At 49.3% G+C, this 57,671-nt stretch carries 51 protein-coding genes, 1 rRNA gene and 2 riboswitches (1 of these 54 running past the window's edge); of the genes, 46 read left to right on the top strand and 6 right to left on the bottom strand.

Annotated features, from left to right (window positions below; all coding sequences use genetic code 11):
* From rrf to ligA, 21 genes are all read left to right on the top strand, one after another.
* Positions 1 to 88 (top strand): 5S ribosomal RNA (gene rrf, locus KNQ12_RS15000); the annotation flags it as partial.
* Positions 89 to 187: 99 nt separating this feature from the next.
* Positions 188 to 385 carry an NETI motif-containing protein gene (locus tag KNQ12_RS15005; protein WP_023467064.1) on the top strand — a complete coding sequence of 66 codons (198 nt, stop codon included), beginning with the start codon at positions 188 to 190 and terminating at the stop codon, positions 383 to 385.
* A gap of 209 nt (positions 386 to 594) precedes the next feature.
* Positions 595 to 696: riboswitch (purine riboswitch) on the top strand.
* Positions 697 to 785: 89 nt separating this feature from the next.
* The gene (gene purE, locus KNQ12_RS15010; RefSeq protein WP_214749798.1) at positions 786 to 1,277 is read left to right on the top strand and encodes a 5-(carboxyamino)imidazole ribonucleotide mutase; all 492 of its coding nucleotides are present in this window, start codon (positions 786 to 788) and stop codon (positions 1,275 to 1,277) included.
* Positions 1,274 to 2,377, top strand: a complete 1,104-nt coding sequence (gene purK / locus KNQ12_RS15015; RefSeq protein ID WP_214749795.1) for a 5-(carboxyamino)imidazole ribonucleotide synthase — start codon at positions 1,274 to 1,276, stop codon at positions 2,375 to 2,377. The genes purE and purK overlap by 4 nt, the downstream gene beginning before the upstream one ends.
* Positions 2,374 to 3,669, top strand: coding sequence for an adenylosuccinate lyase (purB, locus tag KNQ12_RS15020; RefSeq protein WP_035398969.1), 1,296 nt, complete (start codon positions 2,374 to 2,376; stop codon positions 3,667 to 3,669). The genes purK and purB overlap by 4 nt, the downstream gene beginning before the upstream one ends.
* Positions 3,670 to 3,728: 59 nt before the next feature.
* Positions 3,729 to 4,436 carry a phosphoribosylaminoimidazolesuccinocarboxamide synthase gene (purC, locus tag KNQ12_RS15025; RefSeq protein WP_214749793.1) on the top strand — a complete coding sequence of 236 codons (708 nt, stop codon included), beginning with the start codon at positions 3,729 to 3,731 and terminating at the stop codon, positions 4,434 to 4,436.
* On the top strand, positions 4,433 to 4,681 hold the full coding sequence (gene purS / locus KNQ12_RS15030; RefSeq protein WP_023467069.1) for a phosphoribosylformylglycinamidine synthase subunit PurS: 249 nt from the start codon (positions 4,433 to 4,435) through the stop codon (positions 4,679 to 4,681). Before purC ends, purS begins: the two co-directional genes overlap by 4 nt.
* Positions 4,678 to 5,361, top strand: a complete 684-nt coding sequence (gene purQ, locus KNQ12_RS15035) for a phosphoribosylformylglycinamidine synthase subunit PurQ (protein WP_023467070.1) — start codon at positions 4,678 to 4,680, stop codon at positions 5,359 to 5,361. Before purS ends, purQ begins: the two co-directional genes overlap by 4 nt.
* Positions 5,342 to 7,561, top strand: a complete 2,220-nt coding sequence (gene purL / locus KNQ12_RS15040; RefSeq protein ID WP_214749790.1) for a phosphoribosylformylglycinamidine synthase subunit PurL — start codon at positions 5,342 to 5,344, stop codon at positions 7,559 to 7,561. The genes purQ and purL overlap by 20 nt, the downstream gene beginning before the upstream one ends.
* Entirely contained in the window at positions 7,537 to 8,946 is a 1,410-nt protein-coding gene (gene purF, locus KNQ12_RS15045; RefSeq protein WP_035398966.1) for an amidophosphoribosyltransferase, read from the top strand. The genes purL and purF overlap by 25 nt, the downstream gene beginning before the upstream one ends.
* A 16-nt stretch (positions 8,947 to 8,962) precedes the next feature.
* On the top strand, positions 8,963 to 9,997 hold the full coding sequence (gene purM / locus KNQ12_RS15050) for a phosphoribosylformylglycinamidine cyclo-ligase (RefSeq protein ID WP_174316005.1): 1,035 nt from the start codon (positions 8,963 to 8,965) through the stop codon (positions 9,995 to 9,997).
* Complete coding sequence (gene purN, locus KNQ12_RS15055) at positions 9,994 to 10,569, top strand: phosphoribosylglycinamide formyltransferase (protein WP_023467073.1); 576 nt, start codon at positions 9,994 to 9,996, stop codon at positions 10,567 to 10,569. Before purM ends, purN begins: the two co-directional genes overlap by 4 nt.
* Positions 10,566 to 12,086 (top strand): bifunctional phosphoribosylaminoimidazolecarboxamide formyltransferase/IMP cyclohydrolase, encoded by a 1,521-nt coding sequence (purH, locus tag KNQ12_RS15060; RefSeq protein ID WP_214749787.1) that lies wholly within the window; start codon positions 10,566 to 10,568, stop codon positions 12,084 to 12,086. The genes purN and purH overlap by 4 nt, the downstream gene beginning before the upstream one ends.
* Positions 12,087 to 12,101: 15 nt before the next feature.
* Positions 12,102 to 13,364 carry a phosphoribosylamine--glycine ligase gene (gene purD / locus KNQ12_RS15065; protein ID WP_214749784.1) on the top strand — a complete coding sequence of 421 codons (1,263 nt, stop codon included), beginning with the start codon at positions 12,102 to 12,104 and terminating at the stop codon, positions 13,362 to 13,364.
* Positions 13,365 to 13,574: 210 nt separating this feature from the next.
* Complete coding sequence (locus KNQ12_RS15070; RefSeq protein WP_214749781.1) at positions 13,575 to 15,314, top strand: adenine deaminase C-terminal domain-containing protein; 1,740 nt, start codon at positions 13,575 to 13,577, stop codon at positions 15,312 to 15,314.
* 68 nt (positions 15,315 to 15,382) lie between these two features.
* Positions 15,383 to 15,697, top strand: a complete 315-nt coding sequence (locus tag KNQ12_RS15075) for a YerC/YecD family TrpR-related protein (RefSeq protein ID WP_023467078.1) — start codon at positions 15,383 to 15,385, stop codon at positions 15,695 to 15,697.
* Positions 15,698 to 15,734: 37 nt separating this feature from the next.
* Positions 15,735 to 17,114, top strand: coding sequence for a TrkH family potassium uptake protein (locus KNQ12_RS15080; RefSeq protein WP_035398960.1), 1,380 nt, complete (start codon positions 15,735 to 15,737; stop codon positions 17,112 to 17,114).
* A 12-nt stretch (positions 17,115 to 17,126) separates the two neighbouring features.
* Entirely contained in the window at positions 17,127 to 17,351 is a 225-nt protein-coding gene (locus tag KNQ12_RS15085) for a hypothetical protein (RefSeq protein ID WP_035398958.1), read from the top strand.
* A gap of 62 nt (positions 17,352 to 17,413) precedes the next feature.
* Positions 17,414 to 18,109: a heptaprenylglyceryl phosphate synthase gene (gene pcrB / locus KNQ12_RS15090; protein WP_214749778.1), complete on the top strand. Its 696-nt coding sequence runs from the start codon at positions 17,414 to 17,416 to the stop codon at positions 18,107 to 18,109.
* Between the two features lie 45 nt (positions 18,110 to 18,154).
* On the top strand, positions 18,155 to 20,380 hold the full coding sequence (pcrA, locus tag KNQ12_RS15095) for a DNA helicase PcrA (RefSeq protein WP_035412308.1): 2,226 nt from the start codon (positions 18,155 to 18,157) through the stop codon (positions 20,378 to 20,380).
* Positions 20,381 to 20,394: 14 nt separating this feature from the next.
* Complete coding sequence (gene ligA / locus KNQ12_RS15100) at positions 20,395 to 22,389, top strand: NAD-dependent DNA ligase LigA (protein ID WP_047394971.1); 1,995 nt, start codon at positions 20,395 to 20,397, stop codon at positions 22,387 to 22,389.
* A 72-nt stretch (positions 22,390 to 22,461) separates the two neighbouring features.
* Here the strand turns inward: ligA and KNQ12_RS15105 are convergent, their stop codons facing one another.
* Positions 22,462 to 23,043: a class D sortase gene (locus KNQ12_RS15105; RefSeq protein WP_023467085.1), complete on the bottom strand. Its 582-nt coding sequence runs from the start codon at positions 23,041 to 23,043 to the stop codon at positions 22,462 to 22,464.
* A 134-nt stretch (positions 23,044 to 23,177) separates the two neighbouring features.
* Between KNQ12_RS15105 and KNQ12_RS15110 the strand changes: the two genes are divergently transcribed.
* The 3 genes from KNQ12_RS15110 to KNQ12_RS15120 all read left to right on the top strand — a co-directional run bounded on the left by KNQ12_RS15110 (position 23,178) and on the right by KNQ12_RS15120 (position 26,671).
* On the top strand, positions 23,178 to 24,356 hold the full coding sequence (locus tag KNQ12_RS15110) for a CamS family sex pheromone protein (protein ID WP_023467087.1): 1,179 nt from the start codon (positions 23,178 to 23,180) through the stop codon (positions 24,354 to 24,356).
* Between the two features lie 271 nt (positions 24,357 to 24,627).
* Positions 24,628 to 25,482 carry a MurR/RpiR family transcriptional regulator gene (locus KNQ12_RS15115; protein WP_050678993.1) on the top strand — a complete coding sequence of 285 codons (855 nt, stop codon included), beginning with the start codon at positions 24,628 to 24,630 and terminating at the stop codon, positions 25,480 to 25,482.
* Between the two features lie 13 nt (positions 25,483 to 25,495).
* Complete coding sequence (locus KNQ12_RS15120) at positions 25,496 to 26,671, top strand: M20 metallopeptidase family protein (protein ID WP_214749775.1); 1,176 nt, start codon at positions 25,496 to 25,498, stop codon at positions 26,669 to 26,671.
* 56 nt (positions 26,672 to 26,727) lie between these two features.
* Here KNQ12_RS15120 and KNQ12_RS15125 read toward each other — a convergent pair whose 3' ends face one another.
* Complete coding sequence (locus KNQ12_RS15125) at positions 26,728 to 26,922, bottom strand: YwbE family protein (RefSeq protein ID WP_023467094.1); 195 nt, start codon at positions 26,920 to 26,922, stop codon at positions 26,728 to 26,730.
* A 195-nt stretch (positions 26,923 to 27,117) separates the two neighbouring features.
* On the opposite strand from KNQ12_RS15125, the gene KNQ12_RS15130 reads away from it, so the two are divergent.
* The 3 genes from KNQ12_RS15130 (at position 27,118) to glsA (ending at position 31,618) form a co-directional block, all read left to right on the top strand.
* Entirely contained in the window at positions 27,118 to 27,975 is an 858-nt protein-coding gene (locus KNQ12_RS15130; RefSeq protein ID WP_214749772.1) for a DnaJ C-terminal domain-containing protein, read from the top strand.
* Between the two features lie 6 nt (positions 27,976 to 27,981).
* Positions 27,982 to 30,558, top strand: a complete 2,577-nt coding sequence (gene clpB / locus KNQ12_RS15135) for an ATP-dependent chaperone ClpB (protein WP_087682084.1) — start codon at positions 27,982 to 27,984, stop codon at positions 30,556 to 30,558.
* Positions 30,559 to 30,685: 127 nt separating this feature from the next.
* Positions 30,686 to 31,618 (top strand): glutaminase A, encoded by a 933-nt coding sequence (glsA, locus tag KNQ12_RS15140; protein WP_023467099.1) that lies wholly within the window; start codon positions 30,686 to 30,688, stop codon positions 31,616 to 31,618.
* On the opposite strand, the gene KNQ12_RS15145 is transcribed toward glsA, so the two are convergent.
* Entirely contained in the window at positions 31,609 to 32,397 is a 789-nt protein-coding gene (locus KNQ12_RS15145) for a CHAD domain-containing protein (RefSeq protein WP_214749769.1), read from the bottom strand. The genes glsA and KNQ12_RS15145 overlap by 10 nt on opposite strands.
* Before the next feature lie 92 nt (positions 32,398 to 32,489).
* Here KNQ12_RS15145 and KNQ12_RS15150 point away from each other — a divergent pair, with 92 nt between their 5' ends.
* From KNQ12_RS15150 to KNQ12_RS15170, 5 genes are all read left to right on the top strand, one after another.
* Positions 32,490 to 33,845, top strand: coding sequence for an MATE family efflux transporter (locus KNQ12_RS15150; RefSeq protein WP_023467101.1), 1,356 nt, complete (start codon positions 32,490 to 32,492; stop codon positions 33,843 to 33,845).
* On the top strand, positions 33,842 to 36,400 hold the full coding sequence (mprF, locus tag KNQ12_RS15155) for a bifunctional lysylphosphatidylglycerol flippase/synthetase MprF (RefSeq protein ID WP_058265718.1): 2,559 nt from the start codon (positions 33,842 to 33,844) through the stop codon (positions 36,398 to 36,400). The genes KNQ12_RS15150 and mprF overlap by 4 nt, the downstream gene beginning before the upstream one ends.
* A gap of 183 nt (positions 36,401 to 36,583) precedes the next feature.
* Positions 36,584 to 37,741 (top strand): N-acetylglucosamine-6-phosphate deacetylase, encoded by a 1,158-nt coding sequence (gene nagA, locus KNQ12_RS15160; RefSeq protein ID WP_214749766.1) that lies wholly within the window; start codon positions 36,584 to 36,586, stop codon positions 37,739 to 37,741.
* Complete coding sequence (gene nagB / locus KNQ12_RS15165) at positions 37,738 to 38,499, top strand: glucosamine-6-phosphate deaminase (protein ID WP_214749763.1); 762 nt, start codon at positions 37,738 to 37,740, stop codon at positions 38,497 to 38,499. Before nagA ends, nagB begins: the two co-directional genes overlap by 4 nt.
* Positions 38,500 to 38,798: 299 nt before the next feature.
* Positions 38,799 to 39,905, top strand: coding sequence for an LCP family protein (locus KNQ12_RS15170; protein ID WP_235147617.1), 1,107 nt, complete (start codon positions 38,799 to 38,801; stop codon positions 39,903 to 39,905).
* A 51-nt stretch (positions 39,906 to 39,956) separates the two neighbouring features.
* On the opposite strand, the gene phnF is transcribed toward KNQ12_RS15170, so the two are convergent.
* A complete protein-coding gene (gene phnF, locus KNQ12_RS15175) occupies positions 39,957 to 40,691 on the bottom strand; it encodes a phosphonate metabolism transcriptional regulator PhnF (RefSeq protein WP_023467107.1) in 735 nt (244 codons plus the stop codon).
* Between the two features lie 128 nt (positions 40,692 to 40,819).
* On the opposite strand from phnF, the gene KNQ12_RS15180 reads away from it, so the two are divergent.
* The 12 genes from KNQ12_RS15180 to lysA all read left to right on the top strand — a co-directional run bounded on the left by KNQ12_RS15180 (position 40,820) and on the right by lysA (position 53,329).
* Positions 40,820 to 41,968: an alanyl-tRNA editing protein gene (locus KNQ12_RS15180; RefSeq protein ID WP_214749760.1), complete on the top strand. Its 1,149-nt coding sequence runs from the start codon at positions 40,820 to 40,822 to the stop codon at positions 41,966 to 41,968.
* Entirely contained in the window at positions 41,965 to 42,393 is a 429-nt protein-coding gene (locus tag KNQ12_RS15185) for a GNAT family N-acetyltransferase (protein WP_023467111.1), read from the top strand. The genes KNQ12_RS15180 and KNQ12_RS15185 overlap by 4 nt, the downstream gene beginning before the upstream one ends.
* Positions 42,394 to 42,511: 118 nt before the next feature.
* The gene (locus tag KNQ12_RS15190; protein ID WP_214749758.1) at positions 42,512 to 43,717 is read left to right on the top strand and encodes an argininosuccinate synthase; all 1,206 of its coding nucleotides are present in this window, start codon (positions 42,512 to 42,514) and stop codon (positions 43,715 to 43,717) included.
* Positions 43,714 to 45,084: an argininosuccinate lyase gene (argH, locus tag KNQ12_RS15195; protein WP_047395002.1), complete on the top strand. Its 1,371-nt coding sequence runs from the start codon at positions 43,714 to 43,716 to the stop codon at positions 45,082 to 45,084. Before KNQ12_RS15190 ends, argH begins: the two co-directional genes overlap by 4 nt.
* Before the next feature lie 70 nt (positions 45,085 to 45,154).
* Positions 45,155 to 45,332: riboswitch (Lysine riboswitch) on the top strand.
* 112 nt (positions 45,333 to 45,444) lie between these two features.
* Positions 45,445 to 46,644, top strand: a complete 1,200-nt coding sequence (locus KNQ12_RS15200; RefSeq protein ID WP_047395005.1) for an aspartate kinase — start codon at positions 45,445 to 45,447, stop codon at positions 46,642 to 46,644.
* Between the two features lie 13 nt (positions 46,645 to 46,657).
* Positions 46,658 to 47,650 carry an aspartate-semialdehyde dehydrogenase gene (locus KNQ12_RS15205; protein ID WP_214749755.1) on the top strand — a complete coding sequence of 331 codons (993 nt, stop codon included), beginning with the start codon at positions 46,658 to 46,660 and terminating at the stop codon, positions 47,648 to 47,650.
* A gap of 17 nt (positions 47,651 to 47,667) precedes the next feature.
* Entirely contained in the window at positions 47,668 to 48,549 is an 882-nt protein-coding gene (gene dapA, locus KNQ12_RS15210; protein ID WP_214749752.1) for a 4-hydroxy-tetrahydrodipicolinate synthase, read from the top strand.
* Positions 48,546 to 49,292: a 4-hydroxy-tetrahydrodipicolinate reductase gene (dapB, locus tag KNQ12_RS15215; RefSeq protein WP_214749749.1), complete on the top strand. Its 747-nt coding sequence runs from the start codon at positions 48,546 to 48,548 to the stop codon at positions 49,290 to 49,292. The genes dapA and dapB overlap by 4 nt, the downstream gene beginning before the upstream one ends.
* The gene (dapD, locus tag KNQ12_RS15220) at positions 49,279 to 49,986 is read left to right on the top strand and encodes a 2,3,4,5-tetrahydropyridine-2,6-dicarboxylate N-acetyltransferase (RefSeq protein WP_075642976.1); all 708 of its coding nucleotides are present in this window, start codon (positions 49,279 to 49,281) and stop codon (positions 49,984 to 49,986) included. Before dapB ends, dapD begins: the two co-directional genes overlap by 14 nt.
* Positions 49,987 to 50,011: 25 nt before the next feature.
* Entirely contained in the window at positions 50,012 to 50,944 is a 933-nt protein-coding gene (locus tag KNQ12_RS15225; protein WP_035398934.1) for a branched-chain amino acid transaminase, read from the top strand.
* Positions 50,941 to 51,999 carry an alanine racemase gene (gene alr, locus KNQ12_RS15230; RefSeq protein ID WP_214749746.1) on the top strand — a complete coding sequence of 353 codons (1,059 nt, stop codon included), beginning with the start codon at positions 50,941 to 50,943 and terminating at the stop codon, positions 51,997 to 51,999. The genes KNQ12_RS15225 and alr overlap by 4 nt, the downstream gene beginning before the upstream one ends.
* A 13-nt stretch (positions 52,000 to 52,012) precedes the next feature.
* Positions 52,013 to 53,329 (top strand): diaminopimelate decarboxylase, encoded by a 1,317-nt coding sequence (lysA, locus tag KNQ12_RS15235; RefSeq protein WP_214749743.1) that lies wholly within the window; start codon positions 52,013 to 52,015, stop codon positions 53,327 to 53,329.
* A gap of 125 nt (positions 53,330 to 53,454) precedes the next feature.
* Here lysA and KNQ12_RS15240 read toward each other — a convergent pair whose 3' ends face one another.
* On the bottom strand, positions 53,455 to 54,450 hold the full coding sequence (locus KNQ12_RS15240) for a LysM peptidoglycan-binding domain-containing protein (protein WP_214749741.1): 996 nt from the start codon (positions 54,448 to 54,450) through the stop codon (positions 53,455 to 53,457).
* A 192-nt stretch (positions 54,451 to 54,642) separates the two neighbouring features.
* Here KNQ12_RS15240 and KNQ12_RS15245 point away from each other — a divergent pair, with 192 nt between their 5' ends.
* Together KNQ12_RS15245 and KNQ12_RS15250 are read left to right on the top strand one after the other, a co-directional pair.
* On the top strand, positions 54,643 to 55,770 hold the full coding sequence (locus tag KNQ12_RS15245) for an ABC transporter ATP-binding protein (protein ID WP_029340778.1): 1,128 nt from the start codon (positions 54,643 to 54,645) through the stop codon (positions 55,768 to 55,770).
* Positions 55,767 to 57,350 carry an ABC transporter permease/substrate-binding protein gene (locus KNQ12_RS15250; protein WP_214749738.1) on the top strand — a complete coding sequence of 528 codons (1,584 nt, stop codon included), beginning with the start codon at positions 55,767 to 55,769 and terminating at the stop codon, positions 57,348 to 57,350. The genes KNQ12_RS15245 and KNQ12_RS15250 overlap by 4 nt, the downstream gene beginning before the upstream one ends.
* 145 nt (positions 57,351 to 57,495) lie before the next feature.
* Here the strand turns inward: KNQ12_RS15250 and KNQ12_RS15255 are convergent, their stop codons facing one another.
* Positions 57,496 to 57,671: the 3' portion of a hypothetical protein gene (locus tag KNQ12_RS15255; RefSeq protein WP_023467130.1), read on the bottom strand. 10 nt of this gene lie beyond the right edge of the window; only the last 176 of its 186 coding nucleotides appear in the window; the start codon falls outside the window, past its right edge; it ends in the stop codon at positions 57,496 to 57,498.

Genomic DNA, 57,671 nt, shown 5'->3' on the forward strand with positions numbered 1-57,671 from the left:
CCGTTCCCATGCCGAACACGGAAGTTAAGCACTTGAACGCCGAAAGTAGTTGGGGGCTTCCCCCTGTGAGGATAGGACGTTGCCAGGCAAACGGTGGTTCTGGAGCATACGCTCAAGGGCCGCCGCTTTTTTGTGTCTTTTTGTAGAAAGACATGTATCCATTTTAATGAAGGGACTGAACAGGGATATGGCGAAAAAAACGAAACTACGCGTAGCCGTCGAAGAGAACGAGACGATTGGTGCCTGTTTGGATCGTATCGATGCCATGGGATACCGCCCGACGGTCCGACGAGAAGAACCGATCTTTGGATTAGACGCTAATGGCGAACCGTATCCAATTCGTCAGCAAATCGTCTTCGATTGCAAAGTGAAAGAGAACGAATAACTGCCTAGAGCATCCTCCGAATCATGTGGAGGGTGCTTTTTTTAGTGCTTGATTCCATGTGATGCCTTTCAGGAAAATAAACTCCGAATGGACACCAGATGAAATCAGAAAAACTACTTTTAAAACCGAACGATAAATTTTCAGACAATTAAATTGTTCGCCTTTGGTTGACGCCTTGGGATGGACTTGTTAAGATGAAGTCGTGACAGGATGATTGAATATAAACACCTCGTATAATAGCAGGGATATGGCTTGCAAGTTTCTACCTAACGACCCTAAATCGTTGGACTATGGGGTATATGGATGTTCGTCGATATTTCTTTGGCGTACCTTTTTATACCCTAAGCCACCCTTTTAGCCGTGGTTTGGGCTTTTTTTATGCACAAAGGAGGAAACAGCGATGGGAAATACAGAAGTCGGCGTCATCATGGGAAGTCAATCGGATTGGGAAACGATGAAACATACATGTGATGTGTTGGAGCAACTTGAGATTCCTTACGAAAAGAAAGTCGTTTCCGCACACCGGACACCGGATCTAATGTTTCGTTATGCTGAATCAGCACGTGAACGAGGACTGAAGGTCATCATTGCCGGTGCAGGCGGTGCTGCTCATCTACCGGGCATGGTAGCCGCTAAAACGACATTACCCGTCGTCGGTGTTCCTGTGAAAAGTAGAGCGCTCCAAGGAATTGATTCCTTGCTCTCGATCGTTCAAATGCCAGGTGGTGTACCGGTCGCAACGGTTGCCATCGGAGAAGCAGGCGCAAAAAACGCCGGATTGCTAGCTGCTCAAATTCTTTCGATTCAAGATGAACGACTTGCCCGCAAGCTCGATCATATGCGAGTCGAACTAGAAGGAGACGTCATTGCATCTGGAGGGAACCTGTTATGAAACGAATCGGGATATTAGGCGGCGGTCAACTTGGTCGAATGATGGCACTGTCCGCCCGTGAGATGGGCTTTGAGATTTTGACACTCGACCCAACAGACAACGCACCATGTGCGCAAGTGGCGGATCAACATATCCAAGCTCCCTTCACGGATGTCGAGGCAGCCAAACAGCTCGCAGCTGAATCAGATGTCGTCACCTACGAATTCGAGAACATCTCAACGGAAGTCGCTGAAGCAATCGGGACGAAACTGATTCATGGAACGGATCTCCTTTTTCAAACGCAACATCGGGTACGGGAAAAAGAGATGATTGAACGCATTGGACACTCTGTCGCTCCGTACCATCCGGTGACGCATCCTTCTGACTTAGAGGAAGCAAAACAGCGACTCGGGTTACCGTTCGTCTTGAAGACAGCACGATTCGGCTATGACGGAAAAGGACAGACCGTCATCCGGACGGAAGAACAGTTCCAAGCGGCAATCAAACGATTCGAACCGACAGAGTATGTTGCGGAGCAGTGGTTACCGTTTGATCAGGAAATTTCCGTCATCGTCACTCGAAGCGCAACAGAAACACGTGTCTTCCCAGTCAGTGAGAACATTCACCAAGAGAACATTTTGCATCTATCGATTGTACCGGCACGCATTTCTGAATCGCTCGAACAAGAAGCAATTGCGCTCGCTGAATCGATCGCGGATGCCGTCGGGCTGATCGGTACACTGGCCATCGAGTTGTTTGTCGTTGGTTCTCGACTAATCGTCAATGAACTAGCACCCCGACCACACAATTCGGGTCACTATTCGATTGATGCTTGCGAAACATCCCAATTCGAGCAACATATCCGTGCCATCAGTGGTCTCCCACTCGGTGATACCCGTCTGACGACACCGGTCGTCATGGCGAACATCCTGGGTCAGCATGTCACAGCATTATACGAGGAACTACCGAGACTAAACGCTCGGACGAAAGTTCACTTATATGGAAAAGCAGAAGCCAAGACAGGACGCAAGATGGGCCATTTGAACATTCTTGCGGATACCGTCGACGATGCTTTGGCAGAAGTCGAACGCCTGTCGATATGGAAGGAGACAGTTCAATGATCGAACGGTATACACGTCCTGAGATGAAAGCGATCTGGACCGAACAAAACAAATTCGAGGCTTGGTTAAAAGTCGAGATCCTTGCGTGTGAAGCATGGAGTGAACTAGGGGTCATCCCGAAAGAGGACGTCCAGTTGCTTTGGGACAATGCCTCATTTGATGTCAACCGCATCCTTGAAATCGAGCAAGAGACACGTCATGATGTCATCGCTTTTACGCGCGCTGTCTCTGAAACACTTGGAGAAGAACGCAAGTGGGTCCATTACGGACTCACGTCAACGGACGTCGTCGATACAGCACTCTCGTATCTGTTGAAGCAAGCAAACGACATTCTTGCTGCAGATCTCGATCGGTTCATCGACATCTTAAAAGTCAAAGCGAACGAACATAAATATACGGTCATGATGGGACGCACACATGGCGTACATGCAGAACCGACGACGTTCGGTCTGAAACTAGCGCTTTGGTATGAAGAGATGAAACGAAACAAAGTCCGTTTCGAAGCAGCACGTGAGACGGTCGAATATGGCAAGATGTCAGGTGCCGTCGGAACATTCGCGAACATCGATCCGTTCATTGAAAAGTATGTCTGCGAAAAGTTAGGGACAAAGCCTGCTCCGGTCTCCACGCAAACGTTACAACGTGATCGTCATGCACACTACATGTCGACACTGGCTTTGATCGCGACATCGATCGAAAAGATGGCAACGGAAATCCGAGGTCTGCAAAAAACGGAAACACGTGAAGTCGAAGAATTCTTCGCTAAAGGTCAAAAAGGATCATCGGCGATGCCGCACAAGCGAAATCCGATCGGTTCAGAGAACATGACAGGTCTTGCTCGAGTCATCCGTGGACACATGGTGACGGCATACGAGAACGTCTCACTCTGGCACGAACGTGACATCTCGCATTCTTCGGCCGAACGCATCATTCTTCCGGATGCGACAGGACTACTCAACTATATGTTGAACCGTTTCGGAAACATCGTGAAGAACTTGACGGTCTTCCCGGACAACATGAAGCGGAACATGGACCGGACGTTCGGTGTCATCTTCTCTGGACATGTCTTACTCGCTTTAATCGAAAAAGGCTGGTCGCGTGAAGCAGCGTATGATTTCGTTCAACCGCGTGCGATGCAGGCGTGGGAAGAACAAATCATGTTCCGTGACTTATTGTGGCAAGAACAGGACATTCAACAGCTTTTCACAGAAGAAGAGCTCGATGCGTGTTTCGATCCGACGTATCATACGAGTCGTGTCGATGAAATCTTTGAACGGTGTGGCTTGAACTAATCAACCTGAGACGGGGCACTTGCCCCGTCTACATCTTAGGATCATGGGGGACGAAAGCGATGCAACCACTTTATGAAGGAAAAGCAAAACGATTGTACACGACGCAGGAGCAGGATGTGCTCCGGATCGTCTATAAAGACGAGGCCACGGCATTCAACGGCGAGAAAAAAGAAGTCTTTGCTGGAAAAGGCGAATTGAACAACCGGTTGACGAGTCATTTCTTTGAAATCCTCGAACAAGCGGGCATTCCGACACATTTCATTGAACGTGTCTCGGAGCGCGAACAGCTCGTACGTCGTGTCACCATCATTCCACTCGAAGTCGTCGTCAGAAACGTCGTCGCGGGAAGCTTGAGTAAACGGCTCGGTATCGAAGAAGGTACGGTACTCGAAACACCAATCGTTGAGTTCTACTATAAAGATGATACGTTAGGCGATCCACTCGTCACCTCATCACACATCAATTTACTGAAGATTGCGACTTCTGAAGAGTTGAAACAGTTGTCGGACAAGGCACTTCGCGTGAATGAAGTCTTGCAACCTTACTTCCGTCAAAACGGAATCACGTTGATTGATTTTAAACTGGAATACGGAAAGAAGGCAGACGGAACGATTCTACTAGCTGATGAGATTTCACCAGATACATGCCGTTTGTGGGATCAAGCAACTGGAGAACATCTCGATAAAGATGTCTTCCGCCGCAACATCGGTTCACTGACAGAGACCTACCAAACACTATTCAATCGCCTAGGAGGAAACACACAATGAAAAAAGTCATCGTATCGATCGCATTACGGGAAAGCATTTTAGATCCACAAGGAGTTGCTGTAAAAGGCGGATTGCAACAGCTTGGTTTTACGGGTGTCGAGAGTGTCCGAATCGGAAAACAGATTGAACTGCTCGTTGAAACGGAAACGACAGAAGCGATGATTCATGAGATGTGTCAAAAACTACTCGTCAACACGGTGATGGAAGATTACCAGATTACGATCGAAGAGGTGACGCCAGCATGAAGTTCGCGGTCATCGTCTTTCCGGGATCGAACTGTGATTTAGATATGTACCATGCGGTCAAGGATGCTCTCGGAGAAGAAGCTGAATACGTCTTCCATACCGAAACATCACTTGAAGGCTACGACGGCGTCCTGTTACCGGGCGGATTCTCCTACGGAGATTACCTTCGTTGCGGCGCGATCGCGCGCTTCTCACCGATCATGGAAGAAGTCAAACGTTTTGCGGCAGAAGGGAAAACGGTCCTCGGGGTATGTAACGGATTCCAGATCCTTGTCGAAGCGGGACTCTTACCAGGTGTCTTGCACCGAAACAACGGCTTGAAGTTCATGTGCCGGACGGTTGAACTAAAGGTTGAGAATACAAAGACACGTTTTACATCGGATTACCTGCCAGGCGAGACGATCTCGATTCCGATCGCGCATGGTGAAGGAAACTACCACTGCGACGATGCGACTTACGCGATGCTGCAAACGAACGGACAAATCGCCTTCACATATGTCGACAATCCGAATGGCTCGCGCGGCGATATCGCCGGAATCACGAACAAAGCCGGCAACGTTCTTGGGATGATGCCACACCCGGAACGAGCGGTCGAACTCTTGACCGGCGGAACAGATGGACTAAAACTCTTTACTTCACTCGTCAAACAGGGGGCACACCATGCTAAAACAACAGTCTGAACCAACACCAGAATTGATTCAAGAGCAACGCGTCTATGCCACGATGGGCTTGAGTGATACAGAATACCAGATGGTCGTCGATTTACTCGGACGCCAACCGAACTATACGGAAACAGGATTGTTCTCAGTCATGTGGTCCGAGCATTGTTCATACAAGACATCTAAACCTGTCCTCCGTCAATTCCCGACGACTGGACCACGTGTCTTACAAGGACCAGGGGAAGGTGCAGGTGTCGTTGATATCGGCGATGAGCAGGCAGTCGTCTTTAAGATCGAAAGCCACAACCATCCATCCGCTGTTGAACCGTATCAAGGGGCTGCGACAGGCGTCGGCGGAATCATTCGTGACATCTTCTCGATGGGCGCACGACCGGTCGCACTCATGAACTCGCTCCGTTTCGGTCATCTCGGTACACCACGTGTCAATCAACTGTTCGAACAAGTCGTCGCCGGAATCGCCGGTTACGGCAACTGTGTCGGTATTCCAACGATCGGTGGCGAAATCGGATTTGATCGCTCGTATGAAGGCAATCCACTCGTCAACGCGATGTGTATCGGTTTAATCAACCATGCCGATATTCAAAAAGGTCAGGCAAAAGGTGTCGGCAACTCGGTCATGTACGTCGGTGCAGCTACTGGACGCGACGGGATCCATGGTGCGACGTTTGCCTCGGAGGATCTCGGAGAGGATACGGAAGCAAAACGTCCGGCTGTTCAAGTCGGCGATCCATTCATGGAGAAGCTATTGATTGAAGCGTGTCTTGAAATCGTCGGGCATCCGGCACTCGTCGGGATGCAGGACATGGGTGCTGCCGGACTGACATCGTCTTCAGCAGAGATGGCTTCAAAAGCCGGTATGGGCATCGAGATGCACCTCGATGACGTCCCGCAACGAGAGACAGGGATGACTGCCTACGAAATGATGCTCTCGGAATCACAAGAGCGGATGTTACTCGTCGTCAAGCGTGGTCGCGAAGCAGAGATCGAAGCAATCGTCAGCAAATGGGGACTCCATGCCGTTCACGTCGGAGAAGTCATTGAAGAGAAAGTCTTACGGTTGATTCATCATGGAGATATCGTCGCAGAAGTTCCGGTTGATGCGTTAGCAGAAGAAGCACCAGTCTACGAAAAACCATCCCGCGTTCCTGCGTATTATGAAGCATTCCAAGCGATGGAAGAGACGCTTCCAGTCGTCGAAGATGTCGTTGAGACATGGCGGGCGTTACTCCGTCAGCCGACGATCTCTTCAAAACGCTGGGTCTACGATCAGTACGATCATATGGTCCAGACATCGACCGTCGTCGCACCAGGATCAGACGCAGCCGTCATTCGTGTCCGCGGCACGAACAAAGCGCTCGCGATGACGACCGACTGTAACAGCCGTTTCGTCTACTTGGATCCATACGTCGGTGGACAGATTGCGGTAGCAGAAGCAGCACGTAATATCGTCGCGAGTGGGGCGACACCACTCGCCATCACGGATTGTCTGAACTTCGGAAATCCGGATAAACCAGAAGGCTTCTGGCAGTTGCAACAAGCAACAGCCGGTATGGCAGAAGCATGTCGTGTCCTTGAGACACCTGTCATCGGTGGAAACGTCTCACTCTACAACGAGTCAGCCGGTCAAGCGGTTCACCCGACACCGGTCGTCGGAATGGTTGGATTACACGAGCAAACCGAATGGATCACGACACAACACGTCAAACAAGCTGGTGACCAGATTTATCTATTAGGAGAAACAACAGCCGAGTTTGGCGGCAGTGAACTTCAATATATGCAATTCGGTAAATCATTCGGTCGCGCACCACAGATCGATTTAGCCGTCGAACACGCACGCTTACAATTGTTACAGCAGGCAGTACAAGCAGGTGAAGTCAATGCGATGCATGATGTATCAGAAGGTGGTCTTGCCATCGCTCTCGCTGAGATGACGTTTGGGACGAACCTCGGGTTGACGGTTCAGTTCGACGGACCGACCTTACACCTGTTCAGCGAATCGCAATCACGCTTCATCGTCACGGTGCCACAAGCGCACGTCACAGCATTCGAACAACGGACTGGTGCTCAAGCGATCGGTGTCGTTACGAACGATGAGCTTCTCGTCATCGAAACGGCAGAGACACGGATCGAAGCAGACCGTTCGACCTTACAGGGAGACTGGGAAGGAGCAATCGCGTGTTATATGACATCAAAGGACTAAATGAGGAGTGTGGCGTCTTCGGGATCTTCGGACAACCGAATGCGGCGCAACTTGCTTATTACGGCTTGCATAGCTTGCAACACCGGGGACAAGAAGGGGCAGGCATCGTCACGAGTGACGGTGACGACCTCTTCCCACATCGCGGGCAAGGACTCGTAACGGAAGTCTTTTCGGAAGAGACACTGACGAATCTGAAAGGACATCATGCAATCGGACATGTCCGGTATTCGACAGCAGGAGGAAACACGCTTGAGAACACTCAACCGCTGCATTTCAAATCGCGGACGGGAGATCTTGCTCTCGCACATAACGGAAACCTCGTCAACGCGGATTCACTGAAGCACCTGTTAGAAGCAGAGGGTGCCATCTTTCAGACGACGAGTGATACGGAAGTCGTCGCCCATCTTGTCAAACGCAGTAAGCTCGACACACTCGAAGACCGGATTGCCGACAGTCTCGCGCGTCTCGTTGGGGCGTTCGCCTTCCTTTTCTTAACGGAAGACACGTTATTCGTAGCAGTTGATCCACACGGACTGCGTCCACTGTCACTTGGGAAGACACCAGACGGCGGCATCGTATTCGCGTCAGAAACATGTGCCTTTGATATCGTCGGCGCGGAGTTCATTCGTGATATCGAGCCAGGGGAGCTCGTAACGATCACAGAACACGGCATGTCGTCTCGTCAATACATGGAACCACGTGAACGAGCAATGTGTTCGATGGAATACATCTACTTCTCGCGCCCAGATTCAATCATTGATGGCGTCAACGTCCATACGGCTCGCAAAGCACTCGGGAAAAAGATGTATGAAGAAGCACCGGTCGAAGCAGATGTCGTTACCGGGGTGCCGGATTCAAGTATCTCGGCAGCGATCGGCTACGCGGAAGCGAGCGGTATTCCATATGAAATGGGATTGATCAAGAACCGGTATGTCGGACGGACGTTCATCCAGCCGTCACAAGAGTTACGGGAACGTGGGGTCAAAATGAAGTTGTCCGCGCTACGCGGCGTCGTACAAGGAAAGCGTGTCATCATGGTCGATGATTCAATCGTCCGGGGAACGACGAGTCGTCGCATCGTCGGTTTGTTACGTGAAGCGGGTGCGACGGAAGTGCACGTCCGCATCACGGCACCACCGATTACGAATCCATGTTATTACGGGATTGATACTTCATCGAAGGAAGAACTGATCTCTGCTCGGTTGATGCCGGAAGAAATCCGTCAGGAAATCGGTGCGGATTCCCTTGAATTCTTAACTGTACCGGGCATGGTCGATGCGATCGATCGCCCGTTCGATGGACCGTTAAAAGGACAATGTACCGCTTGCTTCACAGGAGAGTATCCGACACCGCTCGGTTCGCTCGAGTTAGAAGCTAAACTTTGATAGATGGGGGAAGAACATGAGCAAACATTACGAAGCAGCAGGTGTGAGTCTGACAGCAGGATATGAGTCAGTCACCCGAATGAAAAAACACGTCGCCCGTTCGATGCGCAAAGAAGTATTGACGGGACTCGGTAGCTTTGGTGCGATGTTCGACCTCAGCCAATTGCAGTTGAAAGAACCGATCCTTGTCAGTGGGACAGATGGTGTCGGTACGAAACTCAAGCTCGCTTTCGCACTGGAACAACACGATACGATCGGGATCGACTGTGTCGCGATGTGTGTGAACGATATCATCGTCCAAGGCGCGGAACCACTTTATTTCCTTGATTATATCGCGCTCGGTCAGGCGATTCCGGCGAAGATCGAACGGATCGTCGCAGGTGTCGCAGAAGGTTGCGTCCAGGCGGGATGTACGTTAATCGGCGGCGAAACAGCGGAAATGCCAGGGATGTATGCGGACGGCGAATATGATATCGCCGGGTTCGCCGTCGGTGCCGTCGAGAAACAAAAATTAATCACAGGTGATAACGTCGCAGCAGGAGATGTCATTCTCGGTCTCGCTTCGTCTGGCGTCCATTCGAATGGGTTCTCACTCGTCCGTAAAATCGTCGCCGACAGTGGACTCCGCTACGAAGATGAAGTCATGATGCTCGGTCATACGCTCGGAAATGCGCTCCTCATGCCAACACGTATCTATGTCGAAGCGGTCAAAGCAGCCCTTGAGACGGAAAAGATCCAAGCGATGGTCCATATTACGGGTGGGGGATTCTACGAGAACGTACCACGCGTCTTGCCAGAAGGTCTCGGCGCATCGTTCGACCCGAAAAAGTGGCCGACGTTACCAGTCTTCGACTGGCTCGAGCAAGCGGGTGACCTGCCACGACATGACATGTACAATGTCTTCAACATGGGGATTGGTTTCATGTTGATCGTCAAACCAGAAGATGTCGCGGAAGTGACAGCACGCCTCGCTCGTGAAAATGAGACGGCGTACGTGATTGGTCACGTGACCGATCAAGAAGGTGTCCGAATTCAAGGAGTCAACGCATGAAGATCGCCTGTTTTGCATCGGGAAGCGGTAGTAATGTCGAAGCACTTTTTGAAGCAATCGAGGCAGGAACGTTACATGCCTCGATCGAACTGATCGTCTGCGATCAACCGGACGCAGCAGTCATCGAACGGGCGAAACGACGCGGATGTGACGTCTTCGTCTTTCGGGCGAAGGACTATCCGGATAAACCGAGTTTTGAGCGGGAAATCATTGCCCGTCTTGAAGCAAAAGGCGTCGAACGGATCATTCTCGCCGGCTATATGCGATTGATTGGGGAAGAGTTGCTCGGACGATATGCAGGGCGGATCGTCAACATCCACCCGTCGCTACTTCCGGCCTTCCCGGGAAAAGATGCGATCGGACAAGCATTTCGTGGCGGAGTTAAAATCACAGGTGTTACAATTCATATAGTCGATGAAGGCATGGACACAGGACCGATCATGGCTCAAGAAGCCGTCCGGATTACAGAAGAGATGACGCGTGAAACATTGCAACAAGCGATTCAGCGTGTCGAACATAGACTGTATCCGCAAGTCATCGAAGAGTGGATGAAAGAGGAGGCAAACGTATGAGAGCGTTAATTAGTGTGTCGGATAAAACAGGAATCGTCGAATTAGGACGAGCGTTTCATGAAGCAGGGATCGAGCTCGTCTCGACAGGCGGAACACATCAAGCGTTAGAGGAAGCTGGGCTTCCGGTCATTGGTATCAGTGAAGTCACACAATTCCCAGAAATGCTTGATGGACGTGTCAAGACGCTCCATCCAATGGTTCATGGTGGATTACTCGGTCGTCGTGACCTTGAATCGCATCGTGAGCAGATGGCGGCGCAACACATCCAACCGATCGATTTCGTCGTCGTCAATCTGTATCCGTTCAAGCAGACGGTCTTACAAGAAGACGTCGCCTATGCCGATGCGATCGAGAACATCGATATCGGTGGACCAAGCATGTTGCGTTCAGCAGCGAAAAATCACGCAGCTGTCACGGTCGTCGTCGACCCAGCTGATTATGAAACGATCGTTGCCGAGATTCGTGAAGGCGGTACGACGTTTGAGACACGTCAACGTCTTGCGGCGAAAGCATTCCGTCATACAGCAGCGTACGATGCGTTGATCGCGGATTATTTCTTGACACAAACAGGTGAGAAGTTCCCCAATCAGTTGACGATCACGCTTGAGAAAGTCCAAGACCTTCGATACGGAGAAAATCCACATCAAGAAGCAGCCTTTTATAAAACACCGATTTACCGTGGGGCTTCCCTCGCTTCAGCGAAACAGTTGCACGGTAAAGAGTTGTCGTATAACAACATCCAAGATGCCAACGCCGCACTCGAAATCCTCGACGAGTTCCGCGAAGCAGCAGCCGTCGTCGTCAAACACATGAACCCGTGTGGAGTTGCCGTCGGTCCAACGATCGGAAAGGCATTCCGCCGCGCACATGCAGCAGATCCAGTATCAATCTTCGGTGGCATCGTCGCCTTGAACCGTGAAGTTGACTTAGAGACAGCAGAACAATTAAGCGGCATCTTCCTTGAGATCATCATCGCACCATCCTTCACGGAAGAAGCATTCGCCTTGTTGTCAGCGAAAAAGAACATCCGTCTGCTTGAACTCGACGTCAAACGTGTCCAAGCAATCCGTTATACGGCAGTCGCTGGCGGCATGCTCGTCCAAGACAGTGACGATGAGACGCTCGATGATGCAGCAGCACGTGTCGTGACAGACCGCAAACCGACAGCAGCGGAATGGGAGGATTTGAAACTCGCATGGCGCGCCGTCAAACACGTCAAGTCGAATGCGATCGTTCTCGCGAAAGACGAAGTAACGGTCGGCGTTGGTGCAGGACAGATGAACCGTGTTGGTTCAGCGAACATCGCGATTACGCAAGCCGGAGAAAAAGCAATTGGCGCGTCCCTTGCTTCCGATGCCTTCTTCCCAATGGGCGATACGGTCGAAGCGGCAGCAGCAGCTGGCATTACGGCAATCATTCAACCAGGCGGCTCGATTCGCGACCAAGAGTCAATCGATGCGTGTAACAAACATGGCATCACGATGGTCTTTACGAACGTTCGACATTTCAAACACTAAGCGGAGGCGATTTGAATGAAGGTATTGGTGATTGGTAAAGGAGGGCGTGAACACGCGCTCGTCTGGAAGCTGGCACAGGATGAACGGATCGAGACAGTGTATGCTGCGCCTGGGAATGCCGGGATGACACAAGCCACATGTGTTCCGATCGCCGAAGATGCCATCGATGAACTCGTGACGTTCGCACAAGACGAACAGATCGATTGGACGATCGTCGGACCAGAAGGACCACTCGTTCTCGGAGTCGTTAACGCCTTTCAGGCAGCGGGACTGCAAATCTTCGGACCGACACGGGAAGCGGCGGCGATCGAAGGAAGTAAGCAGTTCGCGAAAGAATTGATGGCGCGTGCCGGTATTCCGACCGCTGCTCACGCTGTCTTTACTTCAGCAGCAGAAGCAGAAGCGTATGTTCGCGAAGCGGGTGCACCGATCGTCATCAAAGCCGACGGACTCGCTGCCGGAAAAGGAGTCACAGTCGCAGAAACCGTGGACCAAGCACTTGTTGCAATCCACGATACGTTTGCCGGGGAATACGGTCAACAAAGCCGCGTCGTCATCGAAGAATGCCTGATCGGGGAAGAGTGTTCGTTGATGGCATTCGTTCACGAAGAGACGGTCATTCCAATGGTATTGTCGCAAGATCATAAACGGGCGTTTGACGGTGACTTAGGTCCGAACACAGGAGGAATGGGCGCGTATTCTCCGCTACCTCAGTGGGACGAAGCGGCGTTGACGACAGAAGCCGTTGATCGCATCATTCAGCCGCTTGTCGATCAGATGGCAAGCGAAGGGATTCCGTTCACCGGCTTCCTCTATGCCGGTCTGATGCTGACGAAACAAGGACCGTTCGTCATCGAGTTCAATGCTCGGTTCGGTGATCCGGAGACAGAAGTCATTCTTCCGCGCTTAGAGACGCCGTTGCTTGATGTCATCATGCCGTTGATGGACGGACAGACACCAGAAGTCGTTTGGACGGATCAAGCAGCTGTCGGTGTCGTCGTCGCAGCAGAAGGATATCCGGAAGCGCCAAAAACGGGACAAGTGATTCCACTTGACCAGATCGGGGATGATCTTCTCGTTTTTCATGCCGGAACGGCAGGACGAAACGATCAACTTGTCTCAGCTGGTGGACGTGTCCTCGTGTGTGTCAGCCGTGCCGAGACGATCGAGCAGGCTGTCGAACAGGTCTATGCAAACTTACCAGACGTGACGGATCAGCCATTCTTTTACCGAACTGATATCGCTCAAAAAGCCTTTCGTGCCTCGCATGAATCATGATATCTGAACCAGACGTGCTCGAAGGAGTCGCGTCTGGTTTTTTGTTTCTTGGCGAAGTGCACGAAAAGATTTGTCTTCCATGGCGAATTTGTGTTATTTTGACCAAATGAATCCGGAACGGGGCAAAACTTCTTGAAACTTACTTAGCAACATTTTAGTATAAGAACTATAAGAAAGCGTTTTCAATAAAACAAAGGAGGTCGAGCTTTCGTGAAAAAAAATTGTGGAAGATCCCCTTGGACGAAATCTGAAGTACGAACACACCAAGCGGTCATCAGCGGAAAGCTTGCACCGACACTTGTCATACAGAATGCCACTTACCTGAATCATGGTGTCAAAGCATGGCGGACGGCGAACATCTGGATCAGTGGCGACCGGATCGTCTATGTCGGTCCAGAGATGCCGGAACAAGCCGATGCGTACCATGATGCGACAGGTCAATATATCGTACCCGGTTACATTGAACCCCATGCCCATCCGTTCCAACTTTACAATCCAGCGAGTCTTGCAAAATTCGCAGCAGAGCGGGGAACATCGACGCTCGTCAACGACAATATGTTGTTATTATTAGAGCCGACGGAGCAAGCGTTTGCTCAAGTTGAGGCGCTAGCAGACTTACCAACCTCGATGTACTGGTGGGCACGACTCGACGCACAAACCGAGCTTGATGCCGACAGTATCTCGATCGATAATCGCCGGATTCAAGCGTGGCTCAAGCATCCACAAGTCATCCAAGCAGGTGAGTTGACGGGATGGCCACGTCTCTCGCAAGGGGACGATGAATTGCTCCATTGGATGCAGGATGCGATCAAACTCGGAAAACCGATCGAAGGTCATTTCCCTGGTGCTTCAGCGAAGACGCTGACGAAGATGGCGCTGTATGGCGTGACGAGCGATCACGAAGCGATGACGGTCGAAGAAGCGATGACACGTCTTGAACTTGGCTATACGACGACGATTCGTTATTCATCGATTCGTCCAGATCTACCGGATATCTTTAAAGGTCTCGTCGAAGCAGGGTTGACGCAGTTCGATAAGGTGCTAGTGACGACAGATGGTTCAACGCCGTCCTTTTATAAGGCAGGCATGATGGATGAGACGATCCGATTGATGCTCGAGGCAGGCATCCCGGTCGAAGAAGCGTACCGGATCGCGTCGTACAATGCAGCGCGTCATTTTAATCTCGATCATCTACTCGGGAGTATCGCACCAGGACGAATCGCGCATCTCAATTTCCTTGAGGCAAAAGATGCACCGACACCTGTCGCCGTACTTGCGCGCGGCACATGGGTCCGTCAAGCCGACATCCCCTGTTACCCGGCAGAAGCGCTTGATGCTGTCTATGCGCTCATGCCACGTTCAGAAGTCCAGGTTTCGTTAACGGAACAGGATTTTTCGTTTAGCATGCCGGTTGGTCTTGAGATGGTCAATTCCGTCATCATGAAGCTCTATCAAGTCGAACACGATACAAGTGTGCCTGTGCTACCGACAGGATGTGATGAATCCTTCCTGATGTTACTCGACCGGGAAGGGAAGTGGCGACTGAATACCGTTCTGAAAAACTTTGCGACACAAGTCGGTGGTCTCGTCAGTTCGTACTCGATTAGCGGTGATATCTTGATGATCGGTAAATCGAAACGAGACATGCAAGTCGCGTTTGATCGAATGAAAGCGTTCGGCGGCGGAATCGTTCTCGTCGAGGACGGAGAAGTCATCGCTGAAGTTCCGTTGACCTTGATGGGGCAGACGTCCGAATTGCCACTCGAAGATTTGATCGTTCAGGAAACCGCTCTACGGGAAGCCTTGTTCGAACGCGGTTATGCGTTTGAAGATCCTGTCTATACGTTGCTATTCCTAGCGTCGACACATCTACCATATGTGCGAATCACACCACAAGGTATTTACGAAGTCCTTCGGAAAAAAGTCCTTTTCCCAGCGATTTTGCGATGATGCTTGAATTTTAAAACGTCGCGCTTTAAACTATTAAAGAGCAATTGAATGGGAAAGGGAGTCACAAGATGCAACTCGATAAATTGCGTGGAAAAGAATTGGATCAGTTATTTACAGCCATCATGAAGATGGATTCATTAGAAGATTGTTATACGTTGTTCGAAGACTTAGCGACCGTCAACGAAATCCAGGCGCTCGCCCAACGTCTTGAAGTCGCACGTCAATTACGTGAAGGCAATACGTATCACAAAATCGAAAAGGCGACCGGTGCTTCAACAGCAACGATCTCGCGTGTCAAACGTTGCTTGAACTACGGTTCGGGCGGTTATGATCTGGCGCTTGCCCGCCTAGGTCTTATCGAGCAAGAAGTAGCGGATAACTAATGTTATCCGCTACTTCTATGAAGGGGGGCGTGTCACATTGGATTTTGCGTTACAACAAAGAATTCAACATTTCATTCGAAAGTTGACGCCCATCCAGTCACTCGTCATCATCTACTTCGTTGCTGTCATCATCGGAATCATTCTGCTCGGTCTGCCGTGGTCGACGAAAGGAAATTACGACTGGGACTTCACGGACCTTGTCTTCATGGCGGTTAGTTGTGTCAGTGTCACGGGTTTGACGACGGTCTCGGTCTCAGAAACCTTCACGACGTTCGGTTACTTCATGATCATGATTTTAGTACAAGTCAGCGGAATTGGCTTGATGTCGCTTCATATCGCGATGTGGGTCATCCTCGGAAAACGAATCGGCTTTCGGGAACGCCAGCTTGTCGTCCGAGATCAGAACCAGACGACGATGCAAGGGGTCGTCAAATACATTCGCGAAGTCATCTTGATCATCGTCTCGATTGAATTGATCGGGGCTTTGATTCTCGGACTATATTACACGAAATATTTTCCGACACTCGGAGAAGCGATGCTTCAAGGACTGTTCGGATCGGTCAGTGCGACGACGAATGCTGGTTTTGATATCACGGGTGAATCGTTACTACCGTTTCGTGGTGATTTGTTCGTCGTCTTCATGCAAATTTTGTTGCTGACGCTTGGTGCGATCGGCTTTCCGGTACTCGTCGAAGTCCGGCGCTACATCTCGTACCGGGCGACACGCCAAGCGACACGTCAACCGTATCATTTTTCACTGTTTACAAAATTGACGGCGTCAACGTTCTTCATTCTCGTCCTATTCGGAACGGTAGCATTGCTGCTATTTGAATGGAACCAATCCTTTAAAGGTTTACCGATCGATGAGAAGCTCGTCGACGCTTTGTTCCAATCCGTCACGACCCGAAACGGGGGATTGACGACGGTCGACATCACGTCCTTCTCGCAGGCATCGATTTTCGTCTTGTCGCTCTTGATGTTCATCGGAGCGTCACCGTCTTCCGTTGGTGGGGGGATTCGAACGACGACGTTCGCCGTCGCCGTCTTGAGTGTCATCGCCTTCATCCGAGGCGAATACGGCATCAAAATCTTCGGTCGAGAGATTGGTCAGTCAGACATCTGGAAAGCCTTTGTCGTCATCGTCGTCTCGACTGGTGTGACGATGGTCGGATTGATCGTCTTGTTGCTTGTCGAAGATGCCCCGTTCCTTGTACTGTTTTTTGAAGCCTGTTCAGCGTTCGGAACGACCGGTCTATCGCTCGGCATCACGGATCAATTATCGGATATCGGAAAATGGACGTTGTCTGTGCTGATGTTCATCGGTCGAATCGGTGTCATCTCGTTCGTTCTTCTCCTGAAAGCGAACCAACCGAAACGTAACTACAACTATCCGAAGGAATCCGTCATCATCGGATAAGGAGGCTCTTTTATGAAACGTGCCTTTTGGATTAACTTCGCCTACATCTTTGCTGTTCCTGTCTTACCGTTTTTGGCGCTCGTCAACGGCCGAGCACTCTGTTCACCGGATTCGCCGTTACTGGACGTTCCGGTACTCGGCTTCTTTTTGGCAGAACCGTGGGCGTTCGTGCCGGTATATGCCGTCTTTGCGTTGTTACTCGCATCGTTATTGACGAAACGACGGACACACGTCTGACCATCTCGCCCTGCGCGAGATGGTTTTTTGTTTTATACTGAATGTGGAATGAGAAAGAGAGGATGGGACGAACCGTGTTATTACCTTTTAATGAATGGCGACATGTCTTTAAACTAGATCCAGCAAAACCAATTGATGATGCTAGCCTGCAGGCGATTGCGACGTCCGGAACGGATGCGATTCTTGTCGGTGGAACAGATGACATCACACTCGATGCGACGCTTGATCTCTTGATGCGTTTGCGCCGGTATCCAGTCGCAGTGGCACTCGAGATTTCTGAACTCGAAGCCGCAACGATGGGATTTGATGCGTATCTGACACCGACGGTCCTGAATGCGGGTACATTAGAGTACGTCGTCGAAAAACAAGTCGAGGCGTTAGAACAAGTCGGTCATATGCTGGCGCATGCTGATCTTGTCGGGGAAGGGTATATCGTCCTGAATCCTGATGCGAAAGTCGCGCATGTGACACAAGCAAAACCGCTAACATTAGATGAGACCGTCGCTTATGCGCAGTTAGCGGATAGCGTCTTCCGTCTACCGGTCGTGTATCTCGAATACAGTGGCGTTTACGGAGAACCGGAACGAGTCGCAGCCGTTCGCGATGTCTTGAAGCAGGCACGCCTGTTTTACGGTGGAGGAATCGACTCCGAAGAGCGAGCGCGTGAGATGCTGCAGTATGCGGATACGATCGTCGTCGGGAACGTCATTTATGATGATTTAAAAGCAGCGCTTGCGACTGTCGCAGCGACACGATAAAATATAGGAACAAAAGTTCGGAATATAAGAAATGAGGCTATTGATATGTTTAATTTGAGTGAACAGCTCGTCAGTGGACTAAACCCTGAGCAAGCAAGAGCAGTCAAGCATACGGAAGGCCCACTGCTGATCATGGCAGGAGCCGGTTCCGGGAAGACACGCGTCCTGACACATCGGGTCGCTTATTTGATGGCGGCTAAACAAGTCGCACCGTGGAACATCCTCGCGATTACGTTCACGAACAAGGCGGCGCGAGAAATGCGAGACCGGATCGGTCGTTTGGTCGGTGGTGTCGCGAACGATATTTGGGTCTCGACCTTCCACTCGATGTGCGTCCGGATGTTACGTCGCGACATCGATCAGCTTGGATACGATCGTAACTTCACGATTCTTGATTCAAGTGATCAGCAGTCGGCGATCAAGCTCGTCTTAAAGGAACAAAACTTGGACCCGAAAAAATGGGATCCACGTTCGATGCTGACGATCATCTCGTCACAGAAAAATGAATTACGCAGTGCTGAATTCTACGCCTCGATCGTGACGAGCCCGTATGAAAAGACAGTTGCTGAAATCTATAAAGGATATGAAGCGGTCTTACGCCGGAACAACGCGCTCGACTTTGATGATTTGATCGGAAAAACGACGGAATTGTTCAAGAAGAGTCCGGATGTCCTTGCTTACTATCAGAAGAAATTCCGCTACATTCATGTCGATGAGTATCAAGATACGAACAAAGCCCAGTATGATCTCGTCAACCTGTTAGCATCGGGACATCAGAATCTCTGTGTCGTCGGGGACTCGGATCAGTCAATCTATCGCTGGCGTGGTGCTGACATCGCGAACATCCTCTCGTTCGAAGAGGACTATCCGAATGCAGCTGTCATCTTACTCGAGCAAAACTACCGTTCTTCAAAACGGATCTTGGAAGCGGCTAACCATGTCATCCAAAATAACTCGACACGCAAAGACAAGAAACTTTGGACGGATAATGATGAAGGCGAGAAGCTGATCGTCCATACGGCAGAGAATGAGCGGGAAGAAGCCTTTTATATCGTCCAAGAGATTCGGAACTCGCTTCGTTACGGGATGAAACTGAGCGATATCGCGATTCTGTACCGGACGAATGCACAATCGCGTGCGATCGAGGAAACGCTTCTTAAGTCGAACGTTCCGTACAAAATGATTGGCGGCACGAAGTTCTACGATCGTAAAGAGATCAAGGACGTACTTGCTTATCTCCGTTTGATTTCGAATCCGGATGAAGACCTGTCCTTCGCGCGGATCGTCAACGAACCAAAACGTGGCATCGGCGCAACGACGATTGATAAGCTGCGTGATTTCGCCGACTTACAGGGTGTGTCATTGATGGAAGCGATTCGCGATATCGAATTGTCGAGTATCGCACCGAAGACGGCAGCGAAGCTGACGGATTTCCGGACGATGATTCTTGGACTCAGTCAAATGCAAGAATTCATCAGCCTGTCGGAACTGGTCGAAGAAGTGCTCGAAAAATCAGGCTATCGTCAAGTGCTGAAGGAAGATAAGACGCTTGAAGCACAAAGTCGTCTCGAGAACATCAACGAGTTCATCACTGTTGCGCAAAACTTCGAGAAGGAGACGGCAAAAGCCGATCCGGAAGACCGGACGATCATCGCCTTCTTGACCGATTTGACACTCGTCGCCGATGTTGATTCACTCGACGAGACGGATCCGGAAGAACAAGTCACGTTGATGACGCTTCACTCGGCAAAAGGGCTCGAGTTCCCTGTCGTCTTCTTGATTGGGATGGAGGAAGGCTTGTTCCCACATAGCCGCTCGCTTCAAGATGAAGACGAGATGGAAGAAGAACGTCGCCTCGCGTATGTCGGGATCACACGTGCTGAGAAACGCCTTTACTTGTCACATGCGCGGATGCGCTCCCTTTATGGACGGACGAACGCGAACCAAGAATCACGGTTCCTAGCAGAGCTGCCGGAAGTCGTCATCGAGCGGACAGGTAAAAAAGCGAAGCCACTCCCATGGGAAGACCGTCCTGTCCCGCAAGGCAAGGCCGTCATCGGTCGCTCGATCAGTAAACCGACAGCAATGAAGACGTCAGGTGCGGAAACGCTCGGTTGGTCGGTCGGAGATAAGGCAGAGCACGGGAAATGGGGACTCGGTACAGTCGTCCAGACTCGTGGTGAAGGGGATAATCTTGAAATCGATATCGCATTCCCAGCAGTCGGAATCAAACGATTGCTCGCGAAATTCGCACCGATTAAAAAGGTATGACGGGAGGTCCACAGATGGACGCAAGCCAGCGTATAGATGAGATTCGTCAAACATTGAACCGATACAGCTACGAATACTACGTACTGGATCAACCAACGGTACCGGATGCGACGTACGATCAATTGCTTCGTGAACTGACGGAGTTAGAAACAGAGCATCCAGAACTGATCACACCGGATTCGCCGACGCAACGCGTCGGCGCGGCACCGCTCGAAGCGTTCGAGAAGGTGACGCATGATTTACCGATGCTGTCGCTCGGAAACGTCTTTGATGAGACGGAAATTCGCGAATGGGTTGCTCGGATTGAGCGGTCGCTCGGACGTTCGACGACGTATGTCGCCGAACTGAAATTCGATGGACTTGCGATTTCGCTGAAATACGAAGACGGTCGATTCGTTCGTGGGGCGACGCGTGGCGATGGAACAGTCGGTGAGAACATCACGCAGAACCTACGGACGATCAAAGCGTTACCGCTGCGTTTGCAGGCAGAAGAGACGGTCGAGGTCCGCGGTGAGGCTTACATGCCGAAACAATCGTTCGAACGCTTGAATGAAGACCGGGCAAGCCGGGAAGAGACATTGTTCGCGAATCCGCGTAATGCGGCCGCAGGTAGTCTGCGTCAGCTGGATTCGTCGATTACAGCGTCGCGCAATCTGTCGTTGTTCGTGTATGGCGTCGGCGTCAATACGTTGACGGCCCGTTCACATAGCGAAGCGATGGCCCAACTCGCTTCACTCGGGTTACCGACCAATCAACATATGCAGACGTGTGAGACGGTGGAAGAGATTCTTGCCTACATCGCACATTGGACGGAAGCACGCGCGAGCCTGCCATATGAGATCGACGGAATCGTCTTGAAAGTCGATCGATACGATGATCAGGAAGAGCTCGGCTTCACAGCAAAAAGTCCCCGCTTCGCGACAGCCTATAAGTTCGCGGCGGAAGAAGTCATGACGACAGTCGAAGACGTTGATTTCAGTGTCGGTCGGACCGGGAAAGTCACGCCTCGTGCCCGTTTTGCACCGGTCGTCGTCGCGGGATCGACGGTGACATATGCGACACTACACAACGCCGACTTCATCGCTGAAAAAGATATCCGCCTTCAGGACTCGGTCATCATTAAAAAAGCGGGCGATGTCATCCCGGCAGTCGTACAGGTCGTCACGGCAGAGCGAACGGGGGAAGAGACACCAATCGTCTTCCCGACGCATTGTCCGGCCTGTCAGTCGGAACTTGTCCGTCTCGAAGGTGAAGTCGACATCCGCTGTGTCAGTCCGGAATGCCCAGCGCAATTGATGGAAGGCATCATTCACTTCGTTTCGCGTCAAGCGATGAACATTGACGGTCTCGGTGAAAAAGTCGTTCGTCAATTGTATGACCATGAAGCGATCCGGACGATTGCCGATTTATATCGACTCGATCGTGAGGAATTATTGACGTTTGACCGCATGGGTGAGACGTCCGTCGATAAATTACTTGCGGCGATCGAAGCCTCGAAACAGAACTCGGTCGAGCGTCTCTTATTTGGTCTCGGAATCCGACTCGTCGGTCAAAAAGCGGCGTATCTCTTAGCGGAACGTTTTGATTCGTTAGCAGGGATTGCGGCTGCAAGCTACGATGAGATTGTCGCAATCGATGGCATTGGGGGGAAAATCGCAGATTCAATCGTGAAGTACTTCGAGCATCCGGAAGCACAGGCATTGATTCGTGATTTGGAACAACTCGGCGTCAATCAACGTTTCCTTGGGGAACGGGTCGATCAGACGAATGCACCGCTCGGCGGCAAAACGATCGTCTTGACGGGGACGCTCGAGAGCTTAAAACGGTCAGAGGCCGGTAAACGACTCGAAGCACTCGGAGCCGATGTGACAGGAAGTGTCAGTAAAAAGACGGACGTACTCGTCGCAGGGGAAAAGGCAGGCTCTAAACTGACGAAAGCGGAATCGCTTGGTATCGAAATTTGGGATGAAGCGCGTCTGTTAGAAGAATTAGCTAAACACGAAGCGTGAGAAGAATGAATGAGAACAATCAAATAAAAAGGAAGGCGGAATTCCGCCTTCCTTTTTTCGTGTTCATCCTTGTCACGAAGCAATCGTCTCGCTCCGAATCAAAGTACCTTGTTTGATGAGACGATTCGTTGCCGTTTCTGGTGGATCACAGGTGATTAATGTGATGGTTGGGGAAGCGACAGATTGATCGAGGACGGACAATGTCGTCGGTGTGACAAGACGACTGGATGTGATGCGGTACGTATACCGATGTGTTTTTGTCGTGACGACGACGGTATCGCCTTTTTTGACGTCAGGCAGGCGATTGAAATGAAGCCCTTCCGTGAAACTTCGGTGTCCGGCGAGCGCATAATTGCCTTTTCCGGGTGATCCGGTTTCTGGAATATGACCGATACTACGGTCTAAGACCGCTGTCGTCGAGCCTTCTAAGATGACTTGCTCGAAATCTATGCTTGGAATCGATAGCAGTCCAACACCTGATTTTGCGAGCGGTTGTTTCGTCTCTTTTGCATCGACGGTCTTCAAACTTTTTGTCCATTGTTCTTTTAAATTGGCTGCCTCTTGTTCACGCTGATAGTCACTGATGAAGGGCCAAGCGATCAGAGCGATGCCTGCGAGTAAAAAAAGCAGACCGATGAATTTACGACGTGTCATGAGAAAAAGTCCTTTCGGATACGCTAAGGCGCATCGTCTTTTTTAAAAATCAGGGAAAAACTTGTCCTTCCCCGATGGAAAACGATTCTGTTATGATAAAGAGAACGATTTAAAAACATGGGGTGCAAATAGAGATGAACTATAAAACAGCAGTAGCGTTGACGTTATCGAGCACGTTATTTTTAGGTGCTTGTTCGTTCGACCTTTCGCCAACGAGCGATACGAAAGAAGTCATTACTGAAAGTGAACAAGGTAAGGAAGTCCAAGCCGTTGTCAGTCCAGCCATTGATACGACGGATTCGTACTACCGGACGGTCTTGCCGTTTCGTCCAAGTGTTGCACGTGGAATGACACAAAAACGTGTCAGTTCACGTCTTGAGCTTGATGAAATCGAAACGGGTTTAATGCGTCACTCGACACAGTTTTTTGATCCGGAAAAATACTATTACCAAGAAGGTCAGTTACTCGAAGCCGACCAAATCGCGAAATGGTTGTTGCGAAAAGGAAAAGCAGGCGATGGCGTCAGCGATCCTGAAGGTCTGAACCCAGCTTATACGTCTGGTAAGTCGTATAAAGAAAAAAATCAAAAGTCACCTATGATTCTATCGCATATCTTAGAGCAAGACTACATGCTTGAAGAAGATAAGAAACTCGAACTCGGTGGCACGTCGATTGCGCTTGTCTTAAATAGTGAGTATGTGTTCCAAGATGAAAACTATGGACCAACCTATACCGTTAAACTTGATGAAAAGAAAGTCGTTGCTGAAGGAAAGCGGATGGCGAATGATTTAGTCAAGAAGATGCGTAAGACACAAGGGATGAAGACGACACCGATTCACGTCGCTCTCTACCTCCAGGAAAAAGAAGGGTCACCGGTTTCCGGTCACTATCTCTCGTCTGCCTTCATCGGTCGCGGGAATCAAATCAGTGCGAACGACTGGAAAAACTACAATGAGCGCTATTATTACTACCCGTCGGCACGTGCGACGAATGATGTGCGGGATGATGCGGCGAAATTCGATTTATTCAAAGACCGTCTAGAAGACTACTTCCCGAACTACACTGGTATGATGGGGGAAGGCTTCTATCAAGAAGATGAACTGAAAAAGCTTGAGATGAAGATTCCCGTTCAATTTTACGGAAAAGCAGAACTCGTCGCATTCGTTCAGTACGTGACGTATCTGCTTGAGAATCGTTGGGAGTATAATCGAAACATTCCAACGACGATTACTGTGACGAACTTGAACGGGGATACGGAAGCGATGCTATTCCTCGATCCGGATACAAAGAAACCGATCGTCAAGATTCGCTGATTTCTCGATTTACTTTATGAAGCGACATTCCTCCAATGGACGGAATGTCGCTTTTTTTATATAACGGACGCTGAAAGAGAGAAGTATATGAATAAGAAAGGAAGGGTATGGAAGAAGAATGGTATTTTGTTTCACTTTCCCATTTTTTAGATTTACGAAAGCTAGTAGGAGAGAGCATAATGAAAGAAGAACAGTTCTACAAACAGGAACGACGCGGTAAGTGATGAATCGTCAGTTCTTTTAAGAAGAAGAGGATAAAGGGGAGATTTAGATGAAAGGCGGTATCTATTCACAAATCGGTGCAGTTCGAGAGGAACTACCATCATCCTCACGAAAAGTCGCAGACTATGTCTTGACGCATATGAACCAAATTGCGCGCATGACGATCCACCAACTTGCAGAGGAATCAGATACAAGTGCCGCTGCAGTCGTCCGCTTCTGCCGCGCGCTCGGATTAAAGGGATACCCGGAGTTGCGGATGCGCATTTCTGCCGATACAGCACGGACGGATTTAAAAGGGTATCACGATATCGAAAAGGATGAACGTCCTGTCGACTTGATTGAAAAAACGCTTAGTAACAGCATTCAAGCGTTACAGGATACTGCGAAGCAGTTGAATGATGAACGGATTGCGGATGCGATTGATGTGATTGATCAGGCACGCGCGATTTATTTTTACGGGATTGGGGCATCGCATGTCGTAGCTGAAGACGCTGCTCAAAAATGGACGCGTGTCGGGAAACTAGCGATTCAAGAAACGGACCAGCATCTACTTGCGACGATCTTAGCGAATGCACGTAAAGAAGATGTCTTCTTTGCGATTTCCTACAGCGGAGAAACGGAAGAGGTCGTCGAGTTGATCCGTTTGGCGAAAATCCAAGGGCTGAAGGTCATCAGTCTGACACGTTTCGGGGACAATCGGATCAGCCAACTCGCGGATATCGCGCTTTGGACATCACGCGCACCGGAAGCGCCGCTTCGTAGTGCAGCGCTCAGTTCACGTCTCGCCCAACTATTTGCGATCGATGTCTTGTTCTTATCGTATGCTGCGGGACATTATGAAGACACACTCGAACGTCTTCAATACACGCGAGAAAGCGTTAAGACACTGCATCAAAAGAAATAAGGGGGATACATATATGTCAGAACGAACTGCCGGACTAGACGCGTTGTATCCAGAAATGGTCGAGCGCCGTCGTTATTTACATCAGCACCCAGAGTTGTCGTTTCACGAAGTCGAGACCCCGCGTTATATCGCGCAACATTTAAAAGCGCTCGGAATCGAAGTCAGGACGGAGGTCGGCGGACGTGGTGTCGTCGGGTATATTCGTGGAGGAAAACCGGGGAAGACCGTCGCGTTACGTGCTGACTTTGATGCCTTACCGATTGCTGACGCTAAAGAGGTCGCGTATCGGTCAACGGTTCCGGGTGTGATGCATGCATGCGGTCACGATGGTCATACGGCGACGTTGCTGGCCGTCGCAGAGACGCTCATGCAACAGCGGGAATCATTACCGGGGAACGTCGTCTTGATTCATCAACATGCGGAAGAAGTCGTTCCGGGCGGTGCACGCGATATGATTGCGGACGGTTGTCTCGAAGGGGTCGATGTCATCTTCGGAACGCATCTTTGGTCAACAATCGATTTAGGACATGTCGGTGTTCGGACCGGTCCGATCATGGCAGCGGCTGATAAGTTCGAGCTGACCTTATATGGAAAAGGCGGACACGGTGCGAAACCACATGAGACGATTGATGCTGTCTTACTCGGGGCAACGATCGTTAAGGAATTACAATCAATCGTCAGTCGTCAACTCAATCCACTGGAACCGACAGTCGTGACCGTCGGAACATTACATGCGGGGAATACGTTTAATGTCATCGCGGATCAAGCGACGTTGACAGGAACGGTCCGGACGTTTGATGAAGCGACAGCGGACGAGATCATCGAGCGGATGGAGCGGACGATCAAAGGAATCTGTGAGGCAGTCGGAGCAACGTATCACTTTACATACGAAAAAGGCTATCCAGCTGTCATCAACCATGCTGCACCCACCGCATTGATTGAATCTGTCGCACGAGAAGTTCTAGGAGACGAGCGTGTATTTGAGATCGAACCAACGATGGGTGGCGAGGATTTTGCTTATTATCTGCAACACGTACCGGGCGCGTTCTTCTTTACAGGAGCGGGAGATGCTTCGTATCCACCGCATCATCATCCGCAGTTTGATTTTAAGGAGCCGGCGATGCTCGATGCAGCGCGTATTCTCGTCGAAGCGACGTGGCGGTATTTAGAACAAGCGACTGAAGCATGAAAAAAATCGCTCGTCTTGACTCCGAAAAGGAATCAGGGCGAGCGATTGCTGTCTTTTTATCCTAAAATTTCTTGAACACGACCGACTTGACCGTCTTCTAAGCGCACTTTAATCCCATGCGGATGCTGCGGTGATTTCGTGAGAAGGTCTTTGACGATTCCTTCTGTTCGTTTACCTGTTCGTTGATCTTGCTTCAACACGATGCTGACTTTAAGACCAGGCGTGATATTTTTACGTGTTTTACCGTCCATCTGTAAATCCTCCCATCGTTCATTTCCTGTTTGGCTATCAGTATAACATGGTTCAGTCGGTGAAACTTGTTTGTCGCAAGGACGTAAAGTGAAAAGAGAACAGAATGTCAGAAAAAAGTTTGACTATATTTGACCAATTAAGATATGACTTTTATAATTAAGGTAATGAAGTATAGGAAAAGGAAGTGAATTCGAATGGCAAAAGACTACTACCAAACACTCGGTGTCGCAAAGGATGCATCGAATCAAGATATTAAGCGCGCGTACCGCAAATTGGCGAAGCAGTATCACCCGGACGTCAATAAAGAGGCGAGTGCGGACCAGCGTTTCAAGGATATCCAAGAAGCCTTCGATGTGCTTGGAGATGAGGAAAAACGAGCGCAGTATGATCGATACGGCAGTAACTTCGACCAGATGGCAGGCGCTGGAGCTGGTGGCGCTGGAGATTACGAAGATCTGTTCCGACAGTTCGGAGGTGGTGGACGGACACGACCTGGACAATCGTTCGGATTTGAAGACATGTTTGGTTCGTTCTTTAGTCAGGAAGAAGTGTCGACCGATGAAGAGCTTGAATTGACGGTCCCACTCAGTCATCTTAGTACGAACGAAAAAGTCACGGTGCGTCTTGCGACGGGTTCGATCCAGCTGAAGCTTCCGAAAGACGTCTATGACGGTAAAAAAGTTCGCTTACGTGGAAAAAGTTCGATGCGTAACCGACAAGGTGTCGCGGGAGATGTTTACGTGACGATTCACTTGAAGGATGACGATCAGTTCCGACGGGTCGACCAAGACGTCATTTCAACCGCCCGTGTTCATCCGACGACGCTTGTGCTCGGAGGCGAAGTCGTCGTAGATACGCTTGAAGGGAAACGAATCAAACTGAAAGTCAAACCGGGCACGAAACCAGGAGCACGACTCCGGATTCCAAATCGTGGTCTGAGTCAAGCGAATGGTCATCGTGGGGCGTTACTTGTCCAACTCGAAGTCAAGTTACCTGAGATGGACCGTGCCTTTTATGAAGAGTGGGAACGTCAACTTGCAGTGAAGGAGTGATCAAGGATGGATTTTGAACGTTTAACGGATCGGGCACACGAGGGAATCGTCTCTGCCCAAGCGATCGCGAAACAACGTCGTCATAGTGAAATCACAGAATGGCATTTGTTACTTGCCTTACTTGCTCAAGAAGAAGGGATTGCACGAGTCGTCTTTGAAAAGCTGAATCAACGGATTGAGACATTGAATGGAGCGATTGACGAGGCGATTGGTAAGCTTCCTGCTTTGTCCCAGGCGACGACGCCTCGGATCGGGGGCTCGTTGCTGAACGTGTTGACGGAAGCAGAGACGGAAGCGCGTCTCATGCAGGATGACTATGTCTCCGTCGAACACTTATTGCTAGCATTGATCAAACAATCAAGTCCAGCAGCTCAGTACCTACGTCGTCAAGGCATCACAGAAGAGACACTCCGGGAAGCGATCGTCAGTATGCGAGGCAATCGGAAGGTCACGACGAAAAATCCTGAAGAGACGTTTGATGTGCTGAAAAAATATGGACGTGATCTCGTAGCGGATTTCCGGTCTGGGAAAACAGACCCGGTCATCGGTCGTGATGATGAGATTCGACGTGTCATCCGGATTTTGAGTCGGAAGACAAAAAACAATCCCGTCTTGATTGGAGAACCCGGCGTCGGGAAAACGGCAATCGTTGAAGGACTCGCGCAACGGATCGTCCGAGGAGATGTACCGGAGAGTCTGAAGAACAAGCAGTTGTTCAGTTTAGACATGAGTGCGCTCGTCGCTGGTGCGAAATACCGTGGTGAGTTCGAAGAGCGACTGCAAGCAGTCTTGAATGAAGTCAAGGAAGCCGAAGGACAGATTCTCTTGTTCATCGATGAGTTGCATACGATTGTCGGTGCTGGGAAGACGGACGGCGCAATGGATGCCGGAAACATGCTCAAGCCGATGCTTGCGCGAGGAGAATTGCACTGTATCGGTGCGACGACGCTGGATGAGTACCGGAAGTATATCGAAAAGGACCCGGCGCTCGAACGTCGCTTCCAACAAGTCCTCGTCGCGGAACCAGATGTCGAGGATACGATCTCCATTCTGCGTGGACTAAAAGAACGATTCGAGATTCACCACGGTGTACGGATTCATGACAATGCGCTCGTCGCGGCGGCGATGTTATCCGATCGGTATATTACGGATCGGTTCATGCCGGATAAGGCGATTGATCTCGTTGATGAAGCATGTGCGATGATTCGGACCGATATGGAGTCGATGCCAGCTGAACTCGATTCGCTCGTCCGTCGAGTCATGCAGCTCGAAATCGAGGAAGCAGCGTTAAAGAAAGAGACGGATGAAGCATCCCGGAAACGACTCGCCGTCTTACAGCAAGAACTCAGTTCTGTCCGAGAAGACGAGAGTGCACTACGGACACGATGGGAACGGGAGAAAGAGAGTTCGCAAAGTGTTCAGCAGTTACGTGCGGATCTTGAGAAAGCGAAACTGGCCTTACAAGAAGCGGAAGGGCGCTATGACTTGAACCGAGCATCGGAAATCAAGTACGGGCAAATTCCGGATCTTGAGGCACGTCTGAAAGTCGCGGAAGAGTCATCTGAACACGTCTCACACGAACTCGTTCGAGAAGCGGTGACGGAAGAAGAGATATCCGACATCGTTTCGAAATGGACCGGTATTCCGGTGACGCGGCTTGCTCAGGGCGAACGCGAAAAATTACTTTATCTTGAAGATACGCTTCATGAGCGCGTCTTCGGTCAAGACGAAGCAGTCCGTCTCGTCGCGGACGCTGTCATTCGAGCGCGAGCAGGCATCAAGGATCCGAACCGTCCGATTGGCTCGTTCTTGTTCCTCGGTCCGACAGGGGTCGGGAAGACAGAACTCGCAAAAGCCTTGGCAGCGGCGATGTTCGATAGTGAAGATCACATCGTCCGTATCGATATGTCGGAGTATATGGAAAAACACAATGTCTCCCGTCTCGTCGGTGCGCCTCCGGGATACGTTGGTTATGAAGAAGGCGGTCAATTGACGGAAGCCGTCCGACGGAGCCCGTATTCGGTGCTGTTGTTCGATGAGATTGAAAAAGCGCACGGGGACGTCTTTAATATCTTGCTTCAGTTGCTAGACGATGGTCGATTGACGGATGCGCAAGGACGTGTCGTCGACTTCAAGAACACGATCGTCATCATGACGTCAAACATCGGGGCACCAATCCTGCTTGAAGCAGCCAAAGATGGTGTCATCGATGCAGCGGAAGAGGAAGCCGTTCGCCAAGAACTGAAGCGCCACTTCCGACCGGAGTTCTTGAACCGGATCGATGATACGATTTTATTCCATCCACTCCACCGGACGGAAATCGAACGAATCATCGACAAAGCGGTCGAGAAAATGAGTTCACGTTTATCTGGACGTGGTATTACGATTGATGTCACGGATGCTGCGAAGACGTTGATTTTCGAAGAAGCATTTGAACCACAATACGGCGCGCGTCCAATCAATCGTTATATGCAACGAACGATTGAGACGAAACTTGCCCGTGCCTTGATTAGTGGGGCGATTCAAGATGGTGCCCGGATTGCGATTGATGTAGAAGACGGTGAACTTGTCGTCCACGGATGAAGCAGATGCTAGAAAAAGGAGTCGACTCGGCTGAAACGAGTCGACTCCTTTTAGCGTTTACGGAAGAACCATATCCGTATCCGTCAGATGCGTGATAAGCTAGAAAAAAAGAGAAAGAGGGAACGCCATGAATGTTACACAAGCCCAACTCGAGGAGTTGATTGAAGAATGCCGTCCGTATACGGTGCTTGGACAAGTCGCCAGTTACATCCCAGAGCTTGCGAAGGTTGATCCGACACAGCTCGGAATCGCCGTCTGTAATGCCGACGGAACGTTCGTTTCGGCAGGTGATGCGGATACGATGTTTACGCTACAGAGTGTATCGAAGATCATCACGCTCGCATTCGTCCTCGAGACATTCGGAGAAGATTATGTCTTTTCAAAAGTCGGGATGGAACCGACGGGCGATGCGTTCAATTCGATCGCAAAACTCGAAGAGACGATTCCAACAAAACCGCTTAATCCAATGATCAATGCAGGAGCACTAGCCGTGACGAGCATGTTACCGGGAACGGATGCTGCCGATAAATTACTTCAATTGCGTCAATTCATCGCAAAGCTATTGGATATTGAAGTAGAAATGGTAAAATATGACGCAGATGTTGCTGAATCGGAATTCGAAACGACGGATTTAAATCGCGCATTATTGTACTTCATGCGCTATCACGGTGTCATCGAAGGCAATGTCGAAGAAATCATCGACGTCTATACGAAACAATGTGCGATTTTGACGAACTGTAAAGGACTTGCCATGATGGGGAAAATTTTGAGTACATCTGGAAAAACACCATCAGGACGCCAAGTCATTTCACGTCGGAACGCACGAATCATTCGAGCGATCATGACGACGTGTGGCATGTACGATGCATCTGGAGAATTTTCCGTCCAAGTCGGGCTTCCAGGAAAAAGTGGTGTTTCCGGTGCAGTCGTTGCTTGCGGTCGAAGTGATTTCGATATGGCTGATCTCGGAATCGGTGTCTTTGGACCATCGCTTGACGCAAAAGGAAACTCCATTGCCGGAACAAAAATGCTGGAATTACTCGTTCAACGTCATCCATGAGCGATTTCAATCTGATCAAGCGCAGAACGTAGCTCCTCCTCTAACCGCTTGATCTGACGCAAACGCTCTTCTTGATAAGCAGATGGAACCTCGAAAGAGCGCCATCTTTCTAATCGCTGATACGTATCATTGATGTGTCCGAGTCGTGTCTGGGTTGTCTTTAGACGATCAACAGCAGACTTCGGTTGATGCGTGTAGGGACGAAGGTACTCGACCGTATAACGGTATGCTTTTGTAGCAAGCCGTAATTCATGCATCCGTTCGACACGCTTCGTTCCATCCTTTCGTTGCACTTTTTCAAATTGTTCACGTTTTTTCTCATAGCGTTTCTCAGCGGCCTGAATCAGCTCTTTTTCTGACATCCGCTTGAGGCGCTTTGTCATCGGACCAGCTAAAAAGCGACGAACGGATCGATTCAGTTCATTGGAGATCAAGAGATGCATCGTCTCGATTAAAGTCGAACGTTTTCCTTGAAGTTGCAGAGCGACATGGTTCGCGAACAACTGATCGATTTCTGTTTTGTTTGAGGTCGCTTCGAGTTGTACGTCGAGGTCACGGACTTCGCCGAAAGCATGCATCAGCCGCTTCCAAATCAAATAAACGGGTTCCTCCGTCAAATCGACCAATCGGGCGAATGTGATCAGTTTCCGTAACCGAATCCGCGCTTGATGGACATCTTCCGGATTCTCAAACGTTTGAGCCTCTTTGGCATAATGATTGAAGGTCGACCATGTCTCAAGCAGTTCGAAAGTCAGCTTTTCAGTATCTCGATGGTTCATGAGATGAATCCCTCCTCGGATTATTTTCGTAAGAGTTCAAGAGTGTTAGGTTTTAAAATTAAGGAGGACTCCTCCTGAAATGTGGTGGAAACATGTTAGAAACAGTTACGTTCTCAGGAAAGATGAAGCAATTCATGAAAATTTTCTTTCCCATCCTCGTAACGCAAGTCGCGTTTTACTTAATTAGTTTTTTCGATACGGTCATGGCCGGTCGATATGGTTCTGCTGATTTAGCAGGCGTCGGGGTCGGAGCAAGTCTCTGGGCACCCGTCTACACAGGACTGACGGGTATTCTACTTGCCGTCGCACCGCTCGTTTCCCAAGCGATGGGAGCGAAACGCGAGCGGGAAGTCAAACGAATCGTCATGCAGGCGTTGTATGTTGCTGTCGTGATCATTGGTTTGACCGTCGTCATCGGACTTATCGCTGTCAATCCGATTCTCGAACGGATGGAGTTATCGGCAGAAGCGCGTGAAGTCGCACGAAATTACCTCGTGATGTTAGCACTCGGAATCGTACCGATGTTCGTTTTCTTCGTGTTACGAACACTCGTCGATTCATTAGGCAAATCAAATATCACGATGGTCTTACTACTAATCTCTTTACCCATTAACGTCCTTTTCAATTATCTATTCATCTTCGGAAACTTCGGTTTTCCGGAACTTGGTGGAGTGGGCGCGGGAGTTGCGACTGCCATCACTTACTGGATTCTCTGTCTAGCGATCATCGCTGTCGTCTTCAAAGGAGAATTATTTCAACGCCTTGGGATTCTGCGGCGCTTTTACCGTCCAGATATGAAGCGAATCAAGGAATTGATTCTACTCGGTGCTCCGATTGGTCTAGCGATTTTTTCTGAAGTCAGTATTTTCTCGGCGGTCACGTTGCTGCTCGGAGCGTACGGCGATGTCATCATCGGTGCCTATCAAGCGGCCATCAACTTCGCTTCGTTCGTCTATATGATCCCATTATCTGCTGCGTCCGCTTTGACGATCACAGTCGGTTTTGAGGTCGGTGCCAAACGAATCAAGGACGCTGTCCAGTACGTCGTCATTGGATTGACGATGTGTGTTGCCGTCTCCTTGTTCTCCGGAATCTTATTGTACTTAAAGAATGAAGAACTTGCCGCTTTATATAGTCGTGATCCTCAAGTCATCGAAGCAGCCGCACACTTCATGATTTTAGCGATTTTCTTTCAACTGTCGGATGCCGTTGCTGCACCGACGCAAGGTGCATTACGTGGATTCAAGGATGTCAACGTCACCTTCTTGTTGACGATTGCTGCCTACTGGGTCATTGGACTACCATTAGGTTTTTATCTCGAACGCTATACGACGCTCGGACCAGATGGTTACTGGTGGGGATTGATCATCGGTCTTGCGGTCGGAGCAACGCTACTACTTGTTCGTCTTATGCACTTAATCCGTAAATCAAGGAGGCTGGCAGCTTGAAATTCTCAAAACAACGCATCATGACGATTGCGAAGATCATCTTGCCGATCGTCTTGATTGGATTCATTTTTTATCAAGGACAAAACGAATTGCGTAGTTTATCGCTACAGGAGTCGATTCAAGCGATTCGTCAAGTCCCATCTTGGCAATTCATCCTGTTGATTTTCGCAGGTCTTGCGGCCGTCTCGACGATGTTCTTTTATGACTTCTTCTTATTACGTTCATTGGAGGCGAAAGCACCGATCGGATTGATTTTCCGAGCATCCTGGATTGCGAACTCCTTTAACGGGATCATCGGATTCGGTGGTCTCGCTGGGATGGCGATCCGCTCCGCTCTTTATCGACCATTTGTTGAAGGCGGTCGTTTGTTGAAGGCAATCGGCTGGATGGCACCGACGTTGATCAGTGGATTGTCCATCTTATCTGCCTTATCGCTTCTGCACGTTTTTCCAGCGTTCGAAGTACTCGATTTAAAAAAATGGTTGTGGCCCGTCATCATTGGTGTCGCATTCTTCTTTCCACTCTATCTGCTGTTCTCGTTTCGACGAGGCAATAGCAGCATCCATCCGAAATCGATTGCGTTATATTCACTCGTCTCACTCGCAGAATGGTTCAGTGCTGGCGTTGTCGTCTATCTGATTTTGGCAGCGCTCGGAACGGATGTCAGTTTCTCAAAAGTCATCGGTGTTTTCATCATCGCTGCGACAGCCGGTTTGATCTCGATGGTACCGGGTGGGTTTGGTTCGTTTGACTTAGTGTTTTTGATCGGCATGCAGCGTGCGGGTGTCGAGGAAGGCATCGTCTTGACAGGATTATTGATCTACCGTCTTGTCTACTACTTGATTCCGTTCCTGATCGGTGTCATTTTCTCAGCTCGGGAGTTCAGCGGTCCGGTCGTCAAGATGATCGAAGACAAACCGATCGTGGGTCCATCGATGGAGGTCGGGGGCGTCATTTGGCGCTTACAACTGCGATTCCTCAGTAAAATTCGTCATTTCACACTCGCATTGATCACACTCGTTGCCGGGATCACGATCTGGGGATTGGCGATTTTACCACCTGTCTCGACGCAATATGAATATTTGGAATCGAAATTACCGCATGAAGCGCTGTTACTCGCGAATAGTTTCTTCTTGATGGGCGGCTTATTGTTCGTCCTCTTATCGACAGCACTGTATCGTCGAACAAAACGGTCGTTATATATGATGTACGGGGCATCTTTTTTCGCATTGATTGGAATGGCACTTCGTGGTTTTAACTTGATTTCTTTCCTTGCCGTCATCCTCGTTCTCGTCTTGCTACTGATGTCGCGAAAAGCATTTCACCGAGAACGAACGCTCATTACGACGACACGCTTCATCCGGGTTGCCTTCGCTGGTCTATTGTACATTGGAGGATTCGTCTTTTTTGGATACGCCTTCTATACACTCGGATCAGCAGATGGAACAAAAGTGTATCCGGCACACGAAATTTTCATGTTTGCAGCGAGTGCCTCTATCTTTGCGCTCGTGTATGTTCTCGTCTTCATCCGCTTATTCAACACATTCAATCAACCGGTTCTCGGTGAGCGATTCGATGCTGAAAAGATTGAATCGGTATTGCGTGAGCAGGGTGGGAATTATTTGAGCCATCTCGCGTTTCTAGGTGATAAACGTTTCTTCTTCTCCGAAACAGGACGTTCATTCATCCAGTTCAGTCAGACCGGTAATCGGATCATGGTCCTTGGCGACCCCAGTGGAGATCCGAAGGAACATTCACAAGTCATCGCGTCTTTCTTACGTCGCGTCGAAGATCTTGGATATATTCCGAACATCTATCAAATTCAAGCGCAAAATATGTCTCTCTATCATGATTTTGGCTTCAACTTCTTCAAACTCGGGGAAGAAGCGATCGTTGATATCCCATCTTTCACTGTATCAGGGAAAAAACGAGCTGGACTTCGATCGATTAAAAATCGCTTTGAACGAGAGGGCATGACGTTCGAAGTAGTCGAGCCACCTATTTCAGGAACACTATTAGCAGAACTACAAGAGGTCTCCGACGAATGGTTAGGAGGGAAGTCCGAGAAAGGTTTCTCGCTCGGTTACTTCCACGAACCTTATTTAAACCGGGCACCGATTGGCATCATGCGTGAAGCGGAAGGACGATTGATCGGGTTCATGACATTCATGCCTGCTTACCAAGAAGGGGTCCTATCGATTGACTTGATGCGTTTTCGACCAGATGGACCGAATGGAATCATGGATGCGATGTTCATCCGACTATTCGAGTATGCGAAAGATGAAGGCTACCACACGTTCAACATGGGAATGGCTCCGCTTTCGTCTGTCGGAGAAGACGAGACGTCCTTCTGGCAAGAACGTGTGGCAGCGGATGTCTTCAATAATATTCGCTACATGTATAGTTTCACCGGTCTACGACGATACAAAGAAAAGTATGATCCAAAATGGGAAGGACGATATCTGGCTTACCGAAAGCGTCAATCGTTACCGATGGCAATCTTAAAAGCAACGCGTCTGATTTCTCGAAAGAAAGACCGGATTTTATTACCATGATCGACTGACGCATGAAGTCGGCAATCGACGGGTATACAAAGGGCGACCCTATATCTACGGATATGCGGGATCGTCCTTTTATAATTTTGTTTAAATGTACAAAGGTCTATACAACTAGAATTAATCGCGTTATACTAGATACGGAAGCAAGTCATGGAACGGATAGAGAAAGGAAGATGCCAGATGACAGTGATCATCAATGCTCGGATTTACACGGGAGAGCATACGATTGAAGACGGCTTCATTCGTTTTGACCGAACAATCGAGGCGATTGGCCCCATGTCGAAATTCGAGGAAATCGCAGGAGAAGAGATGATCGATGCGCAGCATCAATCACTCATTCCGGGAATGATCGATGTGCATATTCATGGGGGATATGATGTCGATGTCATGGATGGAGATGTCGAGAGGTTGCGTCATTTCAGCCGACAGATGTTACAAGAAGGTGTGACATCATTTTTAGCGACGACGATTACTCAGGACTGGGGAAATATCACACGCGCGCTTGAGACGGTCCGAGAAGTCGTAGCGCAAGACGATACAACGATCGTCGGCGTTCATCTTGAAGGACCATTCATCAATCCGGATTATGCGGGTGCACAGCCTCACGAACATATCGTCGAACCGGATGTCGAGCAGTTCTTGAAATGGCAAAAAGCAGCAGGGAACACGATCAAGCTCGTCACATACGCTCCGGAACGCCCGGGAGCACGGGCGTTCGAAGAAGCGGTGCGCTTGACGGGTGCGATTCCGTCAGCCGGACATACAGACGCGACGTATGCCCAAAACCAAGCCGGTCACGTCACGCATGGTACCCACCTCTACAATCAAATGCGGGCACTTCATCACCGGGAACCGGGCACGGTCGGATATTGCCTCCTGACACCAGACGTCTATGCGGAGATCATTCCGGATGGGATTCACAGTGCGCCAGAAATGGTCGACTTCGCCTACCGAATGAAAGGCGCAGATCGACTGATCGTCATCACGGATGCGATGCGTGCAAAAGGATTAGCTGATGGTGAATATGAGTTAGGTGGTCAGGCTGTATTCGTTCGAGACGGTGCGGCACGTCTTGAAAACGGAAGCTTAGCTGGAAGTGTCTTAACGATGGACGCCGCCTTACGGAATATCATCGCCTATACAGGCTGTTCGCTCGAAGAAGCGGTCCGCATGACATCGGTCAATGCGGCAAAAGAACTTCAATTGACTCAAAAGGGAAGCCTCTCGGTCGGCAAGGATGCGGACATCGTCCTGCTCGACGAAGCGCTACACATTCAAGAAACGATTCATCGTGGTACGCGACACCGGATCACGAACGGAAAGGAGTCTACCTCATGAAATGGATGATCGTAGAAAAAGGAGAAGAATTAGCACAAGTGGCCTATCAATTTTTGAAACAGGAAATTGAGCGTCACCCAGAAGGTTTGACGGTAGGACTGGCAACGGGAAGTTCACCGGTCGGCGTCTATGAAGAATGGCGGAAGGATTCGCTCGATTGTCGACATGTGACGACGGTTAATCTAGACGAATATGTCGGTCTCAGCCCAGAGCATCCACAAAGTTATCATACATTCATGCAAGAGCATCTATTCAAAGATGTCGCGTTTAAGGAATCATTCGTTCCAATCGGGAACACAGAAGATCCCGTGCGCGAAAGTGAACGATATGAAGCGCTCGTCCGCAATCGAGGAATCGACATTCAATTACTTGGAATCGGAGCGAATGGACACATCGCCTTCAATGAACCAGGTACACCGTTCGATGCTAAGACACACGTAACGGAATTGACGGAGTCGACACGAGAAGCGAACCAACGATTCTTTGATCGATTAGAAGAAGTACCAAAGAAGGCGATCACAATGGGAATCGGCACGATCATGGAAGCGAAGAAAATCCTTCTCGTTGCTTCTAGTGAACGAAAGGCAGAAGCGGTTCGCGACATGATGGAAGGTGTCGCAACAACGGATTGTCCAGCGACTGTACTCAAGCGTCATGCTGATGTCATGGTGATTTTGGACGAAGAAGCTGCATCTTTATTGTCAGATGACGCTAAACGTACAGGACGAGCGGCTTATCTGAATTTCATGAAAGTATGACGATGGAAGAGCGATGAATCAAAAGGGATAGAGACAATCATTGGATTGACTCTATTCCTTTTTTTGATTCTGTTGAGCCTAGTCTCAAGCGATTTTTTATTTTGATAGAAAGGCATCAACAGGACATATACCAAGATCATTCAATCTCATGATACAGCGCACTAAGGGTCCATTATTTTTTCAGTGCAACGATTCCATACGATTTCTTTAATCGAAACGTAAATTGACATTTCATTAAATGTACGGATAATGGAGATTAGCGAACTTTACGGAAAATTTACATGAAAATGAGGGTTTACATGATGGAAACGCGATCCGCACGAAAGAGACAACCAAGTGCTGGCAAGATGTTCTTAAAGGTCATCGCTGCACTCGTCCTGCTTGTCACAATCATCGGTTCTGGATATGCTGGAGCTGTTTTTATTAAAACGCAAGAAACATTGGCAAAGACGCAGATTAAGATTCCTGGCTCAAAGGTGAGCTCTAAATATGATGATGTTCCGTCTGAATCGTTCTTGATTCTTGGAACGGATGAAACGAAAAAAAGTAAAGAACGAAATGAACCGGCGCGATCAGATGTCATGATCGTCGGAATCTTAAATAAAAAAACGGAACAATTAGTGTTGACGAGTATTCCACGTGATTCACTCGTGAACATCGATTATTCGAAATACGATGTACCTTATGGTAAGACAGGTGTTGAGCAAGATAAAATCACCCATGCCCATTACTTCGGTTCGATGGATCAATCGAATTCCTATAATGGGATTAAATTAGCACGTGAAACGACAGAAAACCTACTCGGTATTCAAATAGATCACGTTGTTAAAGTTAATTTCCAAGGATTTGTTCAATTGATCGATGCATTGGACGGCGTAGACATCGATGTACGATATGCGTTCAAAGAGCAAGATTCAAAACGTAAAGCCGGTACTGTCACTGTTGATAAAGGGATGCAACATTTAACAGGAGAGCAAGCACTTGCTTACGTCCGGAACCGTCATGATGATCCGCTCGGTGATATCGGACGCGGTCAAAAACAGATGCAAGTCATTCAGGCGGTCGCCAAAGAAGCGGCAAGTTTCCGTTCCCTCAGTGCATACCGTGATATTTTGGATGCTGTCGGTGATAACGTCGAAACGAACTTAGGTCCGAACGATTATACACGCTTAGCAGATTTCACAGCAGCGCTACGTAATACGACGGAGTACCAACTCGCTGGAGAAGGCTACATCGGTATTAGCGGGAAATGGGAATACCATCTCGATCCGAATCAATTGGAGCAAGTGAAAAGTAATTTAGCGAAAGCGATGCAAGGTCAAGAAGTCGAACCGATCAAGGAAGAGACAGACCCGGCACAAAGTACGACAGAAGAGTCAATTCCCAATACAGAAACTCAACAATAAGCGTTGGAAAATCCCCTTGTATCGTCACTGTACGACGATACAAGGGGATTTTTAGCGTTGGCGTTCCATTTCGACGGTGAAGGTATAGCGGTCGCCGCGGTAAGCGGAGATGACGTATTCAAACGGTTGCTCCGTCGCGAGATACGTCAGTTGCTCGACGGATAAGACAGGCGAAGCGGTCGATAGACCAAGATGACCCGCCTCTTCCTTTGTTGCAAGACGTGATTCGAACGTTTGACTCGCACGTCCAAGATTTAATCCGCTCGCTTCTGCAAATGCATAGAGCGATGCGGTCGCGACGTCTTGATCGAGTCCAGGTAAGAGCTGTTCCGGGATATAGACGGTCTCAAGGGCAAGCGCTTGCTCATCTGCGATTCGTAAACGTTTCAATTCATACACGGATGCCCCTTCGCGAATCCGGAGCTTGTTTGCGATCGTCATCGACGCGTCGATGATTTGATAGGAGAGAAGCGCACTCGTCGGTTCTAGTCCAAGATGTTCCATCTCTTCCGAGAAACTCGTCAAGCCAGACAGTTGCATGACGATTTTTTTATTCGCGACGAATGTTCCTCGTCCTTTTTGACGAATCAAGTAACCGGCGTTGACCAAGTTTGAAATGGCTTGCCGGACCGTCATTCGGCTAATTTGATGCGCTTCCGCAAATTCGCGCTCGGACGGAATTAGATCGCCAGGTTGAAGAACACCGCTTTCGATTTGTTGTTTTAAGGCAGCTTCGATTTGATAGTAGATGGGGAGTGGTGAATTTTTATTGATATGCTGAATCACGGCATTTCGTCCCTTCGCGATCGGTAGTCTTTCGTCTAGTGTACTAGGAAAAAGGCAAGCCGACAAACGATTCTGGATGAAATATGGCATAATACAGAGTGAAACTGACAGAGAAAGGTGGTCGAGGCATGCGCCCCGAACAAATAGAATCCGATGTCCGAACCTTTCAGACATCCATTCGCGCAACAAAACAAGTAGACGGCTATTGGGTTGCTTTAGAGAAAAGTTACTTCTATCCGGAGAGCGGTGGACAGCCGGCGGACCGTGGAACATTGAACGATCAACCGGTCCTTGACGTCCAAATCGAAGACGGTGTCGTCTGGCACCAACTGGCGACGCCGCTCACAGGTGACGTCACCGGGATCGTAGATGACGCAGTCCGGATCGATCATGCGGCGCAGCATACGGCACAACATGTCATCTCTGCAATCCTACAAGATGAATCAAATATCAAGACACTTAGTTTTCGGACGGGAAGTGAGGTCTCGACGCTTGATATCGAGACACCTGAATGGACAACTCTGCAACAAGAACAGCTGGATCGACGATTACGCCAGGTGATTGAACAAGGATTACCGATCACAGCGACCGAGTATGACGAGGCGGAAGCGCTACGCTTACCATTACGAAAAACACCACAAGTCGAAGGACGAATTCGCGTCGTTCAAATCGGTACACTCGATTATAGTGCCTGTGGTGGAATGCATCTCGATTCGACGGCACAGCTCGAGTCGATTCTCTTTACTGGAGTCGAACGAATTCGTGGAAATATTCGTCTTTCTTATGTCGCAAAGGAACGGGCATATCAACTCCTACAGGCAGAACGACGAGCTTTACGGGAAGCAGCGCAAGCTTTATCAGTCAAACCGGTTCAAATGCTAGAAGCCGTCCAAGCGTTACAAGAAGAGCAGAAACGCTTAACGAAACAGGTCGAACACGCCCAGGAACAACTTGCGACGTTCACACTCGCTCATGCTTTAGAACAACAAGAAGGCATTCTTGTGTTTGAACATCTGGATGAAGAAATCAAAATATCCGAGCAACTTGCTAAAGCGATTCAAGAAGCGGGACGCGTCGGCGTCGTCTGGAATGCGACGACGAACAAGCTACTGATGAGTAGTCCGGGTGAACCCCATCTCGGGAAGTTCGCTAAATCACATGTTCAAGCATTCAATGGGCGAGGCGGAGGAAGTGCGCTTCAGGCACAGGCACAATTTACGAATCGGGATGATGCGATGGCATATGTCAATCGATTACGGGAGGAATATCAGTCATGACAGTCATTCAAGTACGTACAGCAGAACAACATCAAGCCGTCCGGATGATCCGGGAGCGTGTCTTCGTCGAGGAACAAGGCGTACCACGCCATCTTGAATATGATACACATGATGAAACAGCGATTCATCTGCTTGTCCTCGATGAGCAGAGTCGACCGGTCGCAACGGGGCGTACCCGTCCATATGACGACCAACGGATGAAGGTAGAGCGTGTCGCGACGCTAGCGACAGCGCGAGGAAAAGGATACGGTGGCGAGTTGATGCAGGCGATGGAACGAGTCGCACGTCGCGAAGGGAAGCAATTGCTAACACTCGGCGCACAAGTCCAAGCGATTCCGTTTTATCAAGGACTCGGTTATACGATCGTCTCCGATGAATTCGATGATGCGGGCATCCCACACCGGACGATGGAGAAAAAAATGTAAGTCATTTTGAAAGAAATCCTGCAAAAAGGGTTTCTTTTTTTTGTTTTCTATGTATATATATAATTCATAATGAATTTTTATACAGACAGATGAATTTAAAACCAGGAGGGAATTATACATGTCGAAACAAAAATTGATCTTAGCTTACTCTGGGGGACTTGATACATCGGTAGCCATCAAGTGGTTGAGCAAGGACTATGACGTCATTGCCTTATGCATGGATGTCGGAGAAGGAAAAGATTTATCCATCATTAAAGAAAAAGCACTCCTCGTCGGTGCGATCGAATCGATCGTCCTCGATGTTAAAGAAGAATTCGCACAAGGCTTCGTTTTACCGGCACTTCAATATGGCGCGCATTACGAAAATGCCTATCCGTTGATTTCAGCGCTTTCGCGTCCGTTGATCGCAGAAAAGCTTGTCGAAGTCGCGCATCAGCACGGTGCGACGGCAGTCGCTCACGGATGTACCGGAAAAGGGAACGACCAAGTCCGGTTCGAAGTTTCAGTCGCAGCACTTGATCCATCACTCGAAGTCATCGCACCGGTCCGGGAATGGAAATGGTCACGGGAAGAAGAAATCGCCTATGCGAAAGAAAACAACGTGCCGATTCCGATCAACCTCGACAGCCCATACTCAATCGACATGAACCTTTGGGGACGGAGTAACGAATGTGGCGTCCTAGAAAACCCTTGGACAGAGCCACCGCAAGACGCTTATGCGTTGACAGTAGCGCCAGAAGACGCTCCGGATCAGGCAGAAGAAGTCATCATTGGCTTTGAAGCAGGTGTTCCGGTCTCGATCAACGGAACGACGTATCCACTGGCGAAACTGATCACGGAACTGAACATCATCGCTGGTGCACATGGGGTCGGACGGATCGACCACGTCGAGAACCGTCTCGTCGGTATCAAATCGCGGGAAGTCTATGAGTGCCCAGGCGCAACGGTGTTACTCAAAGCGCACGCTGCACTCGAGACGATTACATTGACGAAGGACGTCGCGCATTTCAAACCACTACTCAGCAAACAATACGCAGAAACGATCTATAACGGTCTCTTCCATGCACCATTGACGAAAGGCTTGAAAGCATTCCTGACGGCGACACAACAGGACGTCACAGGAGAAGTTCGCGTTAAACTGTTCAAAGGAAACGCAACCGTGACAGGTCGTCAGTCCGCTGTCTCACTCTACGATGAGAAACTTGCGACGTATACGAAAGAAGACGCGTTCGATCATGAAGCAGCAAAAGGCTTCATCAAATTACACGGACTTGCCGTTTCGACGCATGCGAGCGTACATCGTCAGGCGGGTGTAACGAAATGACCAAACTCTGGGGTGGACGTTTTACGGAAAGTGCTTCCGCTCAAGCGGAAGCCTTCGGAGCATCGATCACGTTCGATCAAAAATTAGCGAGCGTCGATTTAAAAGGCAGTCTCGCACACGCGCAGATGCTATTTGAACAAGGGATCCTCGCTCAAGACGAGTGGACACAAATCGAGCAAGGACTGAAGCAACTGGAAACGACGTTAGCGGATCATGTGTATACGCTAGCAGATGAAGACATTCACATGAATCTCGAGCGTTTATTGACGGAACAGATTGGTCCGGTTGCAGGAAAACTGCATACGGCACGGAGCCGAAACGATCAGGTCGCAACGGATTTACATCTATGGATGGAACAACATGTTGAAGCGTTGACGACGGCATTACGCGAGCTCCAATCGGTCATCACGGAACAAGCGGAGCAACATATCGAGACGGTCATGCCAGGGTATACGCATTTGCAACGGGCACAACCGATCTCGCTTGCGCATCATTTGCTCGCTTATTTCTGGATGTTCGAACGTGATGTCGAACGGTTGACGGATAATCAAAAGCGGATCCGGAAATCACCGCTCGGGGCAGGCGCGCTCGCGGGGACGACATTCCCAATCGATCGTTTTCGTTCTGCCGAGTTGCTCGGTTTTGAGTCAATCTATCCGAACAGTCTCGACGCTGTCTCCGACCGCGATTTCGTCATCGAATACCTCGGGATCGCCTCGACCGTCATGATGCATCTCTCGCGTTTTTGTGAAGAAATCATCATCTGGGCATCGCAAGAATTTGGCTTCATCGAGTTGTCTGATGCTTTCTCGACAGGGTCGAGCATGATGCCACAGAAGAAAAATCCTGATTTCGCTGAATTGATTCGTGGGAAAACGGGGCGCGTCTACGGCAATCTGATGGGCTTCTTGACGACGATGAAGGCATTACCACTCGCTTACAACAAAGACATGCAAGAGGATAAGGAAGGGGTCTTCGATACAGCAGATACCGTTCTCCAATCCGTTCAAATCTTCACCGGAATGATTGAATCTGCGACGTTTAAGACCGAAGCGCTCAAGAAGGCGACAATGCAAGACTTCTCGAATGCAACGGAACTCGCCGACTACCTTGTAACGAAAGGCATACCGTTCCGGGAAGCGCATGAAATCGTCGGCAAAGCCGTCCTTTACTGTGTGCAGAACGGTTGTTTCCTGAAGGATTTGAACCTCGAGACGTATCAAACGTTCCATCCTGATATCACGGAAGACGTCTATCCGCTCCTCGATCCGGTTCAAGCAGTAGCACGCCGGACTAGCTACGGCGGGACAGGGTTTGCTGCCGTGTCGGAGCAACTCGAACTCGCGAAACAGCATCTTGCGAATTGACGAATTTTGAAAAAAAACAGTCAAATGACTGGATTTAACAAAAGATGTCTGCTATAACTGTAACTAACAACCGACAGATAGAGGCGCGGATGACATGAGTAGCATCATTCTTGAAGGCAAGCATGCCGAATGATGTGAAAGGGGAAGTCCGCCGAAGTGAACGAGAAGATGCTTCTTCTTGTTTGCTGGTACAACGGTTAAGATCCGTTGTACTGCCGAAACCGATGTTTCGGAGCGCTATCTTACGTAAAAGAACGAATGACTTTGTCTTCGTTTGTCCGATCGTGATAACGACGGGCCGTAGGAACGCTCCTACCGGCCCGTCGTTTTTTTCTGTATCGGGACAAAGGAGATAGGATTGTGACAACTGTACTTAAATTTGGTGGAAGCTCGGTTGCGACTGTCGAACAGATTCAGTCTATTGCGAATTATTTGAAGAGTCGCGCAGCCGAAGGTGAAAAACTCGTCGTCGTCGTTTCGGCGATGGGCAAGATGACAGATTCTTTGATCGCTCAGGCGCAAGCCATCACGGATCGCCCCGAGCGAAGAGAACTCGATCGACTGCTTGCCATCGGAGAAGAACAGACGATTTCATTACTCAGCATCGCCCTCAACTCGCTCGGTGTCAAAGCGTTATCGCAAACAGGCGCTCAAGCAGGAATCAGCACGATGGGCGTGCATACGAAAAGTAAGATCAAACAGATCGATGGAGATCTGTTACGACAAAAACTCGAAACGTACGATGTCGTCATCGTCGCCGGATTCCAAGGTGTCAACGAACTCGGTGATGTCACGACGCTTGGACGGGGTGGGTCGGATACAACGGCAGTTGCCCTTGCGGCAGTCCTTGATAAACGGTGCGAAATCTATACCGATGTCGACGGTGTCTATACAGCTGATCCGCGAATCCATGCCGCCGCTCAACCGATTCCACATATCTCGTATGATGAGATGATGGAAATGAGCGCCCTCGGGTCGAAGGTCATGGAAATGCGAAGTGTCGAACTAGGAAAAAAATACGGCGTACACATCTTCGTCGGGAAAACACTTGAATCGAAAAGGGGAACATGGATCATGGAAGCGACGGAAACAATGGAACAAAAAGCGGTGACGAGTGTCAGTGTGACGAAGAACGTCTTGACGGTATCAATCAAACACGTACCGCAAACGAATGCAGCAGTAGCCGATATCTTCGAACTGTTATCCAATCGCCACGTCAACATCGACATGATCAGTCAAACGACGTTCGACAGTGACATTTTCTTATCGTTCTCATGTCCACTCGATGAGGAAGAGTTCCTCGATGAAGCATTGAAAGACATCATGGATCGCTTCACGACAGTCAAGGTCGATCGCCATAATCAACACGCAAAATTATCTGTCGTCGGAATCGGGATGCGGGATGCAACAGGTGTCGCTTCGAAGTTGTTCGCAATCTTCCGAGCGGAGAACATCCCGTTCTATCAAGTCACGACATCAGAAATCAGCATCTCGTACACGATTGCACAAGCAGACATTGAACGGACGGTTGCAGCGATTGCAAACGCGTTCGAGTTATAAGGAGGAAAACAGGATGTATCATGTAGCCGTCATTGGAGCAACCGGCGCCGTCGGTCAAAAAATGTTACAAGTCCTAGCAGAACTGGACTTCCCGGTCAGCCGCCTGTCCGCTTACGCTTCTGCTCGTTCAGCAGGGAACACGGTACAGTTCAAGGGAGAAGATATTACGATCCAAGCGCTGACGCCAAATATCACAGAAGACGGGATCGATGTCGCGTTGTTCGCAGCAGGCGGAACGATCAGTGAGCAATATGCCCCGTTACTAGCTGAAAACGGAACACTCGTCGTTGATAATTCAAGTGCTTTCCGGATGCAGGAGACGATTCCGCTCGTCGTGCCAGAAGTCAATCCGCAAGCGATTCAAGCGACGGACCGCTTGATCGCAAATCCGAACTGTTCGACGATTCAATCCGTCGTCGCTTTAGCACCGCTCCAGTCACTGGGATTCGAACGGATCAACTATACGACGTATCAGGCCGTATCTGGTTCTGGTCAAAAAGGAATCGAGGATCTGGCACGTGGAGCACGCGGAGAAGAGCCCGTCAATTATCCGCATCCGATTCACGATAACATCTTGCCGCATATCGATGTATTCCTTGAGAACGGCTATACGAAAGAAGAGCAGAAGATGATTGATGAAACACGGAAAATCTTCAATCTTCCAGCATTACCTGTCAGTGCGACATGTGTCCGGGTTCCAGTCACGAATTCTCACTCGGTTGCAATCAACGTCACGTTTACACAACCGACGACGGTCGAAGCGATCCGTGAAGCACTTGAAAACGCACCGGGCGTCGTCCTCATCGATGATGTCGCGAATACGCGTTATCCGATGCCGCTTGACGCGAGTGGGACGGACGATGTCTATGTCGGACGAATTCGACAAGATGATAGTCTCGCGAATACGTTCCATCTCTGGTGTGTAGCCGACAACATTCGAAAAGGTGCCGCCTCGAATGCCGTACAAGTCGCACGCCAAGCCATCGAACAGTCGATTCATTCATAAAAAAGGAGGAGTTCTTCATGTTCAAAGGAGCAGGTACAGCGCTCGTCACACCATTTAATGAAGCAGGCGAGTTGGATCTACACGTATTCGAACGCTTGATCGAGCAACAACTCGCAGCAGGAATTCAGGCGCTTGTCGTCGGAGGAACGACAGGAGAAGGATCGACACTGACGAACACGGAATTCGAACAACTACTGACGACTGCCGTTCAAATCACGGCAGGACGAGTACCAGTCATTGCCGGAACGGGTTCGAACAACACGGCAGCAACAATCGAGAAGACGTTACTCGCAGAGCGCCTCGGTGCGGACGCAGCGATGCTCGTCACACCGTACTACAATAAAACATCGCAAGCGGGTCTCGTCGCACATTTCACGGCGGTCGCTGATGCAACCGAATTACCAATCATGCTGTACAACGTTCCGTCGCGGACAGGAGTTGCAATCGCAGTCGAAACAGCAGTGACGTTAGCACGTCATCCACGAATCCAAGCCTTTAAGGAAGCGAGTGGAGATGTCAGCTTCATGGGTGAACTGATGGCGGCGATTCCGGAAGACTTCGCGGTCTTCTGTGGAAATGATGATCAAATCCTGCCGTACATGGCATGGGGCGCACAAGGCGTCATCTCAGTTCTTTCGAACCCGTACCCAGCAGAGACACAAGCACTTGCTGAGACGTTACTAGCGCAAGATCTCGTCACGGCACGCCGGATTCAGGCAGACTTGTTACCGGTCATCGGTGCCTTGTTCAGTGATGTCAATCCGATTCCAGTTAAAGCATCGCTTGAAGAACTCGGCTTTGCTGTCGGTGCGCCACGCTTGCCGCTCGTCCGTCAATCGGAAGCGGGGCACGCCCACTTACTCGAAACGATGCGGGCTTACAAAGGGGTGGTTCGATGAAACTCGCGTTACACGGTTATGGGGCGACAGGACAATACGTCGTCGAACTCGCACCACAAAGTGTCGTAGCGATCGTTGACCGGACGAAGTCATCCGATACGATCGCTTCATATGCCGAGCTAACGGAGATGTCAGAAACGGTCGATGCGATCATCGACTTCTCGCATCCGAGTTTGCTACCGGATCTGCTCGCATATGGGCTGGCGACAAAAACACCACTCGTCATCGCGACGACTGGTTTTTCGGAGGCGGAACTGGCATCGATCAAGGACGCCGCAAAAGAAATTCCAATTTTCCAGTCGTACAACATGTCGTACGGCATCGCGATGGTGCAGCAACTGCTGAAGACACTTGTGCCACTAGCAGGAGCGTATGACATCGAATTGCTCGAGAAACATCATAACCAAAAAGTCGATGCGCCAAGCGGAACGGCTGAGTTGTTATTGCAAACGATTCAGACGGCACGTGACGTCACACCGATATATGACCGGTCACAGACGCGGCAAAAGCGGGAGACGAACGAGATCGGGATGCACGCGATGCGCGGTGGAACGATCTTCGGAGAACACGAAGTCTTATTCGCAGGTGTCGACGAATTGATTGAAATCAAACATACAGCGCTATCGAAAAAAGTATTTGCTTCTGGTGCGATCAAAGCAGCTGAAGCACTCATTCAAAAAACAGCGGGACTCTATACATTAGAGACGCTCTACACACAGGAGGATTCACATGTTACTCACTGATGCTTACGAAATTGCTAAATTCATTAAAGATGCTAAAAAACAAACACCGGTAAAACTTTACGTCAACGGCGATTTGGCGGGCTTGACGATCGAAGGCGCTACAGCATTCGGATCAGATGAATCAAAGATTTTCTTCGCGGATGCAGGACTTGTGGCTACTTTCTTAGAAAAGTATTCAGATCGCATCACGGATGTTCACGTGGAGTATGACCGTCGCAATAGTGCGGTACCAATGCTTGATACACGTCACTTGAATGCGCGCATCGAACCAGGTTCATGGATTCGTGATCATGTCGTCATCGGTGACAACGCAGTCGTCATGATGGGTGCGATCATCAATATCGGTGCATCAATCGGAGATGGTACAATGATTGATATGAACGCTGTCGTCGGTGCACGTGGGACGATCGGGAAAAACGTTCATGTCGGCGCAGGTGCCGTGGTCGCGGGTGTCCTCGAACCACCTTCAAAAACACCTGTCATCATTGAAGACGGTGTCTTGATTGGTGCAAATGCAGTCATTCTTGAAGGCGTCAAAGTCGGCAAAGATGCCGTCGTCGCTGCTGGTAGTGTCGTCACAGAAGACGTACCTGCTGGAAGCGTCGTTGCTGGAACACCTGCACGTGTCATCAAACAGAAAGATGCGAAAACAGAAGAGAAGACGCAATTGGTGGATGATTTACGTTCACTCTGATTGACGTCGAAGAGGAGGAAAACACATGGCAGTGGATACACAGTATGGAGAAGCAATTTGGTTAGATGGAGTCTTTCATGATCCGAAAGATGCGAACACGAGCGTCATGTCACATGCGATTCACTACGGTAGTGGATTCTTTGAAGGAATTCGTGCATACGCGACACCGGACGGACCGGCGATTTTCCAATTGAAGGAACATATCGAGCGTCTCTTCCGCAGTTGTGCGTACTACCATGTCACGATTCCGTATACTGTCGACGAACTTGTTCAAGCAACGATCGATTTAGTTGCGAAAAACGGATTTGAATCGTGTTATATCCGTCCATTCGTGTTCCTCGGTACGCCATGGCAAGCATTGATGGCGAAAGATACGACGGTTCATGTCGGCATCTCTTGCTGGGAGCTTGGGGAATACTTCGATAAAGGTGCTGGCATCCGTGCCAAAGTCGCATCATACCGCCGCGTCTCATCAACGATGATGCCGATGCAAGCGAAAGCGGCTGCGAACTATATGAACTCACAACTCTTAAAAGGTGAAGCGATCCGTGATGGATTTGATGAAGCAATCGCGCTCGACATGAACGGAAACGTCAGTGAAGCGAGTGTTGCGAATCTTTTCCTTCTTAAAAACGGAACGATTCATACACCGTCGCTTGATTGTTCAGTACTCGACGGTATCACACGCCAAGTCATCATCCGTTTGGCACAAGATCAAGGCTATCCTGTCATCGAACGTCACATCGGACGCGATGAGTTATATGTCGCAGATGAGATCTTCTTAACAGGAACAGCTGCTGAAATCACGAGTGTCGGTGAAATCGATCATATCTCCATCAACGGCGGAACACGGAACGTCGCAGATGAGTTGCTCGATCTTTACCGTCAAGCCGTCACAGGTCAATTGCCGCAATATGCGGATTGGTTGACGTATGTGACACCAGCTGTCGCAGAATGACGACGCGTACACTCGTCACGATCGATCGGAAGGCGGTGCGACAGAACGTCGCATCGGTCTTCGCTCGGTCACGTAAACGTATTTTTGCCGTGGTCAAGAACAATGCGTATAACTTAGGTATGCTCGAGATGGTCGAGACGCTGATGGCGTCTGATGTGCATCACTTTGCTGTCGCCGAGTTGTATGAAGCCATTGAAATCAAAACGAATTTTCCAGACAGTTATGTACTGGTGATGAATCCGACGGAGGATTTTGAAACAGCACGACGTTTCGGAATTGCACTCGGTGTCTCATCGCTAGAATGGCTCGCCCTAAACAGTAAACAGCTGCAGGGAATCGAGTTACATTTGAAGATCAACGTCGGGATGAATCGTTTTGGTGTCAGTTCGCTTCAAGAGGCGGAAGCTGTTCTTGCGCTTGCGCAAGCAGATTCGCTCGCTTTAACAGGTTTATATACACACTTTCCGCTTGCCGATGAGCCGGATGCGGATCACGATGGACAAGTCGAACGTTTCGTCGCCATTGCCGATGTGTTACGAAAGCGCCATACGTTTACGTATATGCACTCGGAAAACAGTGCGACGATCGTCAAACACGATCCGCGTCTCGCATTTTGTAATTATGTCCGCCCTGGAATCTTCTTATTCGGCTATTCACCGATTGAAAAGATGGACTGGCTCGTTCCTTCGCTACGGATGACGACGGAGATCGTTGAAATTCGCGAAATCGGACCGGGTGAACACGTTGGGTACGGGACGAACTTTACGAGTACAGAACCGATGCGGATCGCCATCTTACCAGTCGGCTATGGAGACGGTGTCGTCCGTGGGCGTGCCGCTCTGCCTGTTCATATTAAAGAAAAACCTTATCCGGTCATCAATAAATTATTCATGAGTCATACGTTCGTCGCTGTCGATGGGACGGTTGAGGTCGGAGACGAGGTCGTGCTATACGGGGATGGCGTTGAAATTGACGATATTACTCGGACAGGAGCAGCGAACAATTCAGAGCAGATGTGTGCCCGGTCTTGGCGTTTGACGCATCAGTATCTATAAGGAGGAACTTATTATGTATGGAAGTCAATACCTGACAGAAGAAAACAATACGTTGCACATCGATGGTGTCGCAGCGACCGATCTTGCAGCACAGTACGGAACACCGTTGTATGTGATGGCAGAGCGGGAGCTGACGGATCGATTAGCGACCGTCCGGGAACACTTCCTTGATAAGTATCCGAACACGTATGCTTCCTTCGCCTCAAAAGCACTGACTGTCAGTGCCGTATATGAACAAGTCGTTCGTCATGGTCTTGGAATCGATGTCGTCACAGGCGGGGAACTCTTCATCGCCCGTCAATCCGGGGTTCCAGCAGAACGAATCTATTTCCATGGTTCGAATAAATCAACGGCTGATCTTCAGTATGCCGTTGAGGAAGGAGTCGGACGGATTGTCATCGATCACTTTGCAGAGATTGCACAACTGGAATCGATTGCGGCACAAGCCGGTCAAACGGTTCATGTCTTGATTCGGATCGTGCCACAAGTCATCGGGGGAGCGCATGCGAAAATTCAGACAGGTGGTGTCGATACGAAATTCGGTTTCTCGACGCATGCGTCAGATTACTTGGACGCAATCGAAGCGATTTTAGCATCGGAACATCTGTCGTTACTCGGCATCCATTGTCATGTCGGTTCGCAAATCCAAGATCCGTCACTGTTCGAACAGACGGCTCGGACGATGATGGGCTTCGTCGAAACGATTCGTGCGCATCATGGCTTCACAGTCAGCGAAGTTAATGTTGGCGGTGGCTTCGGTATTGCCTATACACAGGACGATCATCCGCTTGATTTTGAAGCGACGATTGCACGCGTCATGGATGTCATCGAAACGGAAACGGAGCGACTCGGCATCGAACGTCCGCGCATCGGGATCGAGCCAGGGCGCTGGGTCGTTGCAAATGCAGGAACGACACTGTATACGGTCGGGGCAATCAAAGAGATCGAAGGCGTCCGAACATATCTTTCGGTCGATGGCGGAATGACAGATAACATTCGCCCAGCACTTTACGGTGCCGTGTATGAAACGGTCATCGCTAACCGGATGAGTGGCGAAACGACCGAAGTGACGGTCGTTGGAGCAGCTTGTGAATCAGGGGATCTCGTCGCTGAAAAAGCACAGTTGGTTACACCGAACGGTGGCGATACACTTGCTGTCTTTGGGACAGGAGCGTATAACTTTTCGATGGCAAGCAACTACAACCAGTTCTTACGTCCGGCACTCATTTTCGTTCGGGACGGGGAATCCCGTGAAGTCGTCCGTCGACAAACGTATGCGGATTTGATTCAGTGTGATCTTGGGATCAATGGGGTCCGATCAGAGTCGTAAGAGGTGCGGGGTCAAACTAGAGGACAAAAAAACCGACGCTATCGCGCCGGTTTCATGCATACGATCTAAAGCGATTCTTCTCTTGAATAGAGAGGGATCGTTTTTTTGTGTTGCGATTAGCATATTCATTTTGGAATTTTTAAGACTTGTCCAACGAGCAAGAGGTTCGGATTCGTAATGTTGTTTGCCTGCATCAATGCTGTGACGGTGACACCATATCGTGTCGCAATCGAGTAAAGTGTATCACCGGCTTTAACCGTATAAGTCGTTGTTGGAATTTTCAAGACTTGACCGACGTTCAACAGATTCCAGTTCGTGATGTTATTCGCACTCGCGAGGGCAGAGACCGAGACGTTGTATTTGCGGGCGATGGAATAGAGTGTATCGCCAGCTTTGACGGTATACGTCGTACCGGTTGAAGTCGGTGACCGTAACAGTTCTGAAATCGTGACGAACGAATAGCCTTTTGCTTTTAGTTTTGAAATCATCGTTGGCAAAGCGGTTGGTGTTCCTTTCGCACCAGCCCCAGTGTGCATCAGGATGATTGATCCGGGAACGATTTTTGGTATTACACGATCCAAGATGGCTGTTGAAGAGATGCCTTTCCAATCCGTCGTATCAATATTCCATTGAATCGTTTTCGTGTAACCTGCAGCCCCAACTGCACTCAACACGTTACTGTTACTTGCACCAAACGGCGCCCGGAAAATTGGTTTCGTCGTTTTTCCGGTCAAGGACCGGATGAGGGATTCTGTTCGGGATAATTCACTCGTCATCTGGCTTGCTGTTAAGGTCGTAAAATCCGGATGCGAATACGAGTGATTGCCGATTTGGTGTGTAGGAGAGGCGGTTGTGATGTTCTTGATCGATTGAGGATGATTGTTTGCACCACTGCCTGTCAAAAAGAAAGTCGCTTTCACTTGGTTACTTTTCAAGATACTTAAGATTTTTGCAATGTTCGTCCCATCTGAACCGTCATCAAACGTCAATGCGACGACTTTTTGTGTCGTCGTTCCTTTCGTCACAAACGTAGAGCTCGCCGCATTAACCTGTGAAGGAATCGAAAGTGGACTAAGGAGAAGTAATCCGATCATCATGATGGTAGGTTTCTTGATGTTCATCGTCTAGTACCTCCTTCATCAAAAACATGTTTTACAAGTACTCTTTATTAAGGTATTCCCTTTATTTTTAAAAAAGAACTAAGATATTCCCGTTTTGCAAAGAAATAAAACTAAATTACAGAAAATTTGTTTAAACCGTAATCTTTTTGGGAAACCATAATATATGGAAATAGTAAAAAGGAGTGAGAAGGAATGATCGAATTCAAAAACGTCGGTAAGCAGTTTAAGGACAATGTCGTCTTGAAAGGCTTATCGCTCGAGATTCAAAAGGGTGAACTCGTTGTTTTCATCGGACCAAGTGGCTGTGGGAAAACGACGTCACTTAAGATGATCAATCGACTGATCGAACCTTCTTCAGGCACGATTTTGGTCAACGGGAAGGACATCATGAAGACGGACACGATCGAATTAAGACGTCATATGGGATATGTCATTCAGCAAACCGGCTTGTTCCCTCACATGACGGTCCGGGAAAACATTCAATTGATTGCTGGGCTTGAGGGGAAGAACCACGATGAGATGGATCAACGGACAGAACAACTGTTGACGATGGTCGGGCTTGATCCAAAGCAATTCATCGATCGTTATCCAAGCGAACTCAGTGGTGGGCAGCAACAGCGTGTTGGTTTCGCACGAGCTTTAATGAATGATCCTGATGTCATTTTGATGGATGAGCCGTTCAGTGCACTCGATCCCGTTACTCGTAACGATCTACAGGAAGAACTTTTTAACTTGCAGGAAGAAGTGAAAAAGACGATCGTTTTCGTCACCCATGATATGGATGAAGCGATCAAGTTAGCGGATCGGATATGTATCATGCGTGATGGGGAAATCGTCCAGTTCGATACTCCAGAAGAAATCTTGCGTCATCCAAAAGATGAATATGTCGAATCGTTCATCGGAAAAAATAAAATCTGGAGTAGTCCAGAATTCATCAAGGCAGAAGATATCATGATCGAGGACCCAGTTTCAATCAGTGGCAAACGGACGTTGTTGCAGGGAATTGAAATCATGCGTGGACGCAAAGTCGACAGCCTGTTGATCACCGATCGTGACCGTGTCTTACAAGGGCTGATTAAGTTGAAGAACATCCAGACGATTCCGGATAAGAGCCAACGGATCGAAGAAGTGATGGAGGGCGAAATCATCGCTGTCAATGAACACGATTCATTACTCGATGTTCTTGAAGTCATGAATCAGGAAGAGACTGGTTATCTACCAGTAACGGATGCAACAGGAAAACTCAGAGGGTTGATCACACGTAGTAGCTTACTTTCCGTCTTGAGTGAGCAATTCATTCATGAGGAGGAAGTCCAATGAGCGGATTCTTTGATTATGTAAAAAATAATACCGATCAGATCGGTGATTTATTGCTAGAGCACTTACAGCTGACGGTCTTTGCCGTCGTCATCGCGGTCGTTCTCGGGATTCCGATCGGGATTTTGATCACCCGTTACCAAAAGTTCGCGAAGCCTGTCCTTGCGCTGACGAGCGTCGTGCAAGCTGTTCCGAGTCTTGCTTTACTCGGTTTCTTGATTCCGTTCATTGGTATCGGGTCGACACCAGCGATCATCATGGTCGTGCTTTATTCACTCTTGCCAATCGTTAAAAATACGTACACGGGTCTGTCGAGCATTCCAGGGGACACGCTCGAAGCAGCTAAAGGAATTGGTTTAACGGATCGACAAATCCTCAGTAAGGTTCAGATTCCACTTGCCTTGCCGATCATGATGGCAGGGATTCGAATTTCAGCCGTTACAGCTGTTGGTTTGATGACGATCTCAGCATTCATCGGTGCCGGTGGTCTTGGTTACCTCGTCTTCTCGGGTATTCAAACAGTTGATAATAATCAGATTCTCGCCGGAGCAATTCCAGCCGGTATTTTAGCTCTTGTCATCGACTTCGTCGTCAGTCGGATTGAATACTCCGTGGCGCCAAATGGGATTCCTCTTGCAGATGGTCGAATCAAGAATAAGGCACGGAAGCGTCGCAAGGCGATGCCAGCTGGACGCAAGATCGCGATCGCAAGTATCGTTTTCATATTAATTGGTGGATCGGTCGCTTACTCTTTCCTTAAGGACGATAAGATCGTCATCGGATCGAAGAACTTTACAGAACAATTGATTCTCGGAAATATGTTAGCGGATTTAATCGAAGATAAAACGGATTTAGAAGTCGAACGTCAATTAAACCTCGGCGGGACGAAAGTCGCTTACGGGGCGCTTGAAAAAGGGGAAATCGACGCGTATGTCGAGTACACAGGTACTTTGTTGATCGACGTGCTCAAGCAAGACGTCGAGACGGATCCGGAAACGGTCTATGCAAAAGTCGGGAAGATGATTCCTGAGAAAAGTCAGGTCGACGTCCTTGACCCAATCGGTTTCAACAATACGTATGCCCTCGCCATGACGAAAGAAGATATCGAAAAATATGACTTGAAGACGGTATCAGATATGTCAAAAGTCAGTGATCGTTTGATTCTCGGATCAACAATCGAATTCGCGAACCGGGAAGATGGTTACCTTGGTCTGAAGAAAAAGTACCCGGACATGAAATTCCAAGATGTACAACCAGTCGATGGAGGACTCCGTTATACAGCATTGACGAATGGTCGAACGAACGTCATCGATAGCTTCTCAACAGATGGTTTGTTACAAAAATTCGATTTGACAGTGCTAGAAGACGATAAAAAGTTCTTCCCACCATACTATGCGGTACCGCTTGTTCGTCAAGAAACACTTGAAGAACATCCGCAGCTGAAAAAAGTCCTCAACACGTTAAAAGATAAAATTACGGATGAGAAGATGCAAGAATTGAATTACAAAGCAGATGTCGAGAAACAGCGCCCTGAAAAAGTCGCGCGTGATTTCTTGATCGAAGAAGGATTAATTTCAAAATAAACAGGTAGAGCCGAGGCGGGAATCCGCTTCGGCTCTTTTTGTATGCGCGCTGACGCGCTATATCGTTTTGGAAAATACGTAATCAAGTGATTAAATTATTTTTTGATGCGACTAGCGAGCCAAGCGCGAACAGTGCGTTGCTGAATCATACACGTTCTTCCTCTCGGTTTAATGTTCCAAGGCGGTGCTCGGCATCTTTGACGATACGTGTTTGAATCTCGACTGTCAACCAATCCGTTTCCGATTCGGGTAACGTCGGCAAACCGTAACTTGGGTTATTCGTAGATGAAAACAAATCAGACATGATGCGTTCTTCGTATA

The organism is Exiguobacterium sp. s11 (assembly GCF_018619015.1).
Taxonomy (GTDB): domain Bacteria; phylum Bacillota; class Bacilli; order Exiguobacteriales; family Exiguobacteriaceae; genus Exiguobacterium_A; species Exiguobacterium_A indicum.

What these genes read in the sequence shown, in the direction of transcription:
- KNQ12_RS15005 (WP_023467064.1), top strand. Translation starts at nt 188, where the DNA reads ATGGCGAAAAAAACGAAACTACGCGTAGCCGTCGAAGAGAACGAGACG.
- purE (WP_214749798.1), top strand. Translation starts at nt 786, where the DNA reads ATGGGAAATACAGAAGTCGGCGTCATCATGGGAAGTCAATCGGATTGG.
- purK (WP_214749795.1), top strand. Translation starts at nt 1,274, where the DNA reads ATGAAACGAATCGGGATATTAGGCGGCGGTCAACTTGGTCGAATGATG.
- purB (WP_035398969.1), top strand. Translation starts at nt 2,374, where the DNA reads ATGATCGAACGGTATACACGTCCTGAGATGAAAGCGATCTGGACCGAA.
- purC (WP_214749793.1), top strand. Translation starts at nt 3,729, where the DNA reads ATGCAACCACTTTATGAAGGAAAAGCAAAACGATTGTACACGACGCAG.
- purS (WP_023467069.1), top strand. Translation starts at nt 4,433, where the DNA reads ATGAAAAAAGTCATCGTATCGATCGCATTACGGGAAAGCATTTTAGAT.
- purQ (WP_023467070.1), top strand. Translation starts at nt 4,678, where the DNA reads ATGAAGTTCGCGGTCATCGTCTTTCCGGGATCGAACTGTGATTTAGAT.
- purL (WP_214749790.1), top strand. Translation starts at nt 5,342, where the DNA reads ATGCTAAAACAACAGTCTGAACCAACACCAGAATTGATTCAAGAGCAA.
- purM (WP_174316005.1), top strand. Translation starts at nt 8,963, where the DNA reads ATGAGCAAACATTACGAAGCAGCAGGTGTGAGTCTGACAGCAGGATAT.
- purN (WP_023467073.1), top strand. Translation starts at nt 9,994, where the DNA reads ATGAAGATCGCCTGTTTTGCATCGGGAAGCGGTAGTAATGTCGAAGCA.
- purH (WP_214749787.1), top strand. Translation starts at nt 10,566, where the DNA reads ATGAGAGCGTTAATTAGTGTGTCGGATAAAACAGGAATCGTCGAATTA.
- purD (WP_214749784.1), top strand. Translation starts at nt 12,102, where the DNA reads ATGAAGGTATTGGTGATTGGTAAAGGAGGGCGTGAACACGCGCTCGTC.
- KNQ12_RS15075 (WP_023467078.1), top strand. Translation starts at nt 15,383, where the DNA reads ATGCAACTCGATAAATTGCGTGGAAAAGAATTGGATCAGTTATTTACA.
- KNQ12_RS15085 (WP_035398958.1), top strand. Translation starts at nt 17,127, where the DNA reads ATGAAACGTGCCTTTTGGATTAACTTCGCCTACATCTTTGCTGTTCCT.
- pcrB (WP_214749778.1), top strand. Translation starts at nt 17,414, where the DNA reads ATGGGACGAACCGTGTTATTACCTTTTAATGAATGGCGACATGTCTTT.
- pcrA (WP_035412308.1), top strand. Translation starts at nt 18,155, where the DNA reads ATGTTTAATTTGAGTGAACAGCTCGTCAGTGGACTAAACCCTGAGCAA.
- ligA (WP_047394971.1), top strand. Translation starts at nt 20,395, where the DNA reads ATGGACGCAAGCCAGCGTATAGATGAGATTCGTCAAACATTGAACCGA.
- KNQ12_RS15105 (WP_023467085.1), bottom strand. Translation starts at nt 23,043, where the DNA reads ATGACACGTCGTAAATTCATCGGTCTGCTTTTTTTACTCGCAGGCATC.
- KNQ12_RS15110 (WP_023467087.1), top strand. Translation starts at nt 23,178, where the DNA reads ATGAACTATAAAACAGCAGTAGCGTTGACGTTATCGAGCACGTTATTT.
- KNQ12_RS15115 (WP_050678993.1), top strand. Translation starts at nt 24,628, where the DNA reads ATGAAAGGCGGTATCTATTCACAAATCGGTGCAGTTCGAGAGGAACTA.
- KNQ12_RS15120 (WP_214749775.1), top strand. Translation starts at nt 25,496, where the DNA reads ATGTCAGAACGAACTGCCGGACTAGACGCGTTGTATCCAGAAATGGTC.
- KNQ12_RS15125 (WP_023467094.1), bottom strand. Translation starts at nt 26,922, where the DNA reads ATGGACGGTAAAACACGTAAAAATATCACGCCTGGTCTTAAAGTCAGC.
- KNQ12_RS15130 (WP_214749772.1), top strand. Translation starts at nt 27,118, where the DNA reads ATGGCAAAAGACTACTACCAAACACTCGGTGTCGCAAAGGATGCATCG.
- clpB (WP_087682084.1), top strand. Translation starts at nt 27,982, where the DNA reads ATGGATTTTGAACGTTTAACGGATCGGGCACACGAGGGAATCGTCTCT.
- glsA (WP_023467099.1), top strand. Translation starts at nt 30,686, where the DNA reads ATGAATGTTACACAAGCCCAACTCGAGGAGTTGATTGAAGAATGCCGT.
- KNQ12_RS15145 (WP_214749769.1), bottom strand. Translation starts at nt 32,397, where the DNA reads ATGAACCATCGAGATACTGAAAAGCTGACTTTCGAACTGCTTGAGACA.
- KNQ12_RS15150 (WP_023467101.1), top strand. Translation starts at nt 32,490, where the DNA reads ATGTTAGAAACAGTTACGTTCTCAGGAAAGATGAAGCAATTCATGAAA.
- nagA (WP_214749766.1), top strand. Translation starts at nt 36,584, where the DNA reads ATGACAGTGATCATCAATGCTCGGATTTACACGGGAGAGCATACGATT.
- nagB (WP_214749763.1), top strand. Translation starts at nt 37,738, where the DNA reads ATGAAATGGATGATCGTAGAAAAAGGAGAAGAATTAGCACAAGTGGCC.
- KNQ12_RS15170 (WP_235147617.1), top strand. Translation starts at nt 38,799, where the DNA reads ATGATGGAAACGCGATCCGCACGAAAGAGACAACCAAGTGCTGGCAAG.
- KNQ12_RS15180 (WP_214749760.1), top strand. Translation starts at nt 40,820, where the DNA reads ATGCGCCCCGAACAAATAGAATCCGATGTCCGAACCTTTCAGACATCC.
- KNQ12_RS15185 (WP_023467111.1), top strand. Translation starts at nt 41,965, where the DNA reads ATGACAGTCATTCAAGTACGTACAGCAGAACAACATCAAGCCGTCCGG.
- KNQ12_RS15190 (WP_214749758.1), top strand. Translation starts at nt 42,512, where the DNA reads ATGTCGAAACAAAAATTGATCTTAGCTTACTCTGGGGGACTTGATACA.
- argH (WP_047395002.1), top strand. Translation starts at nt 43,714, where the DNA reads ATGACCAAACTCTGGGGTGGACGTTTTACGGAAAGTGCTTCCGCTCAA.
- KNQ12_RS15205 (WP_214749755.1), top strand. Translation starts at nt 46,658, where the DNA reads ATGTATCATGTAGCCGTCATTGGAGCAACCGGCGCCGTCGGTCAAAAA.
- dapA (WP_214749752.1), top strand. Translation starts at nt 47,668, where the DNA reads ATGTTCAAAGGAGCAGGTACAGCGCTCGTCACACCATTTAATGAAGCA.
- dapB (WP_214749749.1), top strand. Translation starts at nt 48,546, where the DNA reads ATGAAACTCGCGTTACACGGTTATGGGGCGACAGGACAATACGTCGTC.
- dapD (WP_075642976.1), top strand. Translation starts at nt 49,279, where the DNA reads ATGTTACTCACTGATGCTTACGAAATTGCTAAATTCATTAAAGATGCT.
- KNQ12_RS15225 (WP_035398934.1), top strand. Translation starts at nt 50,012, where the DNA reads ATGGCAGTGGATACACAGTATGGAGAAGCAATTTGGTTAGATGGAGTC.
- alr (WP_214749746.1), top strand. Translation starts at nt 50,941, where the DNA reads ATGACGACGCGTACACTCGTCACGATCGATCGGAAGGCGGTGCGACAG.
- lysA (WP_214749743.1), top strand. Translation starts at nt 52,013, where the DNA reads ATGTATGGAAGTCAATACCTGACAGAAGAAAACAATACGTTGCACATC.
- KNQ12_RS15240 (WP_214749741.1), bottom strand. Translation starts at nt 54,450, where the DNA reads ATGAACATCAAGAAACCTACCATCATGATGATCGGATTACTTCTCCTT.
- KNQ12_RS15245 (WP_029340778.1), top strand. Translation starts at nt 54,643, where the DNA reads ATGATCGAATTCAAAAACGTCGGTAAGCAGTTTAAGGACAATGTCGTC.
- KNQ12_RS15250 (WP_214749738.1), top strand. Translation starts at nt 55,767, where the DNA reads ATGAGCGGATTCTTTGATTATGTAAAAAATAATACCGATCAGATCGGT.